This window comes from Bradyrhizobium cytisi (assembly GCF_008123515.1).
Taxonomy (GTDB): domain Bacteria; phylum Pseudomonadota; class Alphaproteobacteria; order Rhizobiales; family Xanthobacteraceae; genus Bradyrhizobium; species Bradyrhizobium cytisi.
On the sequence record NZ_VSSR01000070.1, the window covers coordinates 1 to 57,123 of the forward strand.

The 57,123-nt window shown below is 63.1% G+C and carries 51 protein-coding genes, 2 tRNA genes and 3 pseudogenes (1 of these 56 only partly in view); 35 read left to right on the top strand and 21 right to left on the bottom strand.

The window, feature by feature from the left end:
* A partial coding sequence (locus FXB38_RS34200; protein ID WP_148755351.1) for an MmgE/PrpD family protein occupies positions 1–307 on the top strand: 307 nt, incomplete at its 5' end.
* A gap of 308 nt (positions 308–615) precedes the next feature.
* Here the strand turns inward: FXB38_RS34200 and FXB38_RS44700 are convergent.
* The gene (locus tag FXB38_RS44700) at positions 616–876 is read right to left on the bottom strand and encodes a YjiS-like domain-containing protein (RefSeq protein ID WP_148755352.1); all 261 of its coding nucleotides are present in this window, start codon (positions 874–876) and stop codon (positions 616–618) included.
* Between the two features lie 316 nt (positions 877–1,192).
* Here FXB38_RS44700 and FXB38_RS34210 point away from each other — a divergent pair, with 316 nt between their 5' ends.
* The 12 genes from FXB38_RS34210 (at position 1,193) to FXB38_RS43190 (ending at position 14,210) form a co-directional block, all read left to right on the top strand.
* Positions 1,193–1,651: a DUF3237 family protein gene (locus FXB38_RS34210; protein WP_148755353.1), complete on the top strand. Its 459-nt coding sequence runs from the start codon at positions 1,193–1,195 to the stop codon at positions 1,649–1,651.
* A gap of 605 nt (positions 1,652–2,256) precedes the next feature.
* Entirely contained in the window at positions 2,257–3,180 is a 924-nt protein-coding gene (locus tag FXB38_RS34215; protein WP_148755354.1) for a class I mannose-6-phosphate isomerase, read from the top strand.
* Complete coding sequence (locus FXB38_RS34220) at positions 3,177–5,459, top strand: glycosyltransferase family 4 protein (RefSeq protein ID WP_148755355.1); 2,283 nt, start codon at positions 3,177–3,179, stop codon at positions 5,457–5,459. Before FXB38_RS34215 ends, FXB38_RS34220 begins: the two co-directional genes overlap by 4 nt.
* A gap of 33 nt (positions 5,460–5,492) precedes the next feature.
* The gene (locus FXB38_RS34225) at positions 5,493–6,788 is read left to right on the top strand and encodes a glycoside hydrolase family 130 protein (protein ID WP_148755356.1); all 1,296 of its coding nucleotides are present in this window, start codon (positions 5,493–5,495) and stop codon (positions 6,786–6,788) included.
* A gap of 101 nt (positions 6,789–6,889) precedes the next feature.
* Positions 6,890–8,056 (top strand): cytochrome P450, encoded by a 1,167-nt coding sequence (locus FXB38_RS34230; protein WP_148755357.1) that lies wholly within the window; start codon positions 6,890–6,892, stop codon positions 8,054–8,056.
* A gap of 511 nt (positions 8,057–8,567) precedes the next feature.
* Complete coding sequence (locus tag FXB38_RS34235) at positions 8,568–9,518, top strand: sulfonate ABC transporter substrate-binding protein (protein ID WP_148755358.1); 951 nt, start codon at positions 8,568–8,570, stop codon at positions 9,516–9,518.
* Positions 9,519–9,556: 38 nt separating this feature from the next.
* A complete protein-coding gene (locus tag FXB38_RS34240) occupies positions 9,557–10,510 on the top strand; it encodes a sulfonate ABC transporter substrate-binding protein (RefSeq protein WP_148755359.1) in 954 nt (317 codons plus the stop codon).
* Positions 10,507–11,685, top strand: a complete 1,179-nt coding sequence (ssuD, locus tag FXB38_RS34245; protein ID WP_148755360.1) for an FMNH2-dependent alkanesulfonate monooxygenase — start codon at positions 10,507–10,509, stop codon at positions 11,683–11,685. Before FXB38_RS34240 ends, ssuD begins: the two co-directional genes overlap by 4 nt.
* Positions 11,682–12,488, top strand: coding sequence for an aliphatic sulfonate ABC transporter permease SsuC (gene ssuC / locus FXB38_RS34250; RefSeq protein WP_148755361.1), 807 nt, complete (start codon positions 11,682–11,684; stop codon positions 12,486–12,488). The genes ssuD and ssuC overlap by 4 nt, the downstream gene beginning before the upstream one ends.
* A gap of 7 nt (positions 12,489–12,495) precedes the next feature.
* A complete protein-coding gene (locus tag FXB38_RS34255; RefSeq protein ID WP_148755362.1) occupies positions 12,496–13,344 on the top strand; it encodes an ATP-binding cassette domain-containing protein in 849 nt (282 codons plus the stop codon).
* A 31-nt stretch (positions 13,345–13,375) separates the two neighbouring features.
* Positions 13,376–13,957: a flavin reductase family protein gene (locus FXB38_RS34260; RefSeq protein ID WP_148755363.1), complete on the top strand. Its 582-nt coding sequence runs from the start codon at positions 13,376–13,378 to the stop codon at positions 13,955–13,957.
* Positions 13,958–14,054: 97 nt separating this feature from the next.
* Entirely contained in the window at positions 14,055–14,210 is a 156-nt protein-coding gene (locus FXB38_RS43190; RefSeq protein ID WP_187435338.1) for a hypothetical protein, read from the top strand.
* A 33-nt stretch (positions 14,211–14,243) separates the two neighbouring features.
* Here the strand turns inward: FXB38_RS43190 and FXB38_RS34265 are convergent, their stop codons facing one another.
* From FXB38_RS34265 to FXB38_RS34305, 9 genes are all read right to left on the bottom strand, one after another.
* On the bottom strand, positions 14,244–15,392 hold the full coding sequence (locus FXB38_RS34265; RefSeq protein ID WP_148755364.1) for a M20 family metallopeptidase: 1,149 nt from the start codon (positions 15,390–15,392) through the stop codon (positions 14,244–14,246).
* 175 nt (positions 15,393–15,567) lie between these two features.
* Positions 15,568–16,953 carry a sigma-54-dependent transcriptional regulator FlbD gene (gene flbD / locus FXB38_RS34270; RefSeq protein WP_148755365.1) on the bottom strand — a complete coding sequence of 462 codons (1,386 nt, stop codon included), beginning with the start codon at positions 16,951–16,953 and terminating at the stop codon, positions 15,568–15,570.
* Positions 16,954–17,006: 53 nt separating this feature from the next.
* Positions 17,007–17,357, bottom strand: a complete 351-nt coding sequence (fliN, locus tag FXB38_RS34275; RefSeq protein WP_148755366.1) for a flagellar motor switch protein FliN — start codon at positions 17,355–17,357, stop codon at positions 17,007–17,009.
* Between the two features lie 3 nt (positions 17,358–17,360).
* The gene (locus FXB38_RS34280; protein WP_148755367.1) at positions 17,361–17,981 is read right to left on the bottom strand and encodes a FliH/SctL family protein; all 621 of its coding nucleotides are present in this window, start codon (positions 17,979–17,981) and stop codon (positions 17,361–17,363) included.
* A complete protein-coding gene (gene fliG, locus FXB38_RS34285; protein ID WP_148755368.1) occupies positions 17,981–19,072 on the bottom strand; it encodes a flagellar motor switch protein FliG in 1,092 nt (363 codons plus the stop codon). The genes FXB38_RS34280 and fliG overlap by 1 nt, the downstream gene beginning before the upstream one ends.
* 18 nt (positions 19,073–19,090) lie before the next feature.
* Positions 19,091–20,704, bottom strand: coding sequence for a flagellar basal-body MS-ring/collar protein FliF (fliF, locus tag FXB38_RS34290; protein WP_148755369.1), 1,614 nt, complete (start codon positions 20,702–20,704; stop codon positions 19,091–19,093).
* Between the two features lie 188 nt (positions 20,705–20,892).
* Positions 20,893–21,168: a CtrA inhibitor SciP gene (gene sciP / locus FXB38_RS34295; RefSeq protein ID WP_002714638.1), complete on the bottom strand. Its 276-nt coding sequence runs from the start codon at positions 21,166–21,168 to the stop codon at positions 20,893–20,895.
* A gap of 229 nt (positions 21,169–21,397) precedes the next feature.
* Positions 21,398–22,117 carry a flagellar hook assembly protein FlgD gene (locus FXB38_RS34300; protein WP_148755370.1) on the bottom strand — a complete coding sequence of 240 codons (720 nt, stop codon included), beginning with the start codon at positions 22,115–22,117 and terminating at the stop codon, positions 21,398–21,400.
* A 13-nt stretch (positions 22,118–22,130) separates the two neighbouring features.
* Positions 22,131–23,765 carry a flagellar hook-length control protein FliK gene (locus FXB38_RS34305; RefSeq protein ID WP_148755371.1) on the bottom strand — a complete coding sequence of 545 codons (1,635 nt, stop codon included), beginning with the start codon at positions 23,763–23,765 and terminating at the stop codon, positions 22,131–22,133.
* Positions 23,766–24,113: 348 nt separating this feature from the next.
* Between FXB38_RS34305 and mnmA the strand changes: the two genes are divergently transcribed.
* From mnmA to FXB38_RS45140, 5 genes are all read left to right on the top strand, one after another.
* Positions 24,114–25,295: a tRNA 2-thiouridine(34) synthase MnmA gene (gene mnmA, locus FXB38_RS34310; RefSeq protein WP_148755372.1), complete on the top strand. Its 1,182-nt coding sequence runs from the start codon at positions 24,114–24,116 to the stop codon at positions 25,293–25,295.
* Between the two features lie 20 nt (positions 25,296–25,315).
* On the top strand, positions 25,316–25,954 hold the full coding sequence (locus tag FXB38_RS34315; RefSeq protein ID WP_148755373.1) for a class I SAM-dependent methyltransferase: 639 nt from the start codon (positions 25,316–25,318) through the stop codon (positions 25,952–25,954).
* Positions 25,955–26,000: 46 nt separating this feature from the next.
* A complete protein-coding gene (locus tag FXB38_RS34320) occupies positions 26,001–26,363 on the top strand; it encodes a hypothetical protein (protein WP_148755374.1) in 363 nt (120 codons plus the stop codon).
* Between the two features lie 278 nt (positions 26,364–26,641).
* Positions 26,642–26,718: transfer RNA gene (locus tag FXB38_RS34325), tRNA-Met, on the top strand.
* A gap of 238 nt (positions 26,719–26,956) precedes the next feature.
* On the top strand, positions 26,957–27,157 hold the full coding sequence (locus FXB38_RS45140) for a hypothetical protein (protein ID WP_430640207.1): 201 nt from the start codon (positions 26,957–26,959) through the stop codon (positions 27,155–27,157).
* Between the two features lie 93 nt (positions 27,158–27,250).
* Here FXB38_RS45140 and FXB38_RS34330 read toward each other — a convergent pair.
* From FXB38_RS34330 to FXB38_RS34345, 3 genes and pseudogenes are all read right to left on the bottom strand, one after another.
* Positions 27,251–28,447: pseudogene (locus tag FXB38_RS34330) on the bottom strand (recombinase family protein); the annotation flags it as partial.
* A gap of 1,640 nt (positions 28,448–30,087) precedes the next feature.
* A pseudogene (locus FXB38_RS34340) lies at positions 30,088–30,882 on the bottom strand (acyl-CoA dehydrogenase family protein); the annotation flags it as partial.
* A gap of 203 nt (positions 30,883–31,085) precedes the next feature.
* Positions 31,086–31,949 (bottom strand): IclR family transcriptional regulator, encoded by an 864-nt coding sequence (locus FXB38_RS34345; protein WP_148755377.1) that lies wholly within the window; start codon positions 31,947–31,949, stop codon positions 31,086–31,088.
* A 424-nt stretch (positions 31,950–32,373) separates the two neighbouring features.
* Here FXB38_RS34345 and FXB38_RS34350 point away from each other — a divergent pair, with 424 nt between their 5' ends.
* The 4 genes and pseudogenes from FXB38_RS34350 to FXB38_RS34365 all read left to right on the top strand — a co-directional run bounded on the left by FXB38_RS34350 (position 32,374) and on the right by FXB38_RS34365 (position 34,894).
* A complete protein-coding gene (locus FXB38_RS34350) occupies positions 32,374–33,207 on the top strand; it encodes an enoyl-CoA hydratase/isomerase family protein (RefSeq protein ID WP_148755378.1) in 834 nt (277 codons plus the stop codon).
* Between the two features lie 39 nt (positions 33,208–33,246).
* A pseudogene (locus FXB38_RS34355) lies at positions 33,247–33,640 on the top strand (glutamine--tRNA ligase); the annotation flags it as partial.
* Between the two features lie 27 nt (positions 33,641–33,667).
* Positions 33,668–34,054: a YybH family protein gene (locus FXB38_RS34360; RefSeq protein WP_148755379.1), complete on the top strand. Its 387-nt coding sequence runs from the start codon at positions 33,668–33,670 to the stop codon at positions 34,052–34,054.
* A gap of 558 nt (positions 34,055–34,612) precedes the next feature.
* Positions 34,613–34,894: a hypothetical protein gene (locus tag FXB38_RS34365; protein WP_148755380.1), complete on the top strand. Its 282-nt coding sequence runs from the start codon at positions 34,613–34,615 to the stop codon at positions 34,892–34,894.
* 483 nt (positions 34,895–35,377) lie between these two features.
* Here FXB38_RS34365 and FXB38_RS34370 read toward each other — a convergent pair whose 3' ends face one another.
* Positions 35,378–36,133 carry a DUF4365 domain-containing protein gene (locus FXB38_RS34370; RefSeq protein WP_148755381.1) on the bottom strand — a complete coding sequence of 252 codons (756 nt, stop codon included), beginning with the start codon at positions 36,131–36,133 and terminating at the stop codon, positions 35,378–35,380.
* Positions 36,134–36,523: 390 nt separating this feature from the next.
* On the opposite strand from FXB38_RS34370, the gene FXB38_RS34380 reads away from it, so the two are divergent.
* Positions 36,524–37,777, top strand: coding sequence for a site-specific integrase (locus tag FXB38_RS34380; RefSeq protein WP_187435339.1), 1,254 nt, complete (start codon positions 36,524–36,526; stop codon positions 37,775–37,777).
* A gap of 14 nt (positions 37,778–37,791) precedes the next feature.
* Here the strand turns inward: FXB38_RS34380 and FXB38_RS34385 are convergent.
* Both FXB38_RS34385 and FXB38_RS34390 read right to left on the bottom strand, forming a co-directional pair.
* A tRNA-Ile gene (locus FXB38_RS34385) sits at positions 37,792–37,867 on the bottom strand.
* A gap of 349 nt (positions 37,868–38,216) precedes the next feature.
* On the bottom strand, positions 38,217–39,191 hold the full coding sequence (locus FXB38_RS34390; RefSeq protein ID WP_187435340.1) for a Bug family tripartite tricarboxylate transporter substrate binding protein: 975 nt from the start codon (positions 39,189–39,191) through the stop codon (positions 38,217–38,219).
* Between the two features lie 107 nt (positions 39,192–39,298).
* Here FXB38_RS34390 and FXB38_RS34395 point away from each other — a divergent pair, with 107 nt between their 5' ends.
* Positions 39,299–40,276 carry a TAXI family TRAP transporter solute-binding subunit gene (locus FXB38_RS34395; protein ID WP_148755383.1) on the top strand — a complete coding sequence of 326 codons (978 nt, stop codon included), beginning with the start codon at positions 39,299–39,301 and terminating at the stop codon, positions 40,274–40,276.
* A gap of 19 nt (positions 40,277–40,295) precedes the next feature.
* Here the strand turns inward: FXB38_RS34395 and FXB38_RS34400 are convergent, their stop codons facing one another.
* From FXB38_RS34400 to FXB38_RS34410, 3 genes are all read right to left on the bottom strand, one after another.
* Complete coding sequence (locus FXB38_RS34400; protein ID WP_148755384.1) at positions 40,296–41,525, bottom strand: ABC transporter substrate-binding protein; 1,230 nt, start codon at positions 41,523–41,525, stop codon at positions 40,296–40,298.
* 103 nt (positions 41,526–41,628) lie between these two features.
* Positions 41,629–42,522, bottom strand: a complete 894-nt coding sequence (locus FXB38_RS34405) for a substrate-binding domain-containing protein (RefSeq protein WP_148755385.1) — start codon at positions 42,520–42,522, stop codon at positions 41,629–41,631.
* A gap of 9 nt (positions 42,523–42,531) precedes the next feature.
* Entirely contained in the window at positions 42,532–42,849 is a 318-nt protein-coding gene (locus FXB38_RS34410) for a hypothetical protein (protein WP_148755386.1), read from the bottom strand.
* Positions 42,850–42,918: 69 nt separating this feature from the next.
* On the opposite strand from FXB38_RS34410, the gene FXB38_RS34415 reads away from it, so the two are divergent.
* From FXB38_RS34415 to FXB38_RS34430, 4 genes are read left to right on the top strand one after another with little or no spacing between them, the layout of a single operon-like run.
* Complete coding sequence (locus FXB38_RS34415) at positions 42,919–43,746, top strand: ABC transporter substrate-binding protein (RefSeq protein WP_148755387.1); 828 nt, start codon at positions 42,919–42,921, stop codon at positions 43,744–43,746.
* A 55-nt stretch (positions 43,747–43,801) separates the two neighbouring features.
* Entirely contained in the window at positions 43,802–44,908 is a 1,107-nt protein-coding gene (locus FXB38_RS34420; RefSeq protein ID WP_148755388.1) for a molybdopterin-binding protein, read from the top strand.
* Positions 44,909–44,921: 13 nt separating this feature from the next.
* Positions 44,922–46,871: a molybdopterin biosynthesis protein gene (locus FXB38_RS34425; protein ID WP_187435341.1), complete on the top strand. Its 1,950-nt coding sequence runs from the start codon at positions 44,922–44,924 to the stop codon at positions 46,869–46,871.
* A 52-nt stretch (positions 46,872–46,923) separates the two neighbouring features.
* Positions 46,924–48,051: an FAD-dependent monooxygenase gene (locus FXB38_RS34430; protein WP_148755390.1), complete on the top strand. Its 1,128-nt coding sequence runs from the start codon at positions 46,924–46,926 to the stop codon at positions 48,049–48,051.
* Here the strand turns inward: FXB38_RS34430 and mobA are convergent.
* Both mobA and fdhD read right to left on the bottom strand, forming a co-directional pair.
* Complete coding sequence (mobA, locus tag FXB38_RS34435; RefSeq protein ID WP_187435342.1) at positions 48,018–48,692, bottom strand: molybdenum cofactor guanylyltransferase MobA; 675 nt, start codon at positions 48,690–48,692, stop codon at positions 48,018–48,020. The two genes, FXB38_RS34430 and mobA, sit on opposite strands and share 34 nt — an antisense overlap.
* Positions 48,682–49,572, bottom strand: coding sequence for a formate dehydrogenase accessory sulfurtransferase FdhD (fdhD, locus tag FXB38_RS34440; RefSeq protein WP_148755392.1), 891 nt, complete (start codon positions 49,570–49,572; stop codon positions 48,682–48,684). The genes mobA and fdhD overlap by 11 nt, the downstream gene beginning before the upstream one ends.
* Before the next feature lie 209 nt (positions 49,573–49,781).
* Here fdhD and mobB point away from each other — a divergent pair, with 209 nt between their 5' ends.
* The 7 genes from mobB to fdhF all read left to right on the top strand — a co-directional run.
* A complete protein-coding gene (gene mobB / locus FXB38_RS34445; protein WP_148755393.1) occupies positions 49,782–50,309 on the top strand; it encodes a molybdopterin-guanine dinucleotide biosynthesis protein B in 528 nt (175 codons plus the stop codon).
* 9 nt (positions 50,310–50,318) lie between these two features.
* Positions 50,319–51,575: a molybdopterin molybdotransferase MoeA gene (locus tag FXB38_RS34450; protein ID WP_148755394.1), complete on the top strand. Its 1,257-nt coding sequence runs from the start codon at positions 50,319–50,321 to the stop codon at positions 51,573–51,575.
* 44 nt (positions 51,576–51,619) lie between these two features.
* Positions 51,620–51,883 (top strand): sulfurtransferase TusA family protein, encoded by a 264-nt coding sequence (locus tag FXB38_RS34455; RefSeq protein WP_148755395.1) that lies wholly within the window; start codon positions 51,620–51,622, stop codon positions 51,881–51,883.
* A 317-nt stretch (positions 51,884–52,200) separates the two neighbouring features.
* Complete coding sequence (locus FXB38_RS34460) at positions 52,201–53,856, top strand: OFA family MFS transporter (RefSeq protein ID WP_148755396.1); 1,656 nt, start codon at positions 52,201–52,203, stop codon at positions 53,854–53,856.
* Positions 53,857–53,936: 80 nt separating this feature from the next.
* Entirely contained in the window at positions 53,937–54,221 is a 285-nt protein-coding gene (locus tag FXB38_RS34465) for a hypothetical protein (RefSeq protein WP_148755397.1), read from the top strand.
* 154 nt (positions 54,222–54,375) lie between these two features.
* A complete protein-coding gene (locus FXB38_RS34470; RefSeq protein WP_148755398.1) occupies positions 54,376–56,079 on the top strand; it encodes an NADH-ubiquinone oxidoreductase-F iron-sulfur binding region domain-containing protein in 1,704 nt (567 codons plus the stop codon).
* On the top strand, positions 56,076–57,123 hold the beginning of the coding sequence (fdhF, locus tag FXB38_RS34475) for a formate dehydrogenase subunit alpha (protein ID WP_148755399.1). It continues 1,718 nt past the right edge of the window; the window shows 1,048 of its 2,766 coding nt (coding positions 1–1,048); its start codon is at positions 56,076–56,078; the stop codon falls past the right edge of the window. The genes FXB38_RS34470 and fdhF overlap by 4 nt, the downstream gene beginning before the upstream one ends.

Consider the following 57,123-nt stretch of genomic DNA (forward strand, 5'->3'; position numbering starts at 1 on the left):
AAAGACTTCTGTGAAGCCCGGCGAGGCACTCATTGCCAAACTCCCCAAGGGGCGTGGCGCAAACATAGAGATCGTCTTCACAGACGGTCAATCTCTGCGCGAGATTGTGGAGGTTCCCGAAGGCGACGCGGTACGGCCGCTATCGCGATCGTCGCTCGAACGCAAATTCATGAATTTTGCGGTCCCTGTCGTTGGAAAGGCAGGCGCGGAGCACGTCTTGTCACTTGTTGATGGCCTTGAAGAACTGAAGGATGTCCGCGAATTGACACGCACTCTAAAAGGAAACGGACAACAAAACCCGGGATGACTGGAATTACCGTGCTGGACTGCACCGTAATTCCTCGACTGGCATTTCGAGGTCTGCGATCCGGCCGGCACTGTGATCAGCCGATTTTCGTTTAGGGCGGAGCGCCTCACGTGAAAATGGCTCGGCGCTCTCACGCGCTCAAATCGATCGCGGACGGAAGTCATTGAGCTTCCGGCCCGAGGCGGAAGTTCGACAACGAGGAGCGACCGCCAGCGAGATCAAGTTGTCTCGACCCAGGCGATCGGGTTGACGCGCCGCCCGCAGGCGGCCTCTCGCGCGCCGCCTGGACCAGGAAGGATATTGGAGACTCATCGGCTGTCGCGCCAGGCGTCCACATACAAGGAGCACCTTCGTACTTCTTCAACGTCCGTCCTCGATAGGCCCATGTCGGCGAGCAATCGGTCGTCCAGTTCGAGAAGTTCCCTGTATTGACGGCGTCGCTCCAACCCCAGTGCTATTCCGGTCAAGAGCGCGAGGGGGAGTTGCCAGGACCATCGAAGATCTGGAAACGCGGGCAGACTTGGGCGGGATGTATCGGGTGAGCCGCGGGTGGTGCTGCTGCAAGACATGTTTCACCTCCGTAAGGGAGCGAAACAACCTTGGCTCGGGAGCTGATCGGGCGGTTGTCGAAGGCCCGAACGGGAACACTATCATGTCCCTCTTCGGCTCACAAGCTGAAGCCAAATACCACAAGCCTGCCGTTTGGCTTGCAGGCCTGCTTCGAACTCATCCGCCAACGTGGTTTCGCCTGTTACGAGCCGACTTGAGAGCACCAACTGCGCCGGCAAGCGAGGCTGCGAATTAATTTGTCCTGAACATGTCGTCTTGGCGGCCGCCCTTTCGACTGGATGTCGGCAACCCAGCCGAACAACTAGGAGAAGTGCAATGGCTCAAGATCCTGGAATGAGAGGCGAGAAGATATATGAATGCGATCTCGCTCTCACGGGCGTAACGGACTACGGCGTAAGCATGGACGATATCCTTGCCGGCAAGCAAGCGGTCCCACTGCAAGGAGCACGCTTCGACCTTCATATCGATGGACCCTGTCAGGGCCGCCTTTCGGGGCGCCAGCATGGCGTCGACTATTTGCGAATGCGCGCTGATGGGCGCATCGACCTCGACCTGCACGTTATTGTCGACACCGACGATGGGCATCGGATTGCGTTGTCGGGCGATGGCCAGGCGGCACTGCGAAACGGCGAGCCGGTGGTCGATATCTTTGCAAACATCCGGCTCACCACCGCCTCGAAAGAGTATGCATGGGTCAATCAGCTGCAGATCTGGAGCGTAGGAGCTGGAGACCTGGCCACGCGGAGGATTCGTGTCACAGCCTATATGCAGTGATGGCGATACGCCGGACAGCACCGAGTCTGGCAAGGGGCATCGCGAAGCAAGCAACCTTGCCAGCCTTCCAGGCGACGAAATTCGATTGCGGTTGGCTCAGGCCGATCGAAAGGCCGTGCATACCGAATTTGGCCCCAACTTCAATTGCGAGACCTGTGACGTTGCGGTGCAGCCGTAAAGGCTGCTCAGTTCCGAGGAATTTCCTAGCTATTTGGGGGGTAAAGGCGCTGAGTGATCCGCGCGATGGTCGATCCTCCCAATTTCAGATTCGTCAACAGTCTCCGCCCACCATGCTCTAGGTGTGGCGGCCGAATGGGATGGGCTCTCCGTGTGGACCGGCCCTCGGACCGAAGTCTGACGCCCGAACAGCTAAGCTAGACCAAATACGACTCGGAATAGAAGCGCAATTGGTTGCTGAGAAGGAGAGTAAAGCAGAACGCGACCGTTGTAATCAAGTCGGGGAGTAGCCACCTAACGAACTCAGCATCCGGCCCGCTTCAAGCGCCTGTCCGGACACGCGACAGTTAGCCACGCCAAATCTTACGGTCGACAACGGCCAACGGCACGTCGCCTTGACGTGCGCGTCACCCCGGTCAGGACATCTCATGCCTACCGAACAAGCCGCCGTGCGGGTCGTCCACAAACCGTGGGGGGTTCGCGATCTGCAACCGTGGAGCAGCGTCGACGGGTCTGGTAGTGCCGTCGGAGAGTTGTGGTTCGAGCGGGCCAACAAGGATGCGCCCACCCCGGCGTTGCTCCTCAAGCTACTGTTCACCAGCGAACCATTGTCGATCCAGGTTCATCCCGACGACACTTACGCACGTGCGATGGGGATGCCGAACGGCAAGAGCGAGGCATGGTATATCCTCGCGGCCCAGCCCGACGCGCAGATCGGCGTTGGATTAAAGCACCAGATAACTCCACAACAATTGCGCGCGTCGATCCAGAACGGTTCGATCGCCGAACTCATTCACTGGCGATCGGTTGCCAAAGGCGACGTCATCTACATCCCGGCCGGTACCATCCACGCCGTCGGCGCCGGCATCGTGCTCGCTGAAATTCAGCAGCACAGCGACGCCACATTCCGGCTATTCGACTACGGCCGGCAGCGCGAATTGCATGAAGACAATGGGGTCGCCGTCGCCCACCCATGGCCCCTTCCAACGCCAGGCAATCCGACGCCCTTGACCGTAAACCGAACGGTACTGGTCGCGAGCAAGCATTTCGTTCTCGAGCGGCTTGAACTGCTCAAGGGGTCAAGCTGGGCGCTGCTTGCAGAACCGGAAACCTGGATTCTCACCCTCGACGGCCATGCGGCAATCGGCTTAACCGCGGCAGCTATCGGACATGCCATCTTCATCGGTGGCGGCTGCACCAGCATAGAGGTTGGCAATAACGGATTGAGCGCGCTGATTGCGTATCCTGCAAGTCGCCCGATCGATTCCCTGTTGCAGAGTTTAAGCAAGCAACCGGGCAAGCCTGCCAATCCAGCTGCGATCCCCGTTCCGCAATTTGCAGGCCTCGCATGATGCCGCTTCGCCGCGTCGCCCTGATCGGCAATTCACTGCCTCGCCGCTGCGGTATCGCCACCTTCACGACCGACCTTGAACGCGCGATTTCGAATTCAAGGCCGGACCTGGAGACCAGTATTATCGCCATGAACGACCACGCACAGGCCTACGACTATCCCGGTTCGGTCGCATTCCAGATCAAGGATGACGTCATTGGAGACTATGTGCGTGCCGCAGCCTTCCTGAATGCCGGTCGCTACGACGTCGTCTGCCTGCAACACGAATTCGGAATCTTCGGCGGGGAAGCCGGCGCTCACATTCTCGAGCTGCTTTCACGCCTCAGCATGCCGGTTATCACGACACTACACACGGTGCTCGCCAAGCCGACCACCGCCCAGCGCGCGGTGATGGAGCGTATCGTCGAGGCATCTTCGAAAATCATTGTGATGGCCAACAAGGGGCGCGAGATGCTGCGTAGCGTCTATCGCGTGCCGGACGACAAGGTCGAGGTCATTGCGCACGGCATTCCCGACTTTCCCTTTGTCGAGCCCGATGCTGCCAAGGCCAAACTTGGATTCAGCAACCGCTCAGTCATTCTGACTTTCGGCCTGCTCTCCCCCAGCAAGGGCATCGAGGTCATGATCGACGCCATGCCCTCGATTCTGGAGCGCCGCGCGGACGCGGTCTATGTCGTACTCGGCGCGACGCATCCCAATCTGGTGCGCGACCAGGGTGAGGCCTATCGCGAAAGCCTGATGAAGCGCGTGCGCGAACTTGGGGGTGAGAACCACGTCGTATTCCTCGACCAGTTCGTCGATCAGGCCACGCTGCTCGAATTCATTTCGATGTGCGACGTCTACGTCACGCCTTATCTCAACGAAGCGCAGATGACGTCGGGCACGCTGGCCTACAGCTTCGGTCTCGGGAAGCCGGTGGTTTCGACGCCTTATTGGCACGCGTTGGAGCTGCTGGATGACGGTCGTGGCGTCATCGTTCCCTTCGGCAACTCTGCCGCGACCGGCAAGGAAATTGCGCGATTGCTCACCGATACCCCTCGTCGTCAGGCGATGCGCGAGCGCGCCTACGCCGTCAGCCGATCGATGACATGGGTTCGCACGGCCGAGCGCTATATTGCCGTATTCGAAGACGCGCGGCAGGGCGACTGGCTCAAGGTGATCGCGCGCACCGGACCGGTTGCGATCGCGCACAGCCCTGCGGCGTCGGACATGCAGTTGGATCACTTTCTTTCGATGTGCGACGACACCGGCCTGTTCCAGCATGCGGTGCATTCGGTACCTGATCGCGCGCACGGCTATTGCGTGGACGACAATGCGCGCGCCTTGCTGCTCGCCTGCGCCCTCAACAATCCCGGCGAAAAACGCCTGCCTGAGGTTTTGACTGCCCGCTTTGCCGCATTCGTGCAGCATGCGTGGAATCCCGACACCAGACGCTTTCGCAACTTCATGGGCTTCAATCGAACCTGGCTGGAAGACCGTGGCTCCGAAGACAGCCATGGACGAACATTGTGGGCGCTGGGTGAGTGCGCACGGAAGGATGCAAGCCCGTCGCGACGTCGATGGGCTGAAGCCTTGTTTGCCAAGGCGTTGCCGACTGTTGAGGCCTTTGCTTCGCCGCGTGCATTGGCCTTCACCCTGCTGGGTCTGGACGGTTATTGCGCCGTCGTTCCCGATGACGCGCGCGCCCTGGAAATCCGACATTTCCTCGCCGACAGGTTGATGTCGAGCCTCGCGTCGGTCGAAACGCCGGACTGGACGTGGTTCGAGGAGGGTCTGGCGTATGACAATGCGCGCTTACCGCAGGCCTTGATGCTGACAGGCATGGCCACGCAAACGCCTGACTACCTCGATGCCGGAATGCGATCCCTGCGTTGGCTGATGAAACAACAAACGGCTTCGACCGGGCATTTCCGCCCCATCGGCACCGCCGGCTTCGGCGAACTGCGCCAACCGCCTCGCCCATTCGACCAGCAGCCGGTGGAAGCCACGGCGACGATCGCCGCCTGCCTGACCGCTTGGCGAGCAGACGGCGACGCCGAATGGAAAGCGATCGCAACCAGCGTTTTCGCCTGGTTTCTCGGCCGCAACGATCTATCGATCGTGCTCGTCGATGCCGAGACCGGCAGTTGCCGGGATGGATTGCATCCCGACCGCGCCAACGAAAACCGAGGCGGTGAGTCAGTCGTGTCCTATCTGCTCGGTCTTGCCGATATTCGTCAGCTTGCGCGCGTCAACGTCAGCGAAACACCCCCCGTGGCCTTTCGCGCCGTCGGCGCCTGATTACATTTTTCCCTCCAGCGAACCGAGGACATCTTGTCGCACGCCACTTTCCTGAATCGGCAGGCGCTCTATCTGCGTCCAGACACCGCGCGCGTGATCGTACGCCCGTTCAAGCCGGCGACCGAACCGCGCGATCTCAACCCGACCGATAAGACCCGCGCCAACCACATCGTCGAACGGGTTCTTGCGCTTGACCCGAAGATTGCGGCCAGCCTATTGGCGGATGTGCTGGAAAATTTTCAGGGCCGGCATCGTAACCTGCTGGAGACGTTCGAGGCGCGTACCGACGTCATGGAACAAGCGCTGGCAGCGCACGGGCCTTTTTCCAGCGTCCAGCGCCAATTGATCGGAGCCTATTTTCTGAACGAATACTCGTTCGAAGCCTCGGCACTGTTCAATCCCAGCATCGTGCCGCATCCCGACCAGTCGGACGCTCCGAGGGGCGGCTTGCGCTTTATTCTCAGCCTCCGTGCCGTCGGTGAAGGCCATATATCGTCACTGACCTTTCGCGCCGGCACGATCGCTGCCGATGGCAGTCTGACCGTCGATCCAACAGCCCGCCTTGCTTCCAGCCCTCGGGTCAAGCTTCGCATACCCAAACCAGACGGCGACGAAATCGAACTGACGTTCAATCCGGACGAGGAACTCAGTGAGCGCGTCATCTTTCCGGTTACGGAGTCCCAGTCGAACGGCATCGAAGACGCCCGCTTCGTTGAATTCTGCGATGGCGGCCGCAAGACCTATTACGCCACTTATACCGCCTACAGCGGCAAGGCGATTCGATCGGAGCTGATCGAGACCTGCGACTTCCTGTCATTTCGAATGTCGCCGCTGCGCGGGACCGCCGCACGCAATAAGGGGATGGCGTTGTTCCCGCGCAAGATCGACGGCAAGTACGCCATGATCGCGCGTCAGGACAATGAGAACCTCTATCTGATCTATTCGGACGATCTGCACCAATGGGACGGCGGTCAGGCGATCCTGAAGCCGCAATTTCCCTGGGAGTTCGTGCAGATCGGAAACTGCGGTTCACCGATCGAACTCGATGAGGGCTGGCTGTTGCTCACGCACGGCGTCGGTCCAGTGCGAAAATATTCGATCGGCGCTGCCCTGCTCGACAAGAACGATCCATCCAAGGTCCTGGCGCGTTCGGTCGAACCGCTGCTGCATCCCGAGCCGTCGGAACGCGAAGGCTACGTTCCTAACGTGGTTTATACCTGCGGGGCGATGCGGCACAATGATCAGATCATTTTGCCTTATGCCGTGTCCGACACCTACTCGAACTTCGCGACCATCAAGACTGCAGCCCTAGTGCGGGCTATGTCCTGAGACATCTCCCAATGTTGTCTGTCCCTATCGCTAGGGACAGACGTCGGCGCCTGAGTTGGCTAGTCTGGCCCGGATCACACGAGAATCCAGGGAAGACCGCCTTGAGCACCGCGCCGCGCATCGACATCGATCTCCCCGCGTTCTGGGCCGACCCTTATCCGACGCTCGCAAGCATGCGCAAGGAGGCGCCGATCGCCTTCGTGCCGCAGCTCGGCTCGACGCTGCTGACCTGCCGCGACGACATCTCGATCTCGGAGAAGCAGATTGACGTGTTCTCCTCGCACCAGCCCGCGGGCCTGATGAACCGGCTGATGGGCCACAACATGATGCGCAAGGACGGCGAGGCGCACCAGGTCGAGCGGCGCGCGATGTTTCCGACGATCTCGCCGAGGACGGTGAAGGCGCACTGGACCGCGCTGTTCCAGGCCCATGCCGATCGCATCATCGACGCGATCGCGCCCGGCGGCCGGATCGATTTCATGCGCGACTTCGCGCTGCCGTTCTCCGGCGAGTGCCTGAAGTCGATCACCGGCCTCACCAATATCGGCTTCGCCGACATGGATGCGTGGTCGCAGGGCATGATCGAGGGCATCGCCAATTACGGCGGCGATGGCGCGATCGAGGCGCGCTGTCACGCGGCGACGTCGGGCATCGATGCCGCGATCGACGACATCCTGCCGGTCATGACCAAGCATCCCGATCAGAGCATTCTCGGCGTGCTGCTCGCATCTGGCATGCCGATGGAGAGCGTGCGCGCAAACGTCAAGCTCGCGATCTCGGGCGGCCAGAACGAGCCGCGCAAGGCGATCGCGGGCACGGTGTGGGCGCTGCTGACGCATCCCGAGCAGCTCGAGCTTGTGCGCAAAGGCGGGGTGTCGTGGCTCGAGGCGTTCGAGGAATACGCGCGCTGGATCTCGCCGATCGGCATGTCGCCGCGGCGTATCGCCAAGCCGTGGTCGATCCGCGACGTCGCGTTCGAGCTTGATGAGCGCGTGTTCCTGATGTTCGGCTCCGCCAACCGCGACGAGAAGCATTTTGAGCGCGCCGACCAGTTCGACGTGCGGCGTGATACGTCCAAGAGCGTCGCCTTCGGTGCCGGTCCGCATTTCTGCGCCGGCGCCTGGGCCTCGCGCGCCATGATCGCCGACGTCGCGCTGCCGACATTGTTCGCGCGTGCCAAACGCATCGAGATCGCAGATGACGAGCCGGTGCGGATCGTCGGCTGGGCGTTCCGGGGCTTGCAGAATTTGCCGGTGAGATGGCATTAGCAGTTTCGGTGTCATCGCCAGCCTTGTGCGCAATTGCGCACTGGGGCGGGCGATCCAGTACGCCGCGGCAGTCGTGTGACGCATTGACGTCTCTGGGATACTGGATTCCCCGCCTTCGCGGGGAATGACAGCAGAGATGGAAGACGCTTCGCGCCACGACAACTCCCAGTTCGCCATTGATGTCATCTTGCACCTGTTTTGCCCGACGTGTCAAATTTATTTCGGATAAAGCGCAAGTGATTGTTTTCGCACGCCCCGGCTACTGTGCATGGGGTTGTTTTCGCTTTTTTGTTCCGGCTGCGCGTCCGAGGTCGACCATGCGCAGCCTTCACGTCCGCGTGCAGAAAAATTCCATCCTCATTCGCTCCGCCGTTTGAAAGATTAATCATGCGCTCTGCCCCAGGGGCAGTGCATGCATCGCTATTTTCCCGCACGTCTCGACACCTTTCCCGCCCCGCACCATCATCACCGGACATGAATGATGGCGGCCGCACACGGCCCGGAGCCTGGAATGCAGCGTCGTGACTTTCTGAAACTGTCCATTGGAACGGCCGCCGCGGCAGCGTTCGCGCCGCGTGCGAATGCGCAAGGCGCTGTGAAGGAAATTCGTATCGGCTACCAGAAGACCGGCGTGCTGGTCATCACGCGCCAGCGGGCTACTCTAGAAAAACATTTCGCTCCGCAGGGCATCGACGTGAAATGGATCGAGTTCTCCTCCGGCCCGCCGATGATGGAGGCGATGAATGTCGGCAGCGTCGATTACGGTGCGGTCGGCGATTCCCCGCCGGTGTTCGCCCAGGCCGCGGGCGCGGCGATCGTCTATGCCGCCGGCCAGCCTATCACCAACGGCCAGGGCATTCTGGTGCCCAAGGACTCGCCGATCCGCTCCATTGCCGACTTGAAGGGCAAGCGCGTCGGCTTCACCAAGGGCTCGAGCGCGCACAATGTCGTGGTGCAGACGCTGGAGAAGGCGGGCCTGACCTACGCGGACATCACCCCGGTCTATCTGACGCCGCCGGATGCCGGTCCCGCCTTTGCCAATGGCAGCATCGAGGCCTGGGCAATCTGGGATCCTTATTTCGCGATCGGCGAGACCAGGCAGAACGGCCGCATCCTGATCAATGCGCGCGAGGTCACCAAGACCAACTCCTTCTACATCGCCAACCGCGAGTTCGCGAAGAACCACGGCGCGATCCTGCAACAGATCGTCGACGTCACCACCGCGACCGGTCAATGGGCCGAACAGCACCGCGACGAGGTTGCGAGATCGCTGGCCGCGATCACCGGCGTCCCGCTGGAGATCCAGGCTGTCGCGGCCGATCGCGCCAATTTCGTGATCGGCCCCGTCACCGACGACATCGTCGCGACCCAGCAGGGCGTCGCCGACCGCTTCTACAAGCTCGGCCTGATCCCGAAGCCGATCGTCATCCGCGACATCGTCTGGCGCAGCACGGCGACCTGATCGTGCCAACCAATCTCCCCATCTCAAAAGGGTTGAACATGAGGCGTATCATTCAGCGTCTGATCGCGGCCATCCTGCTCTCGGTCGGCACCGTCGCTGCTGCCGTCGGAACGTCCTACGGTCAGGACAAGGTGGTCCGCATCGGCTACCAGAAATACGGCAAGCTGGTGCTGCTCAAGAGCAAGGGCACGCTGGAGCCGAAGCTCGCGGCTGACGGCTACAAGGTGGTGTGGACCGAGTTCCCGTCCGGCCCGCCGCTGCTCGAAGCGCTCAATGTCGGCGCGATCGATTTCGGCAACACCGGGGAAGCCCCGCCGATCTTCGCGCAGGCCGCCGGCGCGCCGATCCAGTATGTCGCCTATGAGCCGCCGGCGCCGAAGGGCGAGGCGATCCTGGTGCCGAAGGACAGCCCGCTGAGATCGGTCGCCGATCTCAAAGGCAAGAAGGTCGCGCTCAACAAGGGCTCCAACGTGCACTATCTCCTGGTCAAGGCGCTGGAGAAGGCGGGCGTCAAATATTCGGAAGTTGAGCCCGTGTTCCTGGCACCTGCCGATGCGCGCGCCGCCTTCGAGCGCGGCGCGGTCGATGCCTGGGTGATCTGGGATCCGTTCCAGGCCGCAGCCGAAGCGGCGACCGGTGCACGCACGCTGGCTGACGGCACCGACATCGTCGCCAACTACCAGTTCTATTTCTCCTCGAAGAAATTCCTCGACGCCAACCCGAAGATCGTCGATGCCGTGCTCGCCGAGCTGAGCTCGGTCGACGATTGGGCCAAGGGCGACATCCACGCGGTGGCCGAACAGCTGGCGCCGGCGATCGGCCTGTCCGTCCCGGTGGTCGAGGTCGCGTTGAGGCGGCAGGCCTACGGCATCAAGCCGCTCACCGATGCCGTCATCGCCGATCAGCAGCAGGTTGCCGACGCATTCCTTGCGCTCAACCTGATTCCCAAATCCATCAAGATTTCCGACGCGGCGCGGAGGCCAGGAACATGAGCAAGGTCATGAGCAAACAAAGTAACGCCAACATCCTCTGGTTCCTGCCGACCCACGGTGACGGCCGCTATCTCGGCACCGGCATCGGCGGCCGCGAGGTCAACTTCAACTATCTGCGCCAGGTCGCACAGGCCGCCGACCAGCTCGGCTATTTCGGCGTGCTGTTGCCGACGGGCAGGTCGTGCGAGGATTCCTGGGTGGTCGCGTCCTCGGTCGCGCCATTCACGGAGCGGCTGCGTTATCTCGTCGCTGTCCGTCCCGGCCTGCAATCGCCGACCGTGGCGGCGCGGATGACCGCGACGCTCGACCGCATCACCAATGGCCGGCTGCTCGTCAACGTCGTCACCGGCGGCGATCCCGTCGAGAACAAGGGCGACGGCATTTTCCTCGGCCATGACGAGCGCTACGAGGTCACGCGCGAGTTCCTCAACGTCTATAGCGACCTGCTCGCCGGCAAGACCGTCAATGTCGAGGGCAAGCACATCCAGATCGAGGACGGCAAGCTGCTGTTCCATCCGGTGCAGTCTCCGCGGCCGCCGCTCTATTTCGGCGGCTCGTCCGATGCCGGCATCGATGTCGCGGTCGACGCCGTCGACAAATATCTCACCTGGGGCGAACCGCCGGCGCTGGTCGCCGAGAAGGTCGCGAAAGTAAGGGACATCGCCGCCGCGCGTGGTCGCAAGCTGTCCTTCGGCATCCGCCTTCACGTGATCGTCCGCGAGACCAACGAGGAAGCCTGGAGCGCCGCCGACGAGCTGATCAAGCATGTCAGCGACGACACCATCGCGACCGCGCAGAAAAACTTTGCGCGGATGGACTCGGTCGGCCAGCAGCGCATGGCGCAGCTCCATGGCGGCAAGCGCGACAAGCTCGAGATCGCTCCAAATCTCTGGGCCGGCGTCGGCCTGGTGCGAGGCGGCGCCGGCACGGCGCTGGTCGGCGACGCCCAGACCGTCGCCGCGCGCATCCGGGAGTATCAGGATATCGGCATCGATACTTTCATCATGTCGGGCTACCCGCATCTGGAAGAAGCCTATCGCTTCGCCGAGCTGGTCTTCCCGCTGCTTTCGCTGGAGCAGCCGGGCAACGTGACCAAGCTGTACTTCAATGGCGGTCCCTTTGGCGAGACGGTCGGCAGCGATTATCGTCCGCAGCATCGGGTGTCGCAATCATGAGTCTCATCGACAGCGTCTCTCTCCCGCGCAATTTTCGCCTGCCGCGTGTCGACGGACTGGTCCAATGGATCGTGCCGCTCGCCATTATCGCGATCTGGCAAGTGGCGAGCGTTACCGGCTTCGTGCCAGTGCGCGTGCTGCCGGCGCCGAGCGATGTCGCGCTCGCCGGCTGGAAGCTGCTGCTCTCCGGCGAGCTGATCCGCAACATCTGGGTCTCGTTCTGGCGTGCCTCGATCGGCTTCCTGATCGGCGGCAGCATCGGTTTTGCCTTCGGGCTAGCGAACGGCCTGTCGCAGCTCTCCGCCAAGCTCACCGACACCACGCTCCAGATGGTGCGCAACGTGCCGCATCTGGCGCTGATCCCGCTGGTTATCCTCTGGTTCGGGATCGACGAGAGCGCCAAGCTGTTTCTCGTCGCGCTCGGCGTGTTCTTCCCGATCTACCTCAACACGCTGCACGGCATCCGCACCGTCGATCCGCAGCTGATCGAGATGGGCCGCATCTACGGCATGAGCGACGGCGAGCTGTTCCGCCGCGTCATCTTCCCCGGCGCGCTGCCGTCGATCTTCGTCGGCATCCGCTTCGCGTTGGGCATCATGTGGCTGACGTTGATCGTCGCCGAGACCATCGCGGCGTCCTCGGGCCTCGGCTACATGGCGATGCAGGCGCGCGAGTTCATGCTGATCGACGTCGTCGTGCTCTCGATCCTGATCTACGCCCTGCTCGGCAAGCTCGCCGACAGTGCCTCCCGCGTGCTGGAGCGCCTGACGCTCTCCTGGCACCCCGCTTTCCAGAAACGCTGAGAGTGACATGCAGACAGCCCTTCGGACCTCCCTTCCGGAAACCGAGCTCGCCAGCCGCGCCAATTTCGCGCCGGCGGCCCGTGTGGCGCGCGAGGACCGCCAAGAACGCCAAGTGCATACCAGCGGCCTGCCGCTCAGCATCCGCGGCTTGCGCAAGTCCTTCGGTGACAATGAGGTGCTGCGCGGGATCGATTTGCACATCCCCGCAGGCCAGTTCGTTGCCATCGTCGGAAAGAGCGGCTGCGGCAAGAGCACGCTGTTGCGTCTCATCGCGGGCCTGGAAAAGATCGACGCCGGCAGCATCAGCTTCGGCGATGCGGCGATCCAGCCCGAGGATATCCGCGTGATGTTCCAGGAGCCGCGCTTGCTGCCCTGGGCGCGAGTGCTCTCCAATGTCGAGGTCGGCCTCGGCCGCGATCGTTCATCCGGCGATGCGCACGCGCGTGCCGAGAAGGCGCTCACCGAGGTCGGGCTCGTCGACAAGCGCGACCAGTGGCCGTCGGTGCTGTCAGGCGGCCAGAAGCAGCGCGTCGCGCTCGCCCGCGCGCTGGTCTCGCGCCCGCGCGTGCTGGCCTTCGACGAGCCGCTCGGCGCGCTCGATGCACTGACCCGGATCTCGATGCAGCGGCTGCTAGAGCGTGTCTGGCGCGACCAGGGCTTTACCGCGATCCTGGTGACCCACGATGTCGCCGAAGCGGTCGCGCTGGCCGACCGGGTGCTGGTGATCGACGAGGGCCGCGTTGCCCATGATGTCATGGTTAACGTCGCTCGTCCCCGCGAGCGCGGATCCGCCGAACTGGCGAGCCTCGAGGGCTCGATCCTGAGCCACCTTTTGTCGGCGGACGATCGTACCTAAATAGAGAGGACCCCGCTTCGGGGAGCATGCCATGAATGTAGTCCCCCGCGAGCTCATGACCGAAATTCCCGTCTCGTCCGCCGATTTCCGCGGCGCCATGCGCCATCTCACCGGCGGCGTCAGCGTCATCACCGCCGGACGGGGCAAGGACATCACCGGCATGACGGTCACGTCCGTAACCTCGCTGTCGGTCGATCCGCCGACGCTGCTGGTCAGCATCAACCGCGATGCCTCGTCTTTTCCGCTGATCCGTCGCTACGGTGCCTTCGGCGTGAACATCCTCGCGGCCGATCAGCTCCACGTCGCGGAACGCTTTGCCGGCAAGGGTAGCCTGAAGGGTGCCGATCGTTTCGCCGGCGCCCAGTGGGTCACGGCTGTCTCCGGCGTTCCGCTGCTGGTCGGTGCCTTGTCCGCCGTCGATTGCGAGGTCGAGGAGATCGTCGAGCGCCATTCGCACGGCATCGTCATTGGCCGCGTCAGGGACATCAAGAATTCGGCCCGGACCGCGGCGCTCGCCTATTGGCACGGCCAGTATGTGGCGGTGGATCAGGACGAGGATGCCGCAAGGCTCGCCGACGTCAGCGTTCCCGCGCGCGGCCGCCGCGGCGTTTGATCGCCGCAGGCATTAGGCTGCGCAGGCTGGCCTTTTCTCCCTCATCGCTCTAGAAGCGCCTTGAGCCTTCTATCCGGGACGGCCATGGAGCGGAACGATGAAGCGCGTCGGGACCTGGGCCTTCTACGCCGTCGGCGCGCTGGCGATCGTTTATCTCGCGCTTTACGCCTATGCGATGCTCCGCGGCCAGCCGTTCGTGCCGGGCGATCCCATCCATATTTTTCGCAAGCCCGACGCGCCGAGTTATTCGTGACGGATTTGTCTAACCCACCTACCGCACCAACATTCACCCCCGCAAAATCGCCAGCGCCAGCGCCTGAGCGCGCGGCACGATGCTGTCGAGCCCGAGATATTCCTCCGGCGAATGGGCGAGCCCGCCCACCGGCCCGACGCCGCAGATGGTCGGCGTCCCCACCGCGGCGGTGAAGCCGGAATCGGCGCAGCCGCCGGAGAACTCGCCTTGCAGCGTGGTGAGGCCGGCCTGCTTTGCGGCGGCCTGATAGTTTTCGAACAGCGCCTTCGAGCTCTCGCTCTGCACCACCGGCACGAACTCGCCCTTGATCGTCAGCACGGCACTCGTGCCGGGCACGTAAGGCGTCGCGACGATTCGTTCGATCTCGGCCATGACAGTGGCGCGGTCCTTCGGATCGACGTAACGCATGTCGATCTGGCCCTCGGCGTAAGGCGCCGTGGTGTTGACCGACTGGCCGCCCGCGATCAGCCCGACATTGAGCGTGATGCCCTTGGTGAGGTCGGTCAACGCATGGATCTGGATGATCTTGTGCGCGAGCTCGCCGACCGCACTGATACCCGCAGCGAAATTGGCGCCGGAATGCGCTGCCTTGCCGGTGACGGCCATATGCATGAAGATGCCGCCCTTACGGCTGGTGACGACATTGCCTGTTGGCCGGCCCGGCTCGGAATTGAAAACGGCGCGCGCAGAGCGCCCCTCGCGTTCGATCACCGGCCGCGACGAGGGCGAGCCGATCTCCTCGTCCGAGGTGATCAGCAGCTTGATCGGATGCGGGTTGCCGCCGAATTTGTGGAAGGCGGTGGCGACGAAGATGTTCATCACGACGCCGGCCTTCATGTCGGCGACGCCGGGTCCATAAGCGCGCTTGTCCTTGATGGTGAACGGACGACGTCCGGCCTCGCCCTTGCCGAACACGGTGTCGCGATGCCCCATCAACAGCACCGGCTTCTCGTTGCTGCCGGGCTTTGCCACCTCGGCATGGATCGCATCGCCAAACGTGCCGTGGCTCTCCCTGCGCGAGGGAATGCCGTGCTCGGCAAAATGTCGCTCGAACCGCGCACCGACCGCATCGACGCCTTCCTTGTCATAGGATCCGGAATCGATGTTCACGACATCGCGCAGCAGATCGATCATCGCCTGCCGCTGCGACGCCAACCAATCCGTGATTTGAGCTTCAGACATCTGGTTCCTCGCGTGGGTCACGTGCGGGGTTATAGGGCCTCGCGTCGTCATGGCCTAGTCGCGTGGCGCGGCCCGGTCATGCGAAGGATGCTGTTGAGGTTGGCAGCCTGCCCTAGAAGCAAAGACGCCCGGGACCAGCCCGGGCATTTGCATTCTCTCGCTATCGACTGGAGCCCTACGCTCCCACCATCGGCATCCGCGGATACTCACCTGGCGTGCCCGCCGGGGTGATCGGGATGCCGCCGTCGGAATATTCATTGAGCTTGTTGCGCAGCGTGCGGATCGAGATGCCCAGGATGTTCGCGGCATGGGTCCGGTTGCCGAGGCAGTGTTTCAGCGTCTCCAGGATCAGATCGCGTTCGACGTCGGCGACGGTGCGCCCCACCAGCGCCCGCGTCACCTGCTCGGCGGCCATGGTCGCGTGCGCCACCGCCGGCACTGTCTTGGCGAGATCGAGGCGATCGCCGTCCGGGGTGAGGATCGCATCGGGTCCGATCTCGTCGCCCTGCGCCATCAGCACCGAGCGGTGCATGGTGTTCTCGAGCTCGCGGACGTTGCCCTGCCAGCGGTTGGTGGAGAGCACGCGGCGCGCTTCCGCCGAGATCGGCCGCACCGGCACGCCGTTGGCTTCGGCATATTTCTTCACGAAATGCTGGGCGAGCTCGAGAATGTCGGCGGGACGCTCGCGCAGCGGCGGGATCTTCAGGTTCACGACGTTGAGGCGGAAGAGAAGGTCCTCGCGGAACGTGCCTTCGCGCACGGCTTCCACCAGATTGCGGTTCGAGGTCGCGATGATGCGGATGTCGACCGCAACAGGCTTGGTGCCGCCGACGCGGTCGATCACGCGCTCCTGGATGGCGCGGAGCAGTTTTGATTGCAGGCGAACGTCCATCTCGGAGATTTCGTCGAGCAGCAGCGTGCCGCCGGTGGCTTCCTCGAATTTGCCGATTCGGCGGGCGATCGCGCCGGTGAAGGCACCCTTCTCGTGGCCGAACAGCTCGGACTCCAGGAGATGCTCGGGGATCGCGGCGCAGTTGATCGAGATGAAGGGCCGCTTGGCGCGGGCCGAGCGGGTATGGACGTAGCGGGCCAGCACTTCCTTGCCGGTGCCGGATTCGCCGGTGATCATCACCGAGGCGTCGGAGCCCGCGATCTGCTGGGCAAGCTTGACGACGCGCGCCATGGCTTCGTCGCGATAGATCAGCTCGCGGGAATCATTGGCCACAGCGGCCAGCACCGCCGCGATCAGCTCCGGATCCGGCGGCAGCGGGATGTATTCCTTGGCGCCGGCGTGGATCGCGGCGACCGCGGCGCGGGCGTCGTTGGTGATGCCGCAGGCGACGATCGGGGCGTGGATGTGCTCGGCCTCGAGCCGCATCACGAGGTCGCGGATGTCGAGGGCGACGTCGACCAGCAGCAGGTCGGCGCCCTTACCGCCGCGCAGCACGCGCATCGCCTGCTCGTGATCCTCGGCGTGGGTCACGGTGGCGCCGTTCTCCATCGCGATCTTGGTGGCGGTGGTGAGCTGGCCCTTCAATGTGCCAACGATGAGAAGCCGCATGTCAGTCTCCTGTCCGTCTGTTCGCGCTATCGCGCGTCATTCCTTTGCAAGCGCTAGCTGCGTTCGGTCCTGATGATTTCAGTCATGGTGACGCCGAGCTTGTCCTCGACCAGCACCACCTCGCCGCGGGCGACGAGCTTGTTGTTGACGTAGATGTCGATGGCCTCGCCGACGCGGCGGTCGAGCTCCAGCACGGTGCCGGGCCCGAGCTTCAACAGCTCGCCGACATCCATCTTGGAGCGGCCGAGCACCGCCGAGACCTGCACCGGCACGTCGAAGACGGCCTCGAGGTCGGCGGCGACGCGCGAGGCATATTCGTCCTCGCTGTAGCTCACATCGGTGCCGGTCGGCGGCAATGGGCCGTTGAGGTCGGGCAGCGGGACCTGTCCGTCGTTGTCGCTCATGGCTTAATTCCCCCTGCGGGACGCGATATAGCGTCCGACCATGTCGTCGATCTTGGCCGCGATGGCGCTGCGCTCCAGCACGACGCCGCCATCGGCCCATTCGATCCGGCAGTCGCCGGTGGCAATGTCGGGCTCGGCCAGGATCACCAGCCGTCCTTCGAATCCGCTCTGCTTGGCGAGCCGCTCGATCTTCTCGCGCGCGCTGTCGTAGAGCGCGTCGTTGATGCGGACCACGAGATGCGGGGTGGCGACCAGATGCGAGAAGCAGTCCTTGACCAGCGCCATGATCTCGCCGAGCGGCTCGGCGGCGACCAAGTCGGCGCACAGCTTGCGGGCCACGGCGACCGCGACGTCAACCGCCTCGGTCTCCATCTTGCTCTCGATATTGCCGATGCCCGACGCGATGCCCCGGATGCCGATGTTGATCTCTTCCATGGCGAGCGCGACGCGGCGGTCGCTCTCGGCCTTGGCCTCGCGCTGGCCTGCGTCAAAGCCGTCCTGATAGGCGCGCGCTTCGGCTTCCGCGAGCTTCTGCGCGATCTCGGCCACGGTCGCGGCCTTCTCGCGCGTCCGGTCGGGTGCGGCGAAGTCGGTGTCGAACAGGAATTTGGCCGGAGCGCCCATCAATACACCAGCTCGTCGTCGGCGCGGTTCTTGGTCAGCATGATCTCGCCCTTGGCAGCGAGGTCCTTGGCGAGGTTGACCAGCAGTGCCTGGGCCTCGTCGACGTCGCGCAGGCGAACCGGGCCCATCGCCGCCATGTCGTCCTGGAGCATCTTGGCCGCGCGCGAGGACATGTTGCCGAAGAAGAAGCTGCGGACGTCCTCGTTGGCGCTCTTCAGCGCCACGCCGAGCTTGTCCTTGTCGACGTTGCGCATCAGCGTCTGGGCCGAGCCGGAATCGAGCTTCACGAGGTCGTCGAAGGTGAACATCAGCGCCTTGATGCGCTCGGCCGATTCCCGGTTGTCCTCTTCCAGCGAGGTGATGAAGCGGGTTTCGGTCTGGCGGTCGAAATTGTTGAAGATCTCCGCCATCACCTCGTGGGCGTCGCGGCGACGGGTCTGCGAGAGGTTGGACATGAATTCGGTACGCAGCGTCTTCTCCACGCTCTCGATTACCTCCTTCTGCACCGCCTCCATCTTCAGCATGCGGTTGACGACGTCGAGGGCGAGGTCCTCGGGGAAGATGCCGAGCACGCGCGCGGCATGCTCCGGCTTCAGCTTCGACAGCACCACCGCGATGGTCTGCGGATATTCGTTCTTGAGATAGTTGGCGAGAACCTCTTCCTGCACGTTGGAAAGCTTCTCCCACATGTTGCGCCCCGCGGGGCCGCGGATCTCGTCCATGATGCCGTTGACGCGCTCGGGCGCCAGATATTGCTGGAGCAGCCGCTCGGTGGCGTCGAAATTGCCCATCAGCGCGCCGGACGCCGACATGCGTGAGACGAATTCGAGCAGCATGTCCTCGACCGTATCGACCTCGACGGTGCCGAGAGTCGACATTTCCAGCGAGAGCTGGCGCACCTCGTCATCGTCGAGCAGACCCCAGATCTTGCCGCCATATTGCTCGCCGAGCGCCAGCATCAGGATCGCCGCGCGTTTCGGCCCCGCCACCGCTTCGGTCTTGGCGCCCGCGCGGCTGCCGGCACGCTGACCGAGCGTGGAGATCACGCTGGTGATGTCGTTCGAGTTGGCGTTTTGCCGGTTGCCGGCCATGTCAGTTCACTTCTCGAATCATTTCGCGGGTTCGGTCAGCCATTGACGGATGATGGCGACGGTTTCGTTAGGGTTGCGCTCGGCGAGCTCGCCGACGCGATGAACGGACTGGGCGTGGACTTGGCCTTGGACGGTGGCGACGTCGATCGCGCTCGCGGCGCCGCTCGGCAGCAGCGCCTGGCCGCCGGCCGGTGCGGCCTCGTCCAGGGCGGCGGGGCCGGTGAGGGCACCGGAGATGGCGGCGGCAACCTCCTCGGAGGCGAGGATGCGCTTCACCAGCGGGCGGATCACCATGAACATCACGATCAGGCCGAGCAGCATCATCACGCCGAGCTCGACGAAGTACATGACGTCGTCCTTGGTGAACTGCAGCATGCCGAGGAAGCCGCTTGGCTCGGCGATCGGGGCGGTGGAGGGGGCATCGGCAAAGCGCAGATTGACGACCTCGACCTGGTCGCCGCGCTTCTGGTCGAAGCCGATCGCCGAGCGCACCAGGGTGGCGATGCGGTCGAGCTGCTCCTTGGTGCGGTCGGTGTAGGCGAGCTCGCCCTTGTCGTTCTTGGTGTAGATGCCGTCGACCAGCACCGCGACCGAGATGCGGTTGACCCGGCCGGCCTCGGTCACTTCGGTCTTGGTGGTGCGGGAGATCTCGTAATTGTTGGTCTCTTCGGTCTTCTTGCTCTGGTCCTTCGCTGCCGGGCCGCTGTTCTGCTGCTGGCCGGGGAGCTCGTTGTTGACCGTGACCTGGCCGTTATTGTCGGCGGTCATGCTCTGCTCTTCGCGGGTCTGGCTCGAGCGCAGCACGCGGCCTTCGGGATCGAACTTGTCCGAGGTCTGGGTGACCTTGTTGAAGTCGAAATCGGCGGAGAGCTGGACGCGGGCGCGCCCCGAACCGACCACGGAGGAGACGATGTCCTCGACCTGCTTGCGCATCCGCTTCTCGTAGGCGGTGCGGCGCTCGTCGCCGACCGCCTGCTCCGGATCGGTCTGGGCACCATCGGCAAGCAACGAGCCGGCTTCGTCCACGATCGAGACCCGCTGCGGCTTCAAGCCGTTGACGGCGGAGGCGACGAGGTGGCGGATGGCGCGGATCTGCTGGGCTTCGAGCGATCCACGGACCCGGACCACGATCGAGGCCGACGGCTCCGGCGCCTCGCGCGAGAACAGCGGACGCTCGGGCAGCACGAGGTGGACGCGGGCGGCCTGGATCCGGTCGATGGCGCGGATGGTGCGGGCGAGCTCGCCCTCCAGCGCGCGCAAATGATTGATGTTCTGGACGAAGGAGGTGGTGCCGAGCGCGTCGGACTTGTCGAACACTTCGTAGCCGACCCCGCCGCCCTTGGGCAGGCCGCCCTCGGCGAGCTTCATCCGCAGCCGCGTCACCTTGTCCTTCGGCACCATGATGACGCTGCCTTCATTGCGCAGCTCGAACTGGATGCCCTGGCGCTCCAGGTCCTTGATAATGCCGGAGGAATCCTCGACGCTGAGGTCGGTGAACAGCGTCGTCATCTGCGGCGTGGTGACGCGCATGATGACGAAGGCAAAGAAGCCGATGAGCGCGGCGGTGACCGCGATCATCGCCCCGAAGCGGGCGGCGCCGATACCTTTTAAAAAGTCCGCAAGACCTTGCAAGCAACCGCCCCGAAGCTTCGACCCGCAACTGAGCGGCCGAGTGGGCAATTATTGCCTAGGTGATGGTTTCGATATGGTTAACGAAGGTTAAGAGCTCGGACAAAAGTAGCGCCAAAACGAAACATGAAAAAAATCGGCCTCGCACAGCGGGGCCGATTTTCGTCAAAATCAGCAGATTTCCGGATTGCTTACTGGCGATATTGCTGGATGCGGGTGGTGCGAAGGCCCGCCAGACCGTGCTGGTCGATGGAAAACTGCCAGGAGAGGAATTCGTCGACCGTCAGGGTGTACCGGCTGCAGGCCTCTTCGAGCGAGAGAAGTCCGCCACGAACTGCGGCAACGACTTCAGCCTTGCGGCGGATGACCCAGCGTTTGGTGCCGGGGGCGGGCAGATCTGCAATCGTCAGCGGACTGCCGTCCGGCCCGATGACGTATTTTACCCTCGGGCGATGGGGTTCTGTCATGGCGTACTCACAAACTCTCAACCACTGAACTCACTTCGCAACCGTACGCATGCGGGCTTAAAAATCCGCTAAGCCTAAGGCTTCAATACAATTCTCGTTGAAACTTGCGGGAACACGACCGGCCCGGCGGGCAGAAAACGCAATTTCAGCCGGCCGAGCGGGGTCTTCGTAAATACTTTACTAAGAAACAGGGCGCGCAAATCGCGCGTATCAGCCCAAAGCGCGAGGTCTAGCTGCCGGAGCTGCTGCTGGTGGCGACGACGCTCTTCACCTGGTTCAGCGTGTAGCTCTGGCCGTCGATGGTGAGCAGCGGCGGCGACTGGGTCAGGTCGACTGACGACACCGTGCCCTGCACCTGCGCCGAAATGCCGACATTGTTGTTCGAGGCGTCCTTGCCGGTCGCCGAGATCGTGTACTTGCCGTCGGGCCATTGCGTGCCGTCATTGCCCTGGCCGTTCCAGGTGAAGGGAATGTCGCTGCCGGCACCCGCGGAATATTGGCCGGTGAACACGGTCTGGCCGCTGGAGTTGGCGATGGAGATGTTGACCGTGGCGCTGGAGGGCACGTTGAGATGCCAGGTCGCCGACGAGCTCTTCATGGTCGCGGTGGTGCCGTCGACCACCGCGGTCTTGCCGACGAAATCCAGCGCCTGGGTCGCCTGCGTGGTCTGCTGCAAGGTGACGAGCTGCGACAGCGAGTCGTTGGTCTTGAGCTGCTGCTCGACGCCGGCGAACTGCACCAGCTGCTGGGTGAACTGGTTGGTGTCGAGCGGATCGAGCGGGTTCTGGTTCTGCAGCTGCGTCGTCAGCAGCGTCAAGAAGGTCTGGAAGTTGCCGGCGAGCGTCGCGCCCGTGGACGAGCCCAGGCTCGAGCTCGACGAGGAGGACGACGACGTTTGCGTCGTGCCGGAGACGACGGCAGGTGCGGTGGCGGAATTCGTGGTGGTCATTTGCGAATACTCCTCACACTCTGATGTCGACGCCGCTGCTCGATCCGAGCATGCGGCCATAGCTGCGGCTCACGGGTGCAGCCGCGCCAGAATCGTCTTCACTGATGATCAGCCGGCGGGAATTGCCGGAATTGTCGTTGTTCTGGCCGGAGTTCTGTCCCGACGAATTCTGGTCGCGCAGGCTGAAAGAGAGCCCGTTGCTGCCGGTCTTGAGGCCGGCATCGTCGAGCGCGCGCTGCAATTGCGGCGCGTCCTGCCGCAGCATCTGCAGTGTCTCCGGCTTCTCGACGGTGAGATGCGAGGTGACCTGGCCGTTGCGGTCGACATTGATGCGGACGTCGATGCGGCCGAGATCGATCGGATCGAGGCTGATGTCGAAGCGCGTCTTGCCGGAGCGCGCGGCGGCCGCGATCTCGACTGGGATGCCGCTGATCGGCACGGCGTTCGAAGTCGCCGCGGTCGCGGTCAGCGTCGCGGTGGAGGCGGTGGCCGCCGATGTCGTATTGGTCAGCGGCGCCTGCACGGCGGAGGCGGCTTGCGCGCTGGCGTCGGTCGTCGCAGCAGCAACGGCTTGCGTGTCGGCATGGGCGTGCGTGGCCGGCGCGGCCGGCGTCGCATCGGCCGTGCGATTGGCAGCATCGGCCTTGGCGTCGGTCGCGGCGCTGTCGGCCTGCGGCTTGGCGGCTTCTGGATGCGCGGCGGCGTTGGTCGCCGTCGCGGCATTTTGCGCAGTGGTCGCGGCCTGCGCGGTCTTGTCGGTATCCTGGCCGATATTGGAGACGTCGGCCTGGCCTTGCGCGGTCGCTGCAGCCTTGAACGACGTTTTGGGCGTGCCCTGGTCGACCGCGGTGAGCTGCGCGGCGTTCGCCGTCGCATCCGTCGCGGTGCCGTCGGTCGTTGTAGCAGCCGCATCGGCGAGCGCGGACTTCGCATCGGCGGTTTTGCCGTCGGTCTTGCCGTCGGTCTTGGCCGTCTTGCCGGTCGCATCGGTCTTGGCGCCGGCGATCTGCGCCGCGGTCGAGGCGCTGGCGGCGATGCCGGCGGCTGCGATCGTCAGCGGCGAGGAGGCGGTGTTGGCGGCCTGGCCGGCTGTCGCATTCGGATCGACCGGAACCACGGGCGCCGCGACGGGGATAGTGGCCGGATCGGGCGTCGCCGCCGGCGTCGCGGCGGCCTGTGCTGCGGCAGAGGCGTCGACCGCGGCGGCGAGGCCGTCGGTGGTGCCGTCGGTCTTGTCGCCCTTGGCGTCCTTGGTCTCCTGCGACTTGTCGCCCGACTTGGACGCGTCGCTCTTGTCCTTGGTCTTGGCAGTCGCCTTGGTCGGATCGGCCGGCGTGTCGCTCGCGGCCGTCGTCGAGGAATCCGTGTTGTCGCTCGCGTTGCTCTGCGAGGACTGATCGGTCGAGGAAGAGTCGCGCGTGCTCCGGTCGGACGAGGAGGACGACGAAGACGACGAATCGGTCCGCCGCGGCGCGGTGTCCTGGCTCGCGGACGAGGCGCTGTTGCTGATGGCCTGGGTGTTGCTGTCGACCAGCGCGCCGAAGGAGTCACTCGGCGTCGAGTCCTTGGTGCTCTGCGACCGGGCAGGCTTCTGCTGCGCGCTGGAAACCTGCGCGCTTGCCGCTACGTCTGACGTGACACCGACCACAGGCGACCCCTCGAAAACATCTTCGGGCTAGAAGGTCAGCAAGGAGCGGGCCAATCCTTCGAATTGCCATTTTATATAGCGATATCAATATCTTGTGGAATCGGCAGTACCCCCGCCAGCTGTCCGAAAACCCCGTCATTTCTGCCGCCCCGGCAAGAATTGCCGTAAGCTTGGGGCGGCCGCGATTGCTTCACCGGAATGCGGCCTATATTAAAGGGTGCTCTCAGCCGCTTTCGACCGGGCAGGCCGTGCCCTTCGGGAACTCTTGGTTCCCGGGGACCGCCGGTGTCCCGGCCAAAGGCACAGAAATCGCGGATCGCGAACGCCGCCGTCACAACTGCTAGGCCCATGCTCAACAGTCTGGATCTCGAAGGCCGTCCTGAGGACACCAGGGTCGTCGTTGCCATGTCGGGCGGCGTCGATTCCTCGACGACGGCTGCGCTGTTGAAGGCGGAGGGCTATGATGTCGTCGGCATCACGCTGCAGCTCTACGACCATGGCGCGGCGACCCACCGCAAGGGCGCCTGCTGCGCCGGCCAGGACATCCACGACGCCCGCGACGTCGCTGCCAAGCTCGGCATTCCCCATTACGTGCTCGACTACGAGGACCGCTTCCGCGAGTCCGTCATCGACAATTTCGCCGACTCTTATGCGCTTGGCGAGACGCCGGTGCCGTGCATCGAGTGCAACCGCTCGGTCAAGTTTCGCGACCTGCTGAAGACCGCGCGCGAGCTGGGCGCGCAAGCGCTCGCCACCGGCCATTACGTCGCCTCGCGCCGCCGCGACGACGGGTCGCGCGCGCTGGTGTGCGCGGCCGACAGCGACCGCGACCAGAGCTACTTCCTGTTCGCGACCACGCAGGAGCAGCTCGACTTCCTGCGCTTCCCGCTCGGCGACATGACCAAGCCCGAGACGCGCGAGCTTGCGCGCCGATTCGGTCTCTCCGTCGCTGACAAGCACGACAGCCAGGACATCTGCTTCGTGCCGACCGGCCGCTACACCGACATCATCACCCGCCTGCGTCCGAACGCGATGGACCCCGGCGACATCGTCGATCTCGACGGCCGCGTGCTCGGCCGGCATCACGGCATCGCCAATTTCACCATCGGCCAGCGCCGCGGCCTCGGCATCGCCGCCGCCGCGCCGCTGTTCGTGGTGCGGCTGGAGGCCGCCAACCGTCGCGTCGTGGTCGGCCCGCGCGATGCGCTGAGGATGCACCGCATCGCCTTGCGAGACGTCAACTGGATCGGCGGCGGCGACATCGACCGCGCGATCGGTTCTGGCCTCGAGCTGTTCGTCCGCGTCCGGTCGACCCGCAGCCCCCAGCCGGCGTGGCTGCGCGGCGCTGACGGCCATTACGAGGTCGAGCTCGTCGCCGGCGAAGAGGGTGTTTCGCCCGGCCAGGCCTGCGTGTTCTACGACGCGCCCAGTGGCCAGGCCCGCGTGCTCGGCGGCGGCTTCATCCAGAGCGCTGCCGCGAAGGTCGCGAGCAACACGGCGCGGCCGCTCGTGGAAGCGGTGCGCGGCTAAGAGATATCCGGGGCAGGGGCATGGCAGCAGACATCTCGCGGGCCGGGGTCGAGAAGGCCTATGGCCGCTGGGCGCCGGTCTATGATCTCGTGTTCGGCAAGGTGTTCGACGCCGGCCGGCAGTCGACCATCGCCGAGGCCGACCGCATCGGCGGCCGTATCCTCGATGTCGGCGTCGGCACCGGTCTCTCGCTGTCCGATTATTCGCGCACCACAAAGATCTGCGGCGTCGACATTTCCGAGCCGATGCTGCGCAAGGCGCAGGCGCGCGTGCGCGCGCTTCGCTTGAGCAATGTCGAAGTGCTCTCGGTGATGGACGCCAAGAACCTCGCCTTCCACGATGGCTACTTCGACGCGGTGGTCGCGCAATATGTCATCACCGCCGTGCCCGATCCCGAAGGCACGCTCGACGAGTTCGTACGCGTGCTCAAGCCCGGCGGCGAGCTGATCCTGGTTAACCACATCGGCGCCGAAAAGGGGTTTCGCAAGCTCTCCGAGCTCGCGTTTGCGCCGTTCGCCCGCCGCCTCGGCTGGCGTCCGGAATTCCCGTGGCAGCGCCTGGTCGACTGGGCTGCAAAGCACGGCGGCATCACGCTTGCCGAGCGCCGTCCCATGCCGCCGATGGGCCATTTTTCGCTAATCCGCTACCACAAATCGTAATGTTCAGAGGCTGGAACAGAGCGCGCGCTTCGCGCGTTTCCTGTCCATGCGCACGACATCAAACATCATCCTGGCTAGCCTCGTGATTGCAGCCGCCGGCGCCGCGGTCGCGCAGGCGCCGCCCGCCCCGGCGACGCCGCCGCAACAGACCGCGCCGCCATCCCCGCAGCACGCGGCCGACTGCACGCCGCAGGACCGCCCGAACCGCGCCACCACGCCCGACGGCACCACTACCGGCCAGGCCCGGGAACCGCTCGGCGACAAGCTGGCAAAATCCGACGGCGTGCTCTGCCCGCCCGCTGGCGTCGATCCCGAAATGCACGCCCCCGCGCCGAGTACGGATGGCAAAATGCCCGTCATCCCGCCCCCCGGTAGCCCCGGCGGCGACCCCACGGTCAAGCCGAAATAGGCCGTAGTGCCGTACCCCAAAACGTCGTCATGCCCGGGCTTGTCCCGGGCATCCACTTCTTGGGACCGCAGATTAAGGCGTGGATGGCCGGGACAAGCCCGGCCATGACGGATTCGGCGGGGAGTTCGGCCCAAAACAGGCTGATCTGTCCCCACGCGGACCTGTCCCGCCGAAGCTTTCGCGAAAGCGGAAGCGAAGGCGGATTGACTTCCCGCCGCCCCCTTCATTATATGCCGCGCGTTCGCGAGATCGGCCTTATCAGGCCTTCGCGACCCTGTGGCGGGGTAGCTCAGCTGGTTAGAGCACGGGAATCATAATCCTGGGGTCGGGGGTTCGAGTCCCTCTCCCGCTACCACCTTTCCCCACACTCCCGTTACTCGGTTGGGGTAGGCGGCTTCTCCGAGCAGGGCATTTAGGCGCCCGGCTATCTCGACCGCTACTCCGCCTGATCTGGCTGGATCCCGAAACACCGTGACCGTATCGACAAGGTCTCGAATGGCTTCTGCGGCCTCCGCGTCGCCGGTTGCGACACTTTTCCCCAATGCGTCTTCCAGCCGATTGAGCTGTTCCTCATACCGGTTCAGGACAGCCGGATGCAGCGCGACTTCTTTTGGGATAGTTGGTTCGTTCTGCAGCGCTTGGATTATCCGCTTTCGTTCGGCATCCAAAGCAGTCGACCGTGGTCCGAGAACAGAGGGGTCGCCGTGCCCTTTTGCGATCGCATCTACCAGTCGTTCGATTTCCCTGTTGATTTGACCAAGCTGCTGCTCAAGGCGTTGCCGTTTTGCATTTGATGTTGCCGTGAGGCGCTTCCGCTCCTCGAGATATGTCCTTACGTACTCCGCAATAACCTTCGGCGCGCGCAATTCGGTCTTCAGTCCGCTGAGAACCGCACTTTCGACGGTGTCCAAATAGAAAGTCTTGGCATCAGGACACATGCCGCTCTCGGTCGCAGCCGAGCAGCGAATGCGAACACGCCCCGATTTGTCCCGCCCATTCGTTGCCATGCCCGAGCCGCATGAACCGCAGCGGAGCAAGCCAGACAGCATTCGACGGGGACGACGTTGATGACTCGGATGCGTGCAACTACGCTCCTGTTTGCGCTGCTGAGCAGCCCTGAACAATTCTGAATCGATAATTGCAAGATGGGGCACTTCGGCTACCTGCCAATCACTCCTTGCATTTGGTCGCGATAGTCGCTTTCCCGTGTCAGGGTCTTTCACCATCCTAACTTTGTTCCAGACGAGACGGCCGACATAGAGCTCGTTCTGCAAAATTCCGGCAGCTCTCTCACGATTGCCGTTGATGGTTGATGCATTCCATGCGCGTCCTCGCGGAGCAGAAACCCTTTCCTTATTCAAATCGTGGGCAATTTCGCGAGGCGTTCGACCACTCACGTATTCCTGGAAGATGCGTCGGATGACTTGTGCTTCGGCCTCGAGGATCACACGTTCACCGCTTCTTCCCGCGACTGCGGCGTATCCGTACGTCAGGCCGCCGCCGGCCAAACCTTGCTTGACCCGTCCCGCTAGACCGCGACGCACTTTGTGCGCGTTGTCCTCACGATAGAGTTGCCCGACCAGACCGCGAAGGCCAACCAGTACGGTGTTAACGACGCCTTCGTGTACCGCTCGGATCTCGATTCCGAGAAAAGAGAGCCGTTTATGGATACCGGCGAGGTCTTCCATGTCTCTAGAAAGGCGATCGAGCGCCTCGACGACCACTACGTCAAAGGATTCCTCTCGCGCGTGATCCAACATCCGCAGAAGGCCTTCGCGTCCCATGATCGACCCGCCCGAACGTGCACGATCTTCGTAGGTGCGGATAACAGTTAAGCCCTCGCGCTCAGCGTAGGTTCGACAAAGTGAAAGCTGATCTTCAATCGAACGCTCGTTCTGAAGATCCGTCGAAAACCGAGCATAAATCGTTGCCCTTTTCCCCTTCGTTTCGATTGGCGAGTTCTCTTTCATGATCTTCCCTCGCGGCCAGACGGGCAAGTACGCGCGCGAGGCGTAAGATCGCTCGTCTGGATTTGTCTGCAAGGGCAATTTTCGATTCACATCGGTAGTCATCTCGAGCATCATGCTCGGGCGCCCCTTGACCGGAAAGGCGACTATGCATTCGGCGCGGAATCGGATGCTGGAGCGAAGTAAAAGGGATGAGCTCGTAAGAGCGTCGAGGGCCGGAGAAGCCGGTGGCGAGATCCCTACAGGCAGCTCTCGGCGATCTTGCAAACCCAGGGAAACGCCGGCACCGTCACAAGCACTCTCTTTTTGGTCGATTCACGCTTGGCGCCAGTTCGCTATGAACGGCTGACTATCGATAAGCTCGCTTGCCATCCTCGTGATTGAATCGACCGTCCGTCACGATTCAGTCGGACCACACTGGTGCCGACGCGGCTCGCTCGCTTAACGAGCCGGAAATGTCATCCCCGAAGGTCTCGCTGACTCTCCTGACGAAGCAGCTGACTCTTAATCAGCGGGTCCCAGGTTCGAGCCCTGGTGCGCCCACCAAATAAATCAAGACCTTAGCAAGAGAAACCCTTTGAGACCGACGGACTAAAACGGTTTTTCAAACGGTGTTTTTTGGCGGCCAGCCGGCGAGTCCACTCTCGGCATTCGGCATTGTGATCTACTCTGTCCGTCTCGACGGAGGCCAAGGCGACTCGAAGGCCGTCTGGCAGAACCGCTTCCTTGATGTTGTATGTAGTTCAGAGCCGCACGACATAGCCGGCATTTTTTCACTTCTGTTCAATGTCATCGGCGGCGCATTGGGGCAGCTGCGCGGCGCCTCCACCGAAATAGTGCTTGAAGTCGATGTGAACTTATGTTGTCTGGCCGATAAGCCGCCATGCGGTCATAGAGGAGAACCGATCCCGTCTCGAAGCGCCGATAGACCGATTTGTGCATCGGCGGTTTTGATTCCGCCATTCGGAGGTTCGATCCCTCCCGCCCCAGCAAAAAAGATTCCGATAAATCAGAAGATTAGCAAGCGAGTTGCGACGCATTCGCACGGATTCCGTGTTGCGTCGTCTACCAAAAATTTCCGTTTTTTTTCAATGGCTCCCAAAAATTGCCGGCGGCTCCACGCAATATGGATGCAACATGAAATGGGGAAACGCCAGGGAGTGGAATAAAGTCAGTCGCGCAGTCGGGCGACAGAAAAGTAAGGCTCGGCTTCCAAATTCAACGCGCTTAACTTGGCTTTCAAAAGCCGACGCAGATCGACTGGCTGCGCAAGCACAGTGCGAAGATCGTAACCCTCCATCAGTATGATGCGCTTATTCGGATTGCCGCAAATGCGCGTCGCCCAACTTAGGAGCGAGCTCTCATCGTCATCTGCTCAACCAATTGCTTGAGATGCCGGTCGACAGACGTCGACCAGCGGGCCAAATCCGCCCGTCGATAGGCTTGGCCTGGCTTCAAATGCCTCTTGAGTTCGTCGAGCTTGCTCATGCCCTGCCAAACCAAGACGCCCACGGTGCAAACGCCCGTCACGATATTGATAGCCCTCATGCCATGTCCCTCCGTACCGATATCGCGCAGGGCGAGTAGGGCAGAAATTTGACTTTTCTAGCTCCGTCCCCTGCTACGATCAGCAATCTCAGGAGCGAGGCCGGTGACATTTGAGGCGATCGTTGACGATTACATCTCTCAGCGACGGCGTCATGCCCTCGCCGAACTAGACGAATTCAGGAAGCTGCGAACGCTACAAGAGGCTACGCGCTCATCGCATCGGCCGCGGAAGTCGCCGCAGTGACCGCGGCGGCGACCTCGCCACCTAGTCGCGCGAGATTATGCTGCACCGCTTGATACTTCGAGATGGTTCGCTCGAAGGCAACGCGTTCCGTCGAATAGCGCACGGACAACTCCAGCATCGCCTCCAGTGCCCCGCTGATCTGTTGGCTGCGCACGGCGCTGCCCATCAAGAAAAGGGAGGTCGGATCGAACTCGTTTGGCGCAGTCGCAATAGCGGCCGGCTGCACGCCGGCAACGGAAACAGTATCCGCCGCGTCGCCTGCAAGGTTCTCGAAGCGATCAATGCGGCAAAGCGAGGCATCCACCAAAGCGATCCTGACTCCTGCAGCGCTCTTGGCAAGAACGGCAAAATGAGCGGCATCGCGCGCGAACGGGATGCGCCTCGCCTGTCCGGTCAATCGCCCCTCGGCGTCCAGTCCGATCAGTTCACGCGGGTCGCCGGGCAACACCGTCATCATTCCTTCCGGCGCGACGATTCCGCCCTGCGACAACAGCCACCCCGCAAGCATGGTCTCCGCCAGCGGAACCGCAAGGGCTGACCTTCCGGCCGCGCGCAGCACGGCAAAGCCATCGATCAGGCTCGCGCCCGAACCGCCGTGCTGTTCCAATACCCACGCCAACGGCAGACCGGCCTCGGCAAGTGCGCGCCACAACGGCGTCTTCCACGCATCGCCCCGAGCGTGCGCGACTTCTTGCAGATCCGCCAGGTCGGCGAAGATCCGTTCGGCGGTGGAAACGACGATATTGTCTTCATCTGACATGGAGGCTCCTGACTTGGACGGAACGCAACTCGAGCGGGACAACGGCCTATTCGGCTTGGGCATTCCGATCGTCCGCTCGCTTCTGGGCTTGTGATCTCCTCTGGCGACAGCTTGAGCTTGCCGGCAAGATCGGTCGAGAAATCCACCGAAAACAGAATGGCGGATACCTTTGCACACCTGCGAAATCGCCGATTGCGAGACAATCAATCGCTCAAGTGAAACTTGATCGCATCACGCATCACGGCCGCAAATGCCTTCTCTTGCGAGACGAGGGCGTCGGTGAGGCCAGCAACGCAAATGGCGAGAGGCTCGCTGGATTCAGCTACTCGCGGGAGAGCCATGGCCACCACGCCGGCGCCTGGCGTTACCAGACTGAGCGACAATGCATGGCCCTGCTTTCGCACCTTGCCGAGTTCGACCAGCAACGCCTTGACATCGACCTGCTTCTCGGGATGCGTTTCATAGGAGTTGAGCAGCTTGACCAGACGGCGGACCTCCTTGTTGGAATACCGAGACAGCAGCGCATAGCCCAATCCGGACTTTGCCAGCGGGCGGAGCGTTCCGGAGCGCACGTGCAAGCGCATGGGAACCTTGGATTGGATGACGTGGATGTATTGCGCGGCCAGACCGTTGCGCAGGCCGACCATGACAGTCTCCCCAGTCCTTGCCGACAAATCCTCCATCAGGTTGATCAAGCGCCCACGGCGGAACAGAACGGGGCTGAGCCAGTGGCCCAGCATCGAGATCCGCGCCGTCGGGATGTAGGTTCGGCGGCCGGCGTCATAATGCAGATAGCCAAGCGCGGTCATCGTCCGCATCAAAGCGGACGTGCTCGACTGCGGGAAATGCAACGCGGCAGCCACGTCGATAACCGATGCGGCGGACTGATGCTCCTCGAAAAACTCGAGAACCTCGAACACGCGCTTCGCCGACTTGACGGTGTTGTCGATCTTCTGATCTGGCGGCACCAGACTCTGCGTAACCTTGGGAATGTCGCGACGCAATTCAGGTGTCAAACCGCGCGTGGGCGCCGGTCTGACGGGCTCATTCCTTTTCACGACCGCCATCTCCGCTGCTTGCCCTGCTGCCAAACCCGGCTCTTGAGCCACCAGCTTCCAAACTGGTCGGGGCGGCCGGCCCCCTCGGGATCGCAACCCAGTTGAAAGCGCCGCCCGCGCCGGCCAGCGACCTTCTCGGCCAAGCGCAATCGCGGTCGCCTTTCCGTCTCGCAGTGTGGATTCGACGTATTCGGGTTCACAAATGAGGCCTAGCTGGGAGATGATAAGGCCAAGACATCCCACACGATACCCGTTCGCAAATAATGGCGTCAAATTAGAAAAGTGTTCTGAAGAAACTCATATGCAGTTTGAACCGTCATTCGCGCGAATTCCTCATTGACGCCACCAGAAATTCGCAGCATCGGTGCGTTCGCTGACGTAATGGGACGCTGAGCGTTAGCGGTGGTTATTCAATGCAAACGGAGAGAGCCAGATGAACGACGAGACGTTGGCTGCCGGGCTGGACAATCGCTATGCCAAGTATGCGCGGCTTCAGTTCGACTGGCCGCAGCCGCGCGTCCTACGGGTTACGATGTCGAACGGCAAGATGAACTCCGCCGATGAGAAAATGCACGGCGAGCTCGGCATGGTCTGGCGGGATATCGACAGCGATCCCAGCGTCTCAGCCGTCATCCTGACTGGTGCGGGCAGAGCCTTCTCAGCGGGTGGCGATTTCGCGATGATGGAGCGCATCATCGACGATCATGACACGCGGATCCGTAACTGGAAGGAAGCCCGAGACATCGTCTACAACGTCATCAATTGCTCCAAGCCCATCGTCAGTGCAATCAGGGGGCCGGCGGTCGGTGCCGGCCTCGCTTGCGGCTTGCTGGCAGACGTCTCCATCGCCACCAAGACGGCGCGCATCATTGACGGGCATACGAAGCTAGGCTTGGCAGCGGGTGATCATGCGGCGATTGTGTGGCCGCTGTTGTGCGGAATGGCGAAGGCAAAATACTATCTGTTGCTGTGCGATCAGCTTTTGGGCGAAGAGGCGGAGCGGATCGGTGTCGTGTCGATGTGCTGCGAGGACGACGAACTGGACGCAAAAGCGATCGAAGTCGCCGGCCGCCTTGCTGCAGGACCGCCGAGTGCCATTCGCTGGACGAAATACGCGCTCAACAATTGGCTCCGGCAGGCCGGGCCGACATTCGATGCTTCGTTGGCGCTTGAATTCATGGGATTTACAGGACCGGAAGTGAAGGAAGGCCTTGCGGCTCTCGTGGAAAAGAGACCGCCGGCATTTCAACTGGATTGTCCGCTCTGAGGAGACGAGACTATCTCATTCTGTCGCTCCCCCCGAGCCTATGCTCATTTCATGAAATGCACCGGCGTCATCAAGAACGACGTCGGCGCGGTGGTCGAGCTGCGCTGTACTTACGATTGCGCGACCCGCGACGGCAACGCGCCGGGCGGACGCAAGGTCAAGGCCACCATGCATTGTCTGCCGGCGGCCCAGTCGCGCCTAGCTGAAATCCGCGTTTACAATCAGTGTTCGCCAAGCCGAGCCGCGAGCCGGCAATTTTGCCGCCGACATCAATCCGCAGTCGATAGAAGTGCTGTCCGACGCGGGGATCGAGGCCAGCATGGTCGAAAGCAATTCGAACGAGGTGAACAGGCGATCGACATCGCAAAAGCTGGTGTTCAACCGTACCGTCGGCCTACGCGACACCTTTGCCAAGGAAGACGCCAAGGGCTGAAGCCCGTTCAAAACGATTGGATATTCGATGCCATATGCTGCCGACGACATCGCATCCGACATCATCGCGAAATGGGCCGCGGCTTTCAGCAGACTGGACGCCGACGCGCTTTCCTCGCTCTATTCAAAGCATGCGCTGTTCTTCGGCTCGAACCCGAAACTGTACCGCGGGAGAGACGGTGTTGCGGCCTACTTCAAGGGATTGCCGCGGTGGCGGACAACTGCCGTTCAATTCAGCGACGTCGTCTTCGAACTGGTCGGCCCCGATCTGGTCAATGTCGCCGGCACGGCGTCGTTTGACGTTGATCAAGGTGCGATAAAACTGTCGCTCAAGATTACCTGGGTGATCGCCCGCGAAGACGGCGACTGGAAAATCGTCAGCCATCACGTCTCGTCGAAGGCCCCGTTGATTTAACAAGTGCAAGGCCACCATGGAGGGAGCGCTTGACAGAAATGCTGCGCTCGCGCGCGAAATCGCGAGACATCACAATTGCCCTTGCCCCCGTGGAGTCGCCCGCCGAAGAGCAGGTGAGGAGTTTAGGGCGGGCCCTGCTGAATTCGTGCTCGGTCGCTTCCGGGCGCGCTGCATCGGCATACCCGCGCTGGCGCGGCGCGACATCTTGTCTGCCCAGTTCGTGGTCCGCGACCGGCCTTGGTTCGACCCGCGTTTCGCCGTTCCAACCGGCAAAACCGAGTGCGGGCGCCGGCACGTTCGTGCCAACGAAGCGCCGCAGTGTGTGGCGGTACACACAACCCACCGCGGTTGTCTGGAAACGCTGATATTGCCGCGGTTTTTGAGGTCCATGGGACCCCGGCAGAGAATCCCTCCCTCTTCGCCATCGATATTGGACAGCGTGGTCCGTTCAGAGATAGGCGTTTCGCCCAATCCCTCTCGCGAATCCAGCCCAACACCTTTAGCGTGGATCCCCGCGCCTAGTTCTGCGAAAATCTTTCCGTTTTCGCAAAACTCGAGATGGTCGATAGGATCGAACTCACTTGGGTTGATCAGCAGGGCGACTTCGTCGCATTCGCGATCCGGTTCAAAAGCTCCATTAGCTTCGTCCTCGAGTGGAAACCGATCGGGCTTCCCGGCGCCCGCATCGGCTTTCGTCAAAGCCGCTGCAAGCCCGTGGTGCTCATGTCGGCAACACCATTTCGCATCGGCCTAAAGCCCTTTCGCGTGGACGCTCAAAACATCGACATCTACCAATTTGGAGAAGCGGTGGGCGAGGGCACTATACGCGACGTGGCCTGAGTTCGAAGACCTGGCAACCGTAACAACCTTCCAACCCGGGCAGTAGCTCAAACGGTAGGTTTGGGTCTGGCAAGGTCAAAAATGCTTCATCATTCAAAGGGGATTGACTGACACTCTCTCCGCCGCACTGCAATGCTAGCCGTGGAATTTCGACGAAGGGCACGACGCCCCAACCGACATGGCGACACCGAAAATGCGCGCCTTCGGTTTTCCGCGACGGAGGTCGCTTTCATCCGACCGGCAGTCCGAGGTCGTTCAATATTCCTCTATACGTGTAGAGCTGCGTTCGTCCCCAGGCTCATGAACTGCCCTATGCGTACGATTGGATGAGGTATCGTAGGTTCGGAAGGTGTGGGGAAAGGCGGTAGCGCTCCAGTGACTTGAACCCTCAACAGATCAGCCACAGCGGTATAACTCAACATGCGCCACGCGGCGGCCCGTTCAGTCTAGCGTCGGGCGGTGTCTCAGCGCGCGTGTTCGGCCTCAATCCTCATCGCCCCAGTATTGTTGCTCGAGTAGATCGACGGCATTGTGCTCTTTAAACCAAGTCTTGCACGCATCGATGCGAACATTCGCTGCTCCGAAGCTTGCCTCAATTTCGGAAATCTGCTGTGTGAATCGACGTTCGTATTTCAGAAGACACCTTGCGTCCTTCATCGTGCGTTCGAGCGCATGGATAGTTTGCGCCCAAATCTCAGCCGAAACTACATCGAATTCCCCGCTTGCTTCTCGGCCCTCGATGTCGTCCAAATCTGCCTCTACCTCTTCGATCAAGTATTTTGCGATCATGGCGTTGGAACGCTCGCCGATCATTTGGAGAACAGGTCCGCTAAATTTCGTTAACTTATCGTTTTCCGGATGAAGAGAGATACTAAAGCCTCCTCGGGGGCCCTGGTAGTGCGTCTTGTCCAGGATCGGCTTCCACCAAATTTGTTGATCCGCAAGGCTTACGGCCGCCAAAATAGGCGGCACGGTGAGCGAGGCAAAATAGTCAAGGTGCTTCTCTTCCATCGGGACCCGTATCCGCGGGCCTGGGTGAGAGTCGTTTGTGGTCTTGACCTGAACCTTCAAGAGTCCTCCGGTCGACGTTCTGCTTCGATCAAGAATTTCGATTTCACCATCGACACCGATGTCGGGCGCGCCAACCTTCCGATATGCGAAGTGCAGGGTTTCCTCAACGAACGTTTCGACAAATCGCTCGCCGGCCTTTCCGGCTGCGTTTCTCATATCAAATTTCAAGTGCCTCGCCCCTCGTTGCTCAATAGAGATCGGTAGCTCAAACGATTTGGATCATGCGTCTGGGCTGGGATGTTCAGGGCTTCCCGATTTTGCGATATGACCGCCGTTCCTTCGCAGGAGAAGGTTGGTGCCTTTACGCAACGACAAGTTACCAGCACAACTATTAGGTTCTACCGCAAAACTCCGACCGTTGATGACTTGTAATACACAACCAGAAATTTTGCCAGACACGCCGCTTCGCCTTGCTGATGCCGTGAAGATCGCTTTTCCTTTGGGAGGGATGACGGTCGCGGGGTTACGCCGTGAGCGCGATCGCAGCCGATTAGTCATTGAGAAAATCGCCGGCAAGGAATTCACGACGCTGGCGCACATTGAACGGATGCGAGAGCTATGCCGCGGAGAAGCAAGGGGGCTCGACTTCAGCTCAAAGCCGCCCGTCGAAACAAATACGGAAAGATTACCCATCAAGCAACCTGGATCATCAGAGACAACGGTCGGGATGTCGGCACAGGCTGCGCTGCAGATGAAATTGCAGCCGCGGAGGAAAAGTTAAGGGACTACATCACCTCAAAGCACACACCGAAGCGAAAAATTCGCCATATAGACGATATCCCGATAGCGGATGTCCTCTCGATCTACTTGGATGCCCAACTAGACAAACTTCGTAGTCGCTTCAGCGTCGACGGCGAAAACGAAGTCTTCATTCCGGATATCCGAAAGTTCAAGAAGCGGATCGAGCGGCTGAACGATTGGTGGGGCGGAAAAATGCTTGGCGAGGTCAACGGTGAGGCATGCCGGTCCTACACCAAGAAACGTCGCAGAAAGGGTGGGGCTCGTCGAGACCTTGAAGATCTCCGTGCTGCCATCGGTCACCACGCAGCCGAGGGGTACCATAGAGAGATCGTGAAGGTCTCCTTGCCCGAGAAGGGCCAGCCGAGAGATAAGTGGTTGACGCGCAACGATGCGGCTAAACTGATCTGGACCTGCTGGCGCTATCGCGAAATGCAGAAGGGTTCACGTCGGCCGTTGGATGAGACAAAGGTGCCAACGAGCAAACGTCCACTCCGACATCTTGCTCGTTTCATCTTATTGGGAATCTACAGCGGCACCCGCGCCGGCGCCATCGCAGCCGCATCTCCTATTCCAGCCCTTGGTCGCTCATATGTGGATCTGGAGCGCGGCCGTTACTACCGTCTGAAGCAGGGAGCCTCGCAGACCAACAAGCGGCAGCCAACGGTTCCTATTCCCTTGCGCTTGCTTGCTCACCTGCGGCGTTGGCATCGGATCGATCCTGAGGCGAAGCATTTCGTTGAATACAACGGCAAGCCGGTCAACTCGGTCAAGACGGCATTCAAAAGTGCCGTGAGACTCGCGGGGCTTGGACCAGGCATTTCCCCTCACACATTGCGGCATACGGCAGCGACTTGGCTCATGCAGAGAGGGGCGGATCCTTGGCAGGCAGCAGGCTATCTTGGAATGTCGCTTGAGGTGTTACTCAACACCTATGGTCACCATCATCCTGACTACTTGTCTGACGCAGTCGAGAAGATCGCCAAACGCGACCCAGCCGGCGAACGAAAGACGCACATATCTGGTGCGATATCTGGTGCGGTGATCCCGATGAGGCGAAACGGCTCCTCATAAGTCTCTGATTTCTTTGGTGGGCCCGGCAGGACTCGAACCTGCAACCAGACCGTTATGAGCGGCCGGCTCTAACCATTGAGCTACAGGCCCCGCCGCAGGACGGCCGCGGGAATGCGCGGCCGGCAACGGTGCGCGGTTCGTTTACAGGGCCGGAGGCGGGGGTGCAATGCCGGGTCTGGCGAACCGCAAGCGCAGGCGCTGTATCGCCGAGCATGTTCCGAATAATCGAATTTTGCGATCTTGGGCTTATGCCACTGTTTTGCCCGACGTGTCAAAGTGTTTTGGGGTGCTGCGCGCTTTCGCCTCTGTAACCCGCTGAAATCGCCTGGCTTTTCTACTGTGCATGGGGTTGTTTTCGCAAGTTCTTGCTGGAAGGGGACCCGCCGGTCCCCTCACCACGCTTCACTCGCGGGCTCTCGGCCCGTGGCAGGTTGTCCGCTCAGTCCACCGAGACCCCGGCGAATGCCACGACCTTGCGCCACTTCTCGGTCTCGTCGGTGACGAGCTTGCCGAACTCGGCCGGCGTCATCGGCTTGGGGATGCCGCCATTCTCGGTCAACCGCGCGGTGACCTTCGGGTCCTTCAGCGCGTCGCCGACGGCCTTGTTGAGAATCTCGACCACTTCGGGCGGCGTGCCCTTTGGCGCGGAGATGCCGTAGAAGCCGACCGCTTCGAAGCCCGGCACAGTCTCGGCGATCGCAGGCACGTCGGGCACACCAGGCCAGCGCTGCGGCGAGGTCACGCCGATGGCGCGGACAGTGCCGCCGCGCGACTGCTCGAGCGCGGAAGGAAGGTTGTCGAAGATCAGCTGCACCTTGTTGGAGATGATGTCCGGGAAGGCGATCGCAGAGCCGCGATAGGGCACGTGCACCATGTCGCACTTGGTCATCACCTTGAACAGCTCCGCCGACATGTGCACCGAGGTGCCGTTGCCGGACGAGGCGAACGAGATCTGGCCGGGATTGGCCCTGCAATAATCGATGAACTCCTGGACCGTCTTCACCGGCATCGCGTTGGAGACGACCAGCATGTTGGTGAGCTGCATGATGCTGGCGACCGGCACGGTGTCGCGCAGGAAGTCGAAGGGCAGCTTCTTGTAGAGCGAGGTCGAGATCGCGTTGTTGGGCGCGACGAACAGCAGCGTGTAGCCGTCGGGGGCTGCGTTGATCGCGGCACCGGCCGCGATGTTGCCGCCGGAGCCGGCGCGGTTCTCGACGATGAATTGCTGGCCGAGCCGATCCGACAGCGCTTGCGCCATGATGCGCGCCACGATGTCGACCGGGCCGCCGGCGGCAAAGCCGATCATCCAGTGCACCGGGCGGTCGGGGTAGGCGGCGGAGGCGGGAGGGGAGGCTACGAAAAGACCAATCAGAAAAACCAACCCGAAAACAGCGTACCGCAAAATTCGCAACATGATGCCTCCCATTGTTCTATTGTCGTTGCGGGGCATGCTTTCACAAAAACCGCCCGCTGCCTACATCGCCTCAAGTCGATGTTGACGCGGGGGCAGCCGGAACGACCATGAAATTCGCAATCACGATTCTCATCAGAGCGGCGCTGCTCGGAAATTTCCTTGCAAGCCCCGCTGCTGCTCAAACCGGAGGCAATGCCATTTCCACCACGACGATCAGCCTGGGCACCGCGACGCCCGGCGGCGGTTTCCCGCTTTATGGCAACGCCTTTGCGGAGGTGATGAACGCGGCAGATAGCACGCTCACCATTGCTCCGCGCAACACCAAGGGCAGCAACGAGAACATTCCGCTTTTGGAGAAAGGCGAGCTCGATCTCGCGCTGGTCGCGGGCGAGCCGGCCTATGAGGCGTTTGCTGGCATCGGCCGCGCGCCGACGCGCTTGAAAATTCTGACCGCGATCTATTCCAACCCCGGCATGTTCGTGGTTCGTGCGGACAGTCCCTACAAGACCATCCGCGATCTCGTGGGACAGCCGGTGGCGTTCGGCGCAAAGGGCTCCGGCCTGCCGATCCTGGCGCGCTATGTGCTCGACGGGCTCGGCCTGAAGCAGGACGAGGATTTCAAGGCTGTTTATCTCGACCGCGCCGGCGATGGCCCCGCAATGGTCGAGGATGGCCGTGTCGCTGCACTGTGGGGCGCCGGCATCGGCTGGCCGGGCTTTGCGGCGGTGGCCGCGAGCGCATCAGGCGCGCGCTTCATCGCGCCCTCTGCCGAAGAGATCACGCACATCCGCGCCAGGCACGCGTTCCTCAAACCCCTGACCGTGCCGGCCGGCTCCTATCCCAGACAGTCCGAGCCGATCGCCTCGCTCGGCTCCTGGAGCTTTGTGCTGACGCGCGAGGATCTGCCCGACGATGTCGCCTATCGTCTCGCGAAGACGCTGCACGGCGCCGAGGCAACCTTCTGCAAGAAGCTCGCCCAGGCCTGCGAGACCACCGCGGCGAACACGGTCGCGGCGGCACCGAAGCCGGGGCTGATTCATCCGGGCGTGATGCAGTATTTTCGCGAGATTGGAGTCGTGAAGTGACGATCGCTTTAGGCGCTCGTCACTTCTTCAGCATCGGACACGCCGGGTCCGGCGGGCCGAACGCCTTGTCGCCCGAGATCGTGGTGAGGATCTTGTAATAGTCCCACGGATATTTGCTTTCCTCCGGCGTCTTCACCTGGACAAGCCAGAGGTCGTGCACCATCAGATTGTCTTCGCGCAAGCGGCCGTTGCGGGCGAAGAAATCCTCGACCGGCGTCTCGCGCATTTTCGCCGCGACCTTGAGCGGATCGTCGGTGCCGGTTGCCTTGATGGCGTTGAGATAGTGCATCACGCTGGAGTAGACGCCGGCCTGCCACATCGACGGCATCTTGTTCATCTTGGCGAAATAGCGCTTCGACCATTCGCGCGTCTTGTCGTCCATGTCCCAATAGAACGACGTCGTCAGCAACAGGCCCTGGGCTGCCTGCAGCCCGAGGCCGTGGATGTCGGTGATCAGCGCGAGCAGCGCCGCCATCTGCTGGCCGCCCTTGAACACGCCGAACTCCGAGCCGGTCTTGATCTCGTTCATGTTGTTCGGGGGACCTGCCGCGATGCCGATGATCTTGGCCTTGGACGCCTGCGCCTGCAGCACGAAGGAGGAGAGATCCGGCGTCGCCAGCGGCGGCTTCACCGAGCCGAGCACCTTGCCGCCATTGGCGGTGATGACGCTGGAGGCATCGCGTTCGAGGGAGTGGCCGAAGGCATAGTCGTCGGTGATGAAGAACCAGCTGTCGCCGCCGCGCTTGACCACCGCGTCCGCGGTGCCGACCGCGAGCGCGCGGGTGTCGAACACCCACTGTATCGCATAGGGGGAGCAGAACTTGCCGTGGAAATCGGCGGTGCCGGTGGAGTGGGTGATGAACAGCCGCTTCTTCTCGTTGGCGACGTTCTGCACCGCGAGGCCAACGGCGGAAACCGGCACGTCGACGATGAGATCGACCTGGTCGACATCGTACCAGCGCCGCGCGATGCCGCCGCCGATATCGGCCTTGAGCTGGTGGTCGCCGATCACGATGCTGATCGGCTTGCCGAGCACCGTGCCGCCGAAATCGTCGATCGCCATCTGCGCCGCGGTCACCGAGCCCTGGCCGGTCGGCGCGGAGGCCGGGCCGTTCATGTCGGTGAGCACGCCGATCTTGACGATGTCGTCGGACACCTGCGCCATTGCGGCGCCCGACAGCAGCGCCGCCGCCAAGGGCATCGCTATAAAGGCAGCCGCGACCGGCAGTCCAAATCTCGCTGGATTCACGCTTGTCCTCCCCTGATCCGGCTCGTTGGCCGAAGTTGCCTGTCCCGGGTACGGCCCGGCTGAATTGGTTTCTTTTGCAACTATTTTGGGGCGGGCGTCAATGTCAGGCCGCGAAGCGGATCTGCCCGGCGGGGGAGGAATCGTAGCCGGTCAGCTCCTCGGCGCGCTGGCGCAGCCGCCGTTCGCTGAGGAACCGGATCAGGGCCTGCATGGCGGGGCGGAAATAGCTGCGCTGCCGCATCGCAAGGTCAAAATTCTCCCAGACCAGCGGCACGAAATCGAGACCCGCCGAGCGCGCCGCCGCGCGCGTCGCAACGCCGCAGTCGGCCTGCCCGGCGCGGACCACTTCGGCGAGATCCGGCCCGGTGAGGGCAGGCGTCTCCACCCGGCGCAGATCGCGCGTCGAGGCGCCCGCGCGCAGCAGCAGCACGTCGAGCAGCATCTGCGCGCCCGTGCCCTGTTGCCGCGTCGCCATCCGCGAGCCGAGCGCGAGCACGTCGGAGAGACCGCGCAGCCGCTTCGGATTGCCCGGCGGCAGCACGAGACCCTGCTCGCGGCGCACGAAGGCGACCAGCAGCGCGTCATGCAGGTCAGGCGCGTCCCGCAGCGCCGCCGCGCTGGCGTCGGAGGCGAGATTGCCCTCGGCATCGAGGCTGTGGAAGTGCACGGCGACTGCCATCACCTCGTCACGTTGCAGGCGCTCGAGCCCGCGCGCACTGCCTTCGGTCATCGATCCCAGGCCCGAGCCGGATTCACGCAGGCTCCAATCCAGGAGCTCGTCCTGGCTGCCGCCCACGACCGGCGGCGGCTCCGCCGTCAGCATGCCGGCCGGACGCGCCATGCCCGACAGCACCCAGAGATCGAGCTCGTGCCGCGGGAAGAGCCATTTGCCGGTCACCTTGGTGCACGGGATCGCGCCATTGGTGACCAGTTCGTAAAGCTTGCGTTCGCCGAGACGGAGATAGTCCGCGGCTTCACTGGTCGTCAGGAATTCCATCCTGCATTCCTATGCAAATTCTTGCTTCTTTTTGACGTTAAACGCAGGTGGAATTCTGCACTTCGATTTTTGTCCGCGCGAACCATGCCCGATGATCTCGTTGCTTTGCAACACATCCTGACGCGTGTTTTGATTTTGGTTGACGATCTTGCTGGGCTCGAATGGTGCGGGCGTTGCGGCCGTTGCGCTCGTGATTGCAGTCAACGTGGCGGTTGATTGATTGCCGAAATTTCCCGGATAACTCGTCTTCGTCCGCTCGCCGACGCGTGGTGAACTTGCCTTTCGGTGGTGGTCAGGCTCAAGCTCTATCTCCTGTTGCTGTGGCAACTGGCAAGTCCGTCACGAGTGCGGCGCAATCGAGCATCATGATCGCGTCTTGTTCAATGGGAACCCGTCATGGCCGTTCGCCGACTGACCGTTGCATTTGCGCTTCTCTGCGGCCTCGCCGGAGGCATTGCGGCCTCGTCTGGCGAGGAGCGTGCGATCGTCCTGGCCTCGACGACATCGACGCAGGACTCCGGCCTGCTCGACTATCTGCTACCGATTGTCCGCGACAAGACCGGCATCGAGGTGACGGTGATCGCGCGCCGCAGCGACGAGGTGCTCGACGTTGCACGTCGGGGCGAGGTCGACGTCGTGTTGATGCATGCCCGGCCGCAGGAGGAGAAATTCGTCGCCGACGGTTTTGCCACGAAGCGCTACGACGTGATGTACAACGATTTCGTGCTGATCGGGCCGAAGAGCGATCCCGCCGGCGTGAAGGGCAAGGACATCGCCACCGCGCTGAAGGCGATCGAGGCCAAGGGTGCGCCGTTCATCACGCGTGGCGATCGTTCCGGCACCCACGCGGCGGAGCTTGCACTCTGGATCGTTGCCGGCATCGACATCGCCAGTACAAAAGGCGCCTGGTATCGCGAGAGCGGGCAGGGCATGACCGCCGCCCTCGACGCCGCACGCGCGGCGAATGCCTATGTGCTCGCGGATCGCGCCAGCTGGATTGCCTTCAAGGATCGGGGCGATCTCGACATCGTCGTCGAGGGCGACAAGCGGCTGCTCAACCAATACGGCGTGATGCTGGTGAACCCGGAGAGGCATCCGAACGTCAGGAAGGATCTGGGCCAGACCTTCATCGACTGGTTGATCTCGCCGGAAGGGCAGGCGGCGATCGCAGGCTTCAAGGTCGATGGCCAACAGGTGTTCTTTCCGAATGCGGACAAGCCCTGATTGGTCGAGGCACGAGCGGTTGCCAAACCGAGCGATGCGTGGTCCACCATGAGGCATGACCCAGCGCCTGCCGCCCTCGCTGACGCCGCTCGACACCGCGCTCGCTGTTTTGCTGCGCGGCATCGGTCCGGTCGCGCCGGTCAAGTTGCCGCTGGCTGAAGCCGTCGGCTGTATCGCCGCGGGGATGCCGCAGCTCGCAGCCTATCCGCCGTGCGACATCGCCGTCGTAGATGGCTGGGCGTTGCGTGCCAACGATCTGGTCGGTGCGTCCTCCTATTCGCCGCTGCCTCTGACCGGGCTTCCCGTGTGGGTCGACGCCGGCGATGCGATGCCGGCAGGGTGCGACTGCGTGCTCGATGCCGGCGCCGTCGAGGTGTCGGGCCCGCTCGCCCAGGTTCTGGCCGAGGGCGTTCCAGGGCAAGGCGTCGGGCGTGCCGGCGGCGACACCGCAGACCGCTCGCCCGCGGCCACAGCGGGACTTCCCATCGATGCAACGGCTCTGTTGCTCGCGCGTGTCGCCGATGTCGAAAGGCTGAGCATCAGGCGACCGCGGCTGCGCATCGTCAACGTGCCGGGCGCCACCGCGACGATGCAGATGATCACCGACCTCGCGCGCGCGGCGGGATTGGACGTGATCGCGCATGAAGCCGGCTCACGTGATGCGACATCGATTGCGGAGGCGCTCGATGTCTCCGTCTGCGATCTGCTGCTGACGATCGGCGGCAGCGGAGCCGGTCGTGCGGATGCCTCGGTGACGGCGCTGGCCCAGCGTGGAGCCGAATTCGCCCACGGCCTCGCGCTCCAGCCCGGACGCACCGCAGCCGCTGGGCGGCTCGGAAAAGTTCCCGTCCTTGCCTTGCCCGGGGCGCCCGCTCCGGCCCTCGCGGTTTGGTTTGCGCTTGTGCTTCCGCTCATCGACAAAATGTCGGCGCGGCAGCCGCGCCGCACAGTGACCCTGCCGCTCGCGCGAAAGATCGCGTCCAGCGTCGGCATTGCCGAGATCGCTCTGCTGGCCGAGGAACATAAAACGTGGATGCCGCTTGCAGTCGGTGAATGGCCGCTCCACGCCATTGCCGGAGCGGATGCATGGCTGCTCATTCCCGCCAGCCATGAGGGATTTGCGGCGGACGAGCCGGTCGATGCTTATCTGATGCGGGAATGATATGGGTTCCGGCATGACGATGATCCCAAAATCGCCGGATCGCAGCGCGGTCGAACAGGAGCAATTCCTCAAGATCCTCTCACGCGAGGAGGCGCTCGCGCGGTTCGAGGCGGCCCTGTTTCCGCGCGCGATCCCGAGCGAGCAGCGCAAGCTTGCCGATGCGCTCGGTACGGCACTGGCTGAAGACATCACCGCACCGATCGACGTGCCGCCCTTCGACCGCTCGAATGTCGATGGTTTTGCCGTACGCTCGGCGGATCTTTCCGCCGCCGGTGAAGGCGCATCCGTGCGGCTCGCGCTGAACGGCGAGACCATTCACTGCGGCACCGTGCCCAAGCTGCAAGTCGCCGCGGGCACCGTAACGCCAATCGCCACTGGCGGCCCCGTGCCGCGAGGCGCCGATGCTGTGGTCATGGTCGAGCACACCCAGCCGGCCGACCCCGACGCGATCGATGTTCGTCGCGCCGCCTCGCCGGGGCAATTCGTGTCCTATGCCGGATCCGACATCGCGCGCGGCGAGGCGCTGCTGCGCGCCGGCACGATCATAGGCTCCCGTGAGATCGGCATGCTGGCGGCCTGTGGCATCGCCGAGGTGAAAGTTGCGCGGAGGCCGCGCGTCGCGGTGGTCTCCACCGGCGACGAACTGGTGCAGCCCGGCGAGGCGCTTGCGCCTGCCGCGATCTACGACACCAATGGCGCCATCGTCGCGGCCGCGATCGACGAGAACGGCGGCGAGGCCATCTTCCTCGGCGCCATTCCCGACGACGAAGCCAAGCTCGAAGCCGCGATGCGCCATGCGCTGGCGGATGCTGACATGCTGGTGCTGTCCGGCGGCACCTCGAAGGGGGCGGGCGATCTGTCCCATCGCATCATCGGCCGGCTCGGCCAGCCTGGCATCATCGCGCACGGCGTTGCGCTCAAGCCGGGCAAGCCGCTTTGCCTCGCGGTGTGCGACGGCAAGCCGGTTGTGATCCTGCCGGGCTTTCCGACCTCGGCGATGTTCACCTTCCACGACATGATCGTGCCGGCGCTGCGCAGAATGGCCGGCCTGCCGCCGCGCTCCGATGCCAAGGTGAGTGCCACCGTGCCGGTGCGCATTGCTTCCGAGCTCGGCCGCACCGAATTCGTCATGGTTTCGCTGGTCGCGGGCAAGGACGGCCCGATCGCCTATCCCTCCGGCAAAGGCTCCGGTGCGATCACGTCCTTCGCGCAAGCCGACGGCTTTTTGCGCATTGACGCGCTCGCCGACCAGATGCCGGCGGGGACCGAAGCAGAGGTCACTCTGTTTACGCCGCATGTGCGGGTGCCTGATCTCGTCATCGTCGGCAGTCATTGCACCGGCCTCGATCTCGTCACCGCACCGCTCGCGCATGCCGGCCTTACCGTGCGCTCGATCGCCGTCGGCAGCCTCGGCGGACTTGCGGCAGCGAAGCGCGGCGAATGCGATCTCGCGCCGATCCATCTGTTCGACGACAAGAGCGAGACCTACAACACGCCTTACCTCGCCGAGGGACTCGAGCTCGTGCCGGGCTGGCGGCGGATGCAGGGCATTGTGTACCGCAGGGGCGACAAGCGATTTGAGGGGCTCGGTGCGAAGCAGGCCGTTGCTGCCGCGCTCGCCGACCCCGCCTGCATCATGGTCAGCCGCAACCAGGGCGCCGGCACGCGGATCCTGATCGACCGCCTGCTCGAGGGCGCCCGTCCGGACGGCTATTGGAACCAGCCGCGCTCGCACAATGCGGTCGCCGCAGCCGTCGCGCAGCATCGCGCCGATTGGGGCATGACCATTGCGCCGGTCGCCCATGCGGTCGGCCTCGGTTTCATCCCGCTCGCGGAAGAGCATTATGACTTTGCCTTGGTGACGGCGCGCAGGCAGCGGCCTGCTGTGCAGGCCTTTCTCGACGCACTCGGCTCGGAAGAGGCCCGCGCAGCGCTGGAGCGCGCTGGCTTCCGGCCCGCGTAAACGATAGACGACGCGGCATTCAAGCCGCGCGGACAATAGGGTAGGGGAAGCGATGGCAAGGCCGCTTTCGGTTGCCGTCGTCGGTGCCGGCATGGGTGGGCTCGCGACCGCTGCGGCGCTCAGGCGCGTCGGCGTCGGCGTGATGGTCTACGAGCAGGCCTCCCAGTTCGCTCGCATCGGCGCCGGCATCCAGATCGGCTGCAACGCGATGAAGGTGCTGCGCGCGCTGGGACTGGAGTCGCGAATGCGCAGCCAGTCGTTCTATCCGCGGTCCTGGAACAACCGCGCCTGGAAGAGCGGCGACATCAAGTTCGACATGATCTTTGGCGAGAGCGCGGAGGAGACGTTCGATGCGCCCTATCTGCTGGCGCATCGTGGCGATCTCCACGCAGCGTTGGCGAGCGTCGTGCCGGATGAGTGTGTGAGGCTCAACCACAAGCTCGTCGGCCTCGACGAGACCGGCGAGGGCGTTCGGCTGAGCTTCGCCGACGGCACCGGCGCTGTTACCGATGCGGTGATCGGCGCCGACGGCGTGCATTCAGCGGTGCGCGACATTCTGTTTGACACCACGCCGGTCAAATTCACCGGCCGCATCGCCTACCGCGCCACCTATCCGGCCGCACTGCTCGGCGAGAAAATCGACGATTGCACGAAGTGGTGGGGCGAGGACCGCCACATCGTGATCTATTACGTCAAGCCTGATCGTAGCGAGGTCTATCTCGTCACCAGCCAGCCGGAGCCGAACTTCCTGATCGAGTCCTGGTCGGCGAAGGGCGACGTGCGCGATCTGCGCGCCTCGTTCGAAGGCTTTCATCCGCAGGTCGGAAAGGTGCTGGCGGCGTGTCCCGACGTGCACAAATGGGCGATCATGGATCGCGATGCGCTGGAGCGCTGGGCCGACGGCAAGGTGACGCTGCTCGGCGACGCCTGCCATCCGATGACGCCCTATATGGCACAGGGTGCCGCGATGGCGATCGAGGACGCCGCGGTGCTGTCGCGCTGTCTCGAAAGTGTCGACCGCGACGGCATCGTGGATGCTTTTCGCCCCTTCGAGGCGACGCGCAAGGTGCGGACCACGCGGGTGCAGGAGACCTCACGTGCCAACATCTGGCTGAAGGAGCGGACAGATACGAGCTGGGTCTACTGCTACGACGCCTGGTCGGTGCCGCTGGCGGCTTGAGCGTCATCCAGCGCCGCGAGCCGCTCGGCCTCTGCGATGTCCTCGACTGTATTTGCGTTGAAGAACGGATCGAGCGGCTCGGCCGGCCACGTCACCGTCGCCAGCGGGTAGCGCGCGGTCCAGCGGTCGATCTTGCGGAGATCCTCGACGACCAGTGCGTGACGAAGCTCGTGGCGCAAGGCGACACGCCAGAGGCCGATGACCGGATGCGACTGGTCGCCTGACGCTGCGACCGCAAGCTGCGCGTTCCCCCGTGCCCGGGCCTCATGCAGCCGCGCGACGAGGTCGCGTGGCAGGAAGGGGCAGTCGCCGGCGGCGCTGAGCACCCATTCGATCTCCGGCCGGTTCGCCGCGGTCCAGTCGAGCGCGGCCAAAATGCCGGCGAGCGGGCCGGGGAAGCCGGGGACGTCATCGGAAATGACCTGCAAGCCGAACGCGGCGAAGCGCGCTGGATCGCCATTCGCATTGAGGATCAATCCGTCGCACTGGGGCGATAGGCGCGCGATCACGCGCTCCAGGATGGTGCGGCCGCCGATAGTCCGCATCGGCTTGTCGCCGCCGCCCATGCGGCGCGCGAGGCCGCCGGCGAGCAGCACGCCAAGAGTTGATGGAATGCTCGTTGCCGGAGTCCTAGTCGTCACCACCTTCGCCCTTACGCTTGTGCCTCGCCGATTCCTCTTCGACGTAATCGAGATTCTGGTCGTAGACGATCCGTTCCTCGCCGGCGAGCGCGATGAAACGCTTTCCGCGCGTGCGTCCGACCAGCGTCAAACCCACCTGCCTTGCAAGATCGACGCCCCAGGCGGTGAAGCCGGAGCGCGACACCAGGATCGGGATTCCCATCCGCACCGTCTTGATCACCATTTCCGAGGTGAGACGTCCTGTCGTGTAAAGGATCTTGTCGGACGCATCGACGCCGTGGCGATACATCCAGCCCGCGATCTTGTCGACGGCGTTGTGGCGGCCGACGTCCTCGGTGTAGCAGAGCGGCTCGCCCTCCCTGCACAGCACGCAGCCGTGGATCGCGCCAGCCTCCAGATAGAGCGAGGGCATGGTGTTGATGGTCTGTGTCATCTGGTAGAGCCAGGAGGTGCGCAGCTCGGCTTTCGGCAGCGCGACGCTTTCGACCGCCTCCAGCAGGTCGCCGAAGGCGGTGCCTTGCGCGCAGCCCGAGGTCTGCGTGCGCTTCTTCAGCTTGGCCTCGAAATTGGTGTGGTGCTCGGTGCGCACCACCACGACCTGGAGGTCGTCGTCGTATTCGACCTCGGTGACGGCGTCATTATATTTCAGCATGTTCTGGTTGAGCAGGTAGCCCAGCGCCAGATATTCCGGATAGTCGCCGATCGTCATCATGGTGACGATCTCCTGCGAGTTCAGATACAGCGTCAAGGGCCGCTCCATCGGCACCTTGATCTCGACCCTGGTGCCGGTCTGGTCGGTCCCGGTCACGCTCTGGGTCAGGCGCGGGTCGTCCGGGTTCGGAATGACCAGAGGCACCGGGGTTTTGTCGATCTTCATCATGGGTGCGACGTTAGCATGACATTCGGGTCAGGCCGATATATGCATGCCCTGGAGAGCACGAAATGCCTCCGTTCGTCATTGCGAGCGTAGCGAAGCAATCCAGAAATGCATCCGCGGAGACACTCTGGATTGCTTCGCTGCGCTCGCAATGACGGGGAGAGGCTGGAGGTTCCATCGGCTGGTAGGCTGTCGGCGGAGATCGAGTTGCGATGAAAGTCATCGGCCTTGCAGGCTGGAGCGGTGCGGGCAAGACCACGCTGTTGACGCGGCTGATCCCGCATTTCAACGCGCAGGGCCTGCGCGTCTCCGTCATCAAGCATGCGCATCACCGGTTCGACGTCGATGTGCCCGGCAAGGATTCCTGGCGCCATCGCGAGGCCGGTGCGGCCGAGGTGCTGGTGGCCTCGTCGAACCGTTGGGCCCTGATGCACGAATTGCGCGGCGCGGCCGAGCCGCGGCTGCCGGAACTGTTGAACAAGCTGTCGGCGGTCGATCTCGTGGTGGTCGAAGGCTTCAAGCGCGAGCCGCATCGCAAGATCGAGGTGCATCGCGCCGCCAACGACAAGCCGCTGCTGTTCCCGGACGATCCCGGCATTGTCGGCATTGCGACCGACGTCGCGGTTGAAACCCGGCTGCCGACTGTCCATCTCGATGACATCGAGGCCGTTGCTGCATTGCTGCTGCGTGCGGCGATGCCGGTCGAGGAAGCGGTTGCAAGAAGCGCGGCGACGCGCTGACGAGGCACCATGGCGCAACTGTCGGACGATTGCTTTGCCTTCGGTGGACCGATGATGTCGCTCGATGAGGCTGTTGGCCTGATCAGGGCACGCGTCAGTGCGATTGCCGATCTCGATACAGTGGCGCTCGTTGACGCCGACGGGCGTGTGCTGGCGCGCGATATCGCGGCGCCCCTGCCGCTGCCGCCTTTCACCAACTCCGCCGTCGACGGTTACGCCGTGGGCAACGCCGACCTTCCGCGAGAAACCGAACAGGCATTCCCGCTCGATGGCCGCATTCAGGCCGGCGGCCTTGCGCAAGCACCGATCAAGCCCGGCCACACCGCGCGCATCTTCACGGGCGCACCGATGCCGCCGGGGGCCGAGACCGTCTTCATGCAGGAAGATGTCAGCATCGATGCTTCAGGCATGATCGTGCTGCCACCCGGGCTGAAGCCTGGCGCCAATGTTCGTCCGGCAGGCGAGGACATTCCTGTCGGGCACGTCGCGTTACGCGCCGGCCAGCGGCTGCGGCCCCAGCATGTCGCGCTTGCCGCAGCCTACGGTCTGACCCGGCTCGATGTCGTCAGGCGTATCCGTGTCGCCGTTTTCTCCACCGGCGATGAGCTGGCCTCGCCCGGCGAGCCGCGCGCGGGCTCGCAGCTGTTCGATTCCAATCGCTTCATGCTGATGGCAATGCTGCGCCGTCTCGGCTGCGAGGTCTCCGATCTCGGCATCCTGCGCGACGAACGCACCTCGCTCGCCAACGGATTGAAGCAGGTCGCAAGCAGCCACGATCTGATCCTCACCACCGGCGGCGTCTCGACCGGCGAGGAAGACCACGTCAAGGCGGCGGTCGAGAGCGTCGGCTCGCTGGTGCTGTGGCGAATGGCGATCAAGCCGGGACGGCCCGTGGCGATGGGCATCATCGGCGGCACGCCGCTGATCGGGCTGCCTGGGAACCCCGTCGCGAGCTTTGTCACCTTCGTCCATGTGGTGCGGCCGACCGTGCTGACACTCGCCGGCAGTCTGCCGGAAAAGCTCATGCCGATCCCCGTGCGCGCGGCCTTCACCTACAAGAAGAAGATCGGCCGGCGCGAATATGTTCGCGCCTCGTTGCGACCGGGAGACGACGGCGCGCTGGAGGCAGTCAAGTTCCCGCGCGAGGGCGCCGGACTGCTCTCGTCATTGGTGGAGACCGACGGCCTCGTTGAGCTCAGCGAAGACATCACGCGCGTCGAGCCGGGCGACAGTGTAGGTTTCCTGTCCTATGCCGATCTGATCTGAGGCGACGCGTTGACGTCATCGACCCCTCCCGCCATGTTGCGCTCATGACCAGAACGACGCTTGATCTCACCGGGCTGAAATGCCCGCTGCCCGCCTTGAAGACGCGCAAGGCGTTGAAACCATTGCAGCCGGGCGATCAGCTCGAAGTGCACTGCACCGACCCGTTGTCGGTGATTGACATTCCGAACCTGATCCGCGAGACGGGCGACACGGTGGAGATCACCGAGCGCAACGACGCGCGCATCGTGTTCTTGATAGAAAAAGCGAATGGTTCGATAGACGCTGCCAATGCTGCGCTGCGTTCCTGAGCGCGTTACCGCGCTGATACCGACCTTTTATCTATCGACATCGACCACGGCTTCTGCCCCAATTGACTTTCCCCGTGCAGGCGCGGAGGTTGAGTCTTGTCCGCGATACGCAGATCAACGGGCCACTTACGAAGCTCGCAAATCGTATCGGGCATAGAGCCCCGCTCGAGGGGTTAACTTTTCACACGCGCGTGACGATCCTGGCGCGCGTCGGGTAATTGTGCGGAGCAGCAGGGACAACAGCTGCGCCGCAATGGGCTGAGGACCAGGATGGTAGCGGCAGGCTGCTCAGAAGGGCGGCCGCAGGGGAGGAATGCATGACGACAATAGAGAGCGCTGGAAGGATTTCAGGCGCTGGCGCAGGTTTTCTGGATCGCGAACGGACCGTCGCGACCGCTGGGTTCAATCGCTGGCTGGTGCCGCCGGCAGCACTCTGCATCCATCTCTGCATTGGCATGGCCTACGGCTTCTCTGTGTTCTGGCTGCCGCTCTCGCGCGCGATCGGATTGACCGCGCCAAAGGCCTGTCCGGACATCTCGCTCTGGCAGGAGCTGTTCACCACGACCTGCGACTGGAAGGTCGCGAGCCTAGGCTGGATGTATACGCTGTTCTTCGTCTTGCTCGGCGTATCCGCCGCGATCTGGGGTGGCTGGCTCGAGCGCGCCGGTCCGCGCAAGGCGGGCGCCGTCGCTGCCTGTTGTTGGGGCGGTGGCCTTCTGATCGGCGCTTTCGGCGTCTACGTCCATCAGCTCTGGATCATGTGGCTCGGTGCCGGCGTGATCGGTGGCGTGGGACTTGGACTCGGCTACATCTCCCCCGTGTCAACCTTGATCAAATGGTTTCCGGATCGCCGCGGCATGGCGACCGGCATGGCCATTATGGGATTCGGCGGTGGTGCCATGATTGGAGCGCCTCTGGCCAACCTCTTGATCAACTATTTCAAGACGCCCAACTCGGTTGGCGTCTGGGAGACCTTCGTCACGATGGGGGTGATCTATTTCGTCTTCATGATGATCGGCGCCTTCGCCTACCGCGTGACCCCGGCCGGCTGGCAGCCCGAAGGCTGGACCCCGCCGAGCGAGAAGAAGTCGATGATCACCGAGCACCATGTGCACCTCGACAACGCGCACAAGACGCCGCAGTTCTGGCTGATCTGGTGGGTGCTCTGCTTGAACGTCTCGGCGGGCATCGGCGTGATCGGCATGGCCTCGCCGATGCTGCAGGAGATCTTCGCAGGCAAGCTGATCGGGCATCCGGAGTTGACCTTCAGCCAGCTCTCGGTTGAACAGAAGGCAGCGATCGCTGCGATCGCCGCAGGCTTCGCCGGCCTGCTGTCATTGTTCAACATCGGCGGCCGGTTCTTCTGGGCGTCGATGTCGGACCTCATGGGTCGCAAGAACACCTACTACACGTTCTTCATCCTCGGCATCGCGCTCTATGCGCTGGCGCCGACCTTCGCGGCGATGGGCTCGAAACTGCTGTTCGTGCTCGGCTTCGGCATCATCCTGTCGATGTATGGCGGCGGCTTCGCGACGGTGCCGGCCTATCTCGCCGACATGTTCGGAACGCAGTTCGTCGGCGCCATCCATGGCCGGCTGCTGACGGCATGGTCCACCGCGGGCATCATCGGTCCCGTTGTCGTGAACTACATCCGCGAGTTCCAGCTCGCGGCCGGCGTGCCTCGCGACCAGCTCTACAACACCACCATGTACATCCTTTGCGCCATGCTGATCGCCGGCCTGATCTGCAACTATCTGATCAAGCCGGTCGATCCGAAGTGGAACATGAGCGAGGCCGAGGTTGCCAAGCTCCAGGCCGCGAGCGCCAAGAGCGATGCGTCGATCCAGCACGGCTCGTTCGGTATCGGCAAGGGCGGGCTGGACCTCAAGGCCGCACTGTTCTGGGCTTTTGTCGGCGTGCCGCTCGCCTGGGGCGTGTGGAAGACGCTGGAGAGCGCGGTGAAGATCTTCTGATCGTAATATGATCGCCGCGGCGCGCCGCTCGCGCGCGTCGCGGTCGCCATACCGTGAAAAAGAACATCTGGGGGATTTCGATGGTTCGCAACTTCGCTAATGTCGCCGCCGTGCTGCTCGTTGCCGGAGCGCTCCACTCCGCCTCAGCGCAGACAGCAACGGCTCCCGCTGCCCCGGCGCCTGCTGCAACGACCGAAGCTAAGCCGGGCAAGATCAAGCTCACCATGCAGAAGCTGAAGGACATGAAGGCAAAGTGGGCGGCCAACAAGCCGAAGCTGAAGGCCTGCCGCACTGAGGTGAAGTCCAAGGGCCTAGCCGGCGATGACCGCTGGTTCTACATCGAAGAGTGCATGAACAAGACCTGAGGTCGGGTTCCGCGAACCGCTCGAGATAAGGGGCACGTGGCTTGTTGGCTGCATGTCCCTTAAATGCTTATTGGGACGTATGAATTCTATTGGCATCTGGCATGCCAAAGACTAGGATTGGACCTGTTCGAAAGAAGGTTTACGAGACGCAGCGATGAGCCATGACGTGCACGAGGTCCGCTCGTTCGAACATCCGGGCGAGGGACGCAAGCGAGCCAAGGCCACGCCCAAGGGGCGGCAGGTCGATCCGACCGCCGCGCACGAGATCGAGCAATTGCTCGGCGATCGCCCGCGGCGGCGCGATCTCCTGATCGAGCATCTGCACCTGATCCAGGACAAATATCGCCAGATCTCGGCCGCGCATCTTGTCGCACTCGCTGACGAGATGAAGCTCGCCTTCGCCGAAGTGTTCGAGACCGCGACCTTCTACGCGCATTTCGACGTGGTGAAGGAAGGCGAGCCCGATATCGCTCCGCTGACGATCCGCGTCTGCGACTCGCTGACCTGCGCGATGCTCGGCGGCGAGAAGCTGCTTGAGGATCTGCAGAGCGCATCGGGACCCGGCATTCGCGTCGTGCGCGCGCCCTGCGTCGGCCGCTGCGATACGGCGCCGATCGCAGAAGTCGGCCACAACTTCGTCGACCATGCGACCGTGGCCAATGTGATCGCCGCCGCAAAGGCCGGCGATACCCACCCGCATCTACCGAAATATATCGACTACGACGCCTATGTCGCCGGCGGCGGCTACAAGCTGCTCAACCGGATGCTCTCCGGCGAATTGCCGAAGGACGATCTGCTGAAGGCGCTCGACGATGCCTCGCTGCGCGGCCTCGGCGGCGCGGGTTTCCCGACAGGGCGCAAATGGCGCGCGGTGCTCGGCGAACCCGGTCCGCGCCTGATGGCGATCAACGGCGACGAGGGCGAGCCCGGCACGTTCAAGGACCGCGTCTATCTCGAAAGCGATCCGCATCGTTTCATCGAGGGCATGCTGATCGGCGCGCATGTGGTGCAGGCCTCCGACGTCTACATTTATCTGCGCGACGAATATCCCGCCTCGCGCGAGATTTTGGAGCGCGAGATCGCGAAGCTCCCCGCGGGTGGTCCGACGCTCCACATGCGCCGCGGCGCCGGCGCTTACATCTGCGGAGAAGAGTCCTCGCTGCTCGAAAGCATCGAGGGCAAGCGCGGCCTGCCCCGGCACAAGCCGCCCTATCCGTTCCAGGTCGGCCTGTTCGGCCTGCCGACGCTGATCAACAACATCGAGACGCTGTGGTGGGTGCGCGACATCGTCGAGAATGGCGCCGACTGGTGGAAGGGCCATGGTCGTCATGAACGCCATGGCCTGCGCAGCTTCTCGGTGTCGGGCCGCGTCAAGAACCCCGGCATGAAGCTCGCACCATCAGGCATTACCGTGCGCGAGCTGATCGACGAATATTGCGGCGGTATGGCCGATGGCCACCAGTTCTACGCGTATCTTCCGGGCGGCGCGTCCGGCGGCATTCTGCCGGCATCGATGGACGACATCCCGCTCGATTTCGGCACGCTGGAGAAATACGGCTGCTTCATCGGTTCGGCGGCGATCGTGATCCTGTCGCACAAGGACAGCGTGCGCGCAGCCGCGCTGAACCTGATGAAGTTCTTCGAGGACGAAAGCTGCGGCCAGTGCACCCCGTGTCGCGTCGGAACCCAGAAGGCGGCGCAACTCATGCAGAAGCCGGTCTGGAACCGCGCCTTGCTGGAAGAATTGAGCCAGGCGATGCGCGATGCCTCGATCTGCGGGCTCGGACAGGCGGCATCGAATCCGCTGTCCACCGTGATCAAATATTTCCCTGACGAGTTCAAGGAAGCGGCCGAATGACCAGAATTACGTTCGAGCTCGACGGCAAGCAGGTCGAAGCCAGTCCCGGCGAGACGATCTGGCAGGTGGCCAACCGCCAGGGCCGCGAGATTCCGCATCTCTGCTATTCGCCCGCGCCCGATTATCGCCCTGACGGCAATTGCCGCGCCTGCATGGTCGAGATCGAGGGTGAGCGCGTGCTGGCGGCGTCCTGCAAGCGCACGCCGTCGGTCGGCATGAAGGTGAAGACCGAATCCGCGCGTGCAGTGTCGGCGCAGAAGATGGTGATGGAGCTGCTGGTCGCCGACCAGCCGGCGCGCGAGACTTCGCACGATCCGGATTCGAAGTTCTGGCACTGGGCCGAGACGACAGGCGTCACCGAGAGCCGCTTCCCCGCCGCCGAGCGCTGGGAGACCGATGCCAGCCATCCGGCGATGCGCGTCAATCTCGATGCCTGCATCCAGTGCGGCCTCTGCGTGCGCGCCTGCCGCGAGGTCCAGGTCAACGACGTCATCGGCATGGCCTATCGCAGCCATGGCTCGAAGATCGTGTTCGACTTCGACGATCCCATGGGCGAGTCCACTTGCGTCGCCTGCGGCGAATGCGTGCAGGCCTGCCCGACCGGCGCGTTGATGCCGGCCGTGATGCTGGACGACAAGCAGACGCGCGTCACCTATGCCGACCGGAAGGTGGATTCGCTCTGCCCGTTCTGCGGCGTCGGCTGCCAGGTGACCTACGAGGTCAAGGACGAGAAGGTGATCTATGCCGAGGGCCGCGATGGCCCCGCCAATCACAACCGTCTTTGCGTCAAGGGCCGCTTCGGCTTCGACTATATTCACCACCCGCACCGCCTGACAAAGCCGTTGGTGCGGCTGCCGAATGCGAAGAAGGATTCCAACGACCAGGTCGACCCCGCCAACCCCTTCACGCATTTTCGTGAAGCGAGCTGGGATGAGGCGCTCGACATTGCCGCCAAGGGTCTCGTCAATATCCGGGATGAGAAGGGCGTGAAGGCGCTGGCAGGCTTCGGTTCGGCCAAGGGCTCGAATGAAGAGGCCTATCTGT

Bases quoted from the DNA above. Each gene is read 5' to 3' on its own strand.
- FXB38_RS44700 (WP_148755352.1), bottom strand. From the start codon at position 876: ATGTCTTGCAGCAGCACCACCCGCGGCTCACCCGATACATCCCGCCCA.
- FXB38_RS34210 (WP_148755353.1), top strand. From the start codon at position 1,193: ATGGCTCAAGATCCTGGAATGAGAGGCGAGAAGATATATGAATGCGAT.
- FXB38_RS34215 (WP_148755354.1), top strand. From the start codon at position 2,257: ATGCCTACCGAACAAGCCGCCGTGCGGGTCGTCCACAAACCGTGGGGG.
- FXB38_RS34220 (WP_148755355.1), top strand. From the start codon at position 3,177: ATGATGCCGCTTCGCCGCGTCGCCCTGATCGGCAATTCACTGCCTCGC.
- FXB38_RS34235 (WP_148755358.1), top strand. From the start codon at position 8,568: ATGCAGCGTCGTGACTTTCTGAAACTGTCCATTGGAACGGCCGCCGCG.
- FXB38_RS34240 (WP_148755359.1), top strand. From the start codon at position 9,557: ATGAGGCGTATCATTCAGCGTCTGATCGCGGCCATCCTGCTCTCGGTC.
- ssuD (WP_148755360.1), top strand. From the start codon at position 10,507: ATGAGCAAGGTCATGAGCAAACAAAGTAACGCCAACATCCTCTGGTTC.
- ssuC (WP_148755361.1), top strand. From the start codon at position 11,682: ATGAGTCTCATCGACAGCGTCTCTCTCCCGCGCAATTTTCGCCTGCCG.
- FXB38_RS34255 (WP_148755362.1), top strand. From the start codon at position 12,496: ATGCAGACAGCCCTTCGGACCTCCCTTCCGGAAACCGAGCTCGCCAGC.
- FXB38_RS34260 (WP_148755363.1), top strand. From the start codon at position 13,376: ATGAATGTAGTCCCCCGCGAGCTCATGACCGAAATTCCCGTCTCGTCC.
- FXB38_RS43190 (WP_187435338.1), top strand. From the start codon at position 14,055: ATGAAGCGCGTCGGGACCTGGGCCTTCTACGCCGTCGGCGCGCTGGCG.
- FXB38_RS34265 (WP_148755364.1), bottom strand. From the start codon at position 15,392: ATGTCTGAAGCTCAAATCACGGATTGGTTGGCGTCGCAGCGGCAGGCG.
- flbD (WP_148755365.1), bottom strand. From the start codon at position 16,953: ATGCGGCTTCTCATCGTTGGCACATTGAAGGGCCAGCTCACCACCGCC.
- fliN (WP_148755366.1), bottom strand. From the start codon at position 17,357: ATGAGCGACAACGACGGACAGGTCCCGCTGCCCGACCTCAACGGCCCA.
- FXB38_RS34280 (WP_148755367.1), bottom strand. From the start codon at position 17,981: ATGGGCGCTCCGGCCAAATTCCTGTTCGACACCGACTTCGCCGCACCC.
- fliG (WP_148755368.1), bottom strand. From the start codon at position 19,072: ATGGCCGGCAACCGGCAAAACGCCAACTCGAACGACATCACCAGCGTG.
- sciP (WP_002714638.1), bottom strand. From the start codon at position 21,168: ATGACAGAACCCCATCGCCCGAGGGTAAAATACGTCATCGGGCCGGAC.
- FXB38_RS34300 (WP_148755370.1), bottom strand. From the start codon at position 22,117: ATGACCACCACGAATTCCGCCACCGCACCTGCCGTCGTCTCCGGCACG.
- mnmA (WP_148755372.1), top strand. From the start codon at position 24,114: ATGCTCAACAGTCTGGATCTCGAAGGCCGTCCTGAGGACACCAGGGTC.
- FXB38_RS34315 (WP_148755373.1), top strand. From the start codon at position 25,316: ATGGCAGCAGACATCTCGCGGGCCGGGGTCGAGAAGGCCTATGGCCGC.
- FXB38_RS34320 (WP_148755374.1), top strand. From the start codon at position 26,001: ATGCGCACGACATCAAACATCATCCTGGCTAGCCTCGTGATTGCAGCC.
- FXB38_RS45140 (WP_430640207.1), top strand. From the start codon at position 26,957: ATGCAGCGCGACTTCTTTTGGGATAGTTGGTTCGTTCTGCAGCGCTTG.
- FXB38_RS34345 (WP_148755377.1), bottom strand. From the start codon at position 31,949: ATGGCGGTCGTGAAAAGGAATGAGCCCGTCAGACCGGCGCCCACGCGC.
- FXB38_RS34350 (WP_148755378.1), top strand. From the start codon at position 32,374: ATGAACGACGAGACGTTGGCTGCCGGGCTGGACAATCGCTATGCCAAG.
- FXB38_RS34360 (WP_148755379.1), top strand. From the start codon at position 33,668: ATGCCATATGCTGCCGACGACATCGCATCCGACATCATCGCGAAATGG.
- FXB38_RS34365 (WP_148755380.1), top strand. From the start codon at position 34,613: ATGGTCGATAGGATCGAACTCACTTGGGTTGATCAGCAGGGCGACTTC.
- FXB38_RS34380 (WP_187435339.1), top strand. From the start codon at position 36,524: ATGCCGCGGAGAAGCAAGGGGGCTCGACTTCAGCTCAAAGCCGCCCGT.
- FXB38_RS34390 (WP_187435340.1), bottom strand. From the start codon at position 39,191: ATGTTGCGAATTTTGCGGTACGCTGTTTTCGGGTTGGTTTTTCTGATT.
- FXB38_RS34395 (WP_148755383.1), top strand. From the start codon at position 39,299: ATGAAATTCGCAATCACGATTCTCATCAGAGCGGCGCTGCTCGGAAAT.
- FXB38_RS34405 (WP_148755385.1), bottom strand. From the start codon at position 42,522: ATGGAATTCCTGACGACCAGTGAAGCCGCGGACTATCTCCGTCTCGGC.
- FXB38_RS34415 (WP_148755387.1), top strand. From the start codon at position 42,919: ATGGCCGTTCGCCGACTGACCGTTGCATTTGCGCTTCTCTGCGGCCTC.
- FXB38_RS34420 (WP_148755388.1), top strand. From the start codon at position 43,802: ATGACCCAGCGCCTGCCGCCCTCGCTGACGCCGCTCGACACCGCGCTC.
- FXB38_RS34425 (WP_187435341.1), top strand. From the start codon at position 44,922: ATGACGATGATCCCAAAATCGCCGGATCGCAGCGCGGTCGAACAGGAG.
- FXB38_RS34430 (WP_148755390.1), top strand. From the start codon at position 46,924: ATGGCAAGGCCGCTTTCGGTTGCCGTCGTCGGTGCCGGCATGGGTGGG.
- fdhD (WP_148755392.1), bottom strand. From the start codon at position 49,572: ATGATGAAGATCGACAAAACCCCGGTGCCTCTGGTCATTCCGAACCCG.
- mobB (WP_148755393.1), top strand. From the start codon at position 49,782: ATGAAAGTCATCGGCCTTGCAGGCTGGAGCGGTGCGGGCAAGACCACG.
- FXB38_RS34450 (WP_148755394.1), top strand. From the start codon at position 50,319: ATGGCGCAACTGTCGGACGATTGCTTTGCCTTCGGTGGACCGATGATG.
- FXB38_RS34455 (WP_148755395.1), top strand. From the start codon at position 51,620: ATGACCAGAACGACGCTTGATCTCACCGGGCTGAAATGCCCGCTGCCC.
- FXB38_RS34460 (WP_148755396.1), top strand. From the start codon at position 52,201: ATGACGACAATAGAGAGCGCTGGAAGGATTTCAGGCGCTGGCGCAGGT.
- FXB38_RS34465 (WP_148755397.1), top strand. From the start codon at position 53,937: ATGGTTCGCAACTTCGCTAATGTCGCCGCCGTGCTGCTCGTTGCCGGA.
- FXB38_RS34470 (WP_148755398.1), top strand. From the start codon at position 54,376: ATGAGCCATGACGTGCACGAGGTCCGCTCGTTCGAACATCCGGGCGAG.